The sequence below is a fragment of the Campylobacter sp. BCW_6468 genome (assembly GCF_001762865.1).
Taxonomy (GTDB): Bacteria; Campylobacterota; Campylobacteria; order Campylobacterales; family Campylobacteraceae; genus Campylobacter_D; species Campylobacter_D jejuni.
The window spans coordinates 58306-114504 of the sequence record NZ_MJXQ01000042.1; the positions used below are offsets into that span (position 1 = coordinate 58306).

The window sequence follows — 56199 nt, forward strand, 5'->3', positions numbered from 1 at the left end:
CCATAGGACATGAGATTGATTATGTTATTAGTGATTTTGTTGCAGATTTTAGAGCTCCAACGCCTTCAGCTGCTATAGATACTTTGTTTTATTCTAAGTTGGATATAGAGCAAAGTTTGGATTTAATGGAAGAAAAATTAATGCAACTTTGGAATTATAAAATACAAAATTATGAAAATTTGCTTTTAAATTTAAGCAAATTTTTCAAATTTAATTCTTTGCCAAAAATAATAGATGAAAAAATAAAACAAAGCCATAATATAGAAAAGCAATTAAATCATCTATTGGCAAATCAAATGCGTTATAATGAATTAAAATTAGATAAATTGCAAAATGCTTATTTGCAACATGAGAATTTTTTTAATAAAAGCAAAAAGTTTATTTGTATCAGAAAAAATGGTAAAATAGCAAATTTAGAAGATCTTAAGAGTGATGATATCGTTATTTTAAGTTCTCAAACTTCTCAAAAAGAAGCAAAAATTTTATAAGGATAGATTATGAGAAAAATCAATTTCAGTGCAGGGCCATCGACTTTACCTTTAGAAATTTTAGAGCAAGCTCAAAAAGAACTCTGTGATTATCAGGGTAGGGGTTATTCTATAATGGAAATTTCTCACCGCACAAAAGTATTTGAAGAAGTGCATTTTGGAGCACAAGAGAAAGCTAAAAAACTTTACGGGTTAAATGATGATTATGAAGTATTATTTTTACAAGGTGGAGCAAGTTTACAATTTGCTATGATTCCTATGAATTTGGCTTTAAATGGGATTTGTGAATATGCAAATACAGGAGTTTGGACAAAAAAAGCAATTAAAGAAGCACAAATTTTAGGTGTCAATGTTAAAACCGTAGCAAGTAGCGAGGAAAGTAATTTTAATCATATTCCTAGAGTGGAATTTAGAGATAATGCTGATTATGCTTATATTTGTTCTAACAATACTATTTACGGCACTCAATATCAAAATTATCCTAAAACTAAAACTCCTTTGATTGTGGATGCATCGAGTGATTTTTTTTCTAGAAAAGTAGATTTTTCAAATATTGCTCTTTTTTATGGCGGAGTGCAAAAAAATGCTGGAATTTCGGGTTTAAGTTGTATTTTTATCCGTAAAGATATGTTAGAAAGATCTAAAAATAAACAAATTCCTAGTATGTTAAATTATTTGACTCATGCTGAGAATCAGTCCTTGTTTAATACGCCTCCAACCTTTGCCATTTATATGTTTAATCTTGAAATGGATTGGCTTTTAAATCAAGGCGGACTTGATAAAGTACATGAGAAAAATTCTCAAAAAGCTGCTATGCTTTATGAGTGTATTGATTTAAGTAATGGATTTTATAAAGGACATGCAGATAAAAAGGACAGATCTTTAATGAATGTGAGTTTTAATATTGCTAAAAATAAAGATTTAGAGCCTCTTTTTGTAAAGGAAGCCGAAGAAGCTGGAATGATAGGACTTAAAGGACATAGAATTTTAGGAGGAATTCGTGCAAGTATTTATAATGCGCTTAATTTGGATCAGGTAAAAACCTTGTGTGAATTTATGAAAGAATTTCAAGGAAAATATGCATGATAAAGCGTTTTGATGAGTGCGATAGAATGTCGCAAATTATTGTTTTTGATAAATATTTTAAGACTGCAGGACAAGTGGCTTTTGAACCTAGCGGAGATATTAAAAAACAAACCAAAGAAGCACTTGCAGAACTTGATGCTTTGTTTGAAAAAATAGGCGCAAGCAAAGGAGATTTGATTCAAATTCAAATCTGGTTAGCTAATATGCAAGATTTTGATGCAATGAATGAAACTTATGATGCTTGGATTAAAAATTATCCTAAACCTGTTAGAGCTTGTGTAGGAAGTGCTTTAGCAGAGGGTTATTTGGTAGAAATTCAAGCTTTTGGAAAGCTAAGAGAGAATTAAAAATTCTCTCCTCCAAATTTTAAAAGCGCAGATCCCCAAGTAAAACCACCGCCAAAAGCATCTAGTAAGATCAGATTTCCTTTTTTAAGTCGTCCTTCTTCATAGGCATCATTCATTGCCATAGGTATAGAAGCAGCTGAAGTATTGCCATATTTTTGTACGGTAATCACACATTTTTCATCGCTTAGATTGAGTTTTTCTTGGACGGCTTTAATGATGCGTAGATTAGCTTGATGAGGAATAAAAAGATCAATTTCTTGTGCTAAAATGTTATTTTTAGCTAAAATTTCTACAACATCATTGCTAAGCGTGTTTACTGCTATTTTAAAAACTTCATTGCCTTTCATTTGCATAGAAAGTGTTTGACATAGACTTGATTTTTGCGATCTTTGAGTCATTAAAAGATCTCCATAATTACCATTGCTTGCAGTATGTACATCAAGGATATGATTTTCATTGTCCAAACTTACAACTCCAGCACCCGCACCGTCTCCAAAGAGTATGCAAATGCTTCTGTCATTGTAATCCATAATTGAACTTGTTTTTTCAGCTCCTACGATTAAAACATTTTTTTTCAAACCACTTTCTACTAAGGCTTTAGCTTGTTCAAGCAAATAGATAAAACCAGAACAAGCTGCTGAAATATCAAAAGCACTAATATTTACAAGTCCTAAATTTGAAGCAATTTTACAAGCCGTTGAAGGCATAGTAAAATAATCAGGACTTAAAGTGGCTACAAGAATCGCATCAATATCTTCAGGTTTTAAATTTGCTCTTTCTATGGCTTTTAATGCAGCTTTTGTGCCCAAATCGCTAGAATTTTCATTTTCACTAGCAATGCGTCTTTCTTTAATACCTGTGCGTCTAGTGATCCATTCATCGGTGGTATCTACTATTTTTTCAAGATCAGCATTGCTTAAAATTTTTTCTGGAATATAAGAAGCTATACTTTTAAGACCGGCTTTAAGCATTGTATTTCCCAAGTTCATTTTCTATAAGTTCATTGATATGAGATTGGCTAAAATTTATAGCTTGAAAAATTGCATTTTTAATAGCTCTAGAATCACTTTTTCCATGACTTATGATCACGCAGCCATTAACTCCAAGAAGGGGTGCTCCGCCATATTCTTGCCAATCTGTGTGTTTTTTTAATTTTTTAAAAGATGACTTCATAAGTAAAGCACCTATTTTAGAAATAAAAGATTGCTTTACTTCGTTTTTTAGAAGCTGAAAAATAGCTGTTGCTACACCTTCACAAGCCTTTAAGATAACGTTTCCATCAAAACCATCGCAGACTAAAACATCTATTTCACCATTGAAAATATCTCTACCTTCAGCATTACCTATAAAATTTGGAATTTTTTTCATAAGCTGATGACTTTCTTTGGTAAGTTCATTGCCTTTGCATTCTTCTTCACCATTAGAAAGTAAAGCAAGGCGTGGTTTTTGAATTTGCATAATTTCTCTAGCATAAACTTCACCCATTATGGCAAATTGAAATAAATTTTCAGCTTTACAATCTGTATTAGCTCCAACATCCAAAAGTAAAGTTCTGTTAACGATATTTGGCATTAAAGTGGCAATAGCAGGTCTTGAAATACCTTTAAGTCTTCCAAGCCTTAAGGTAGCCAAAGACATACTTGCTCCACTATGACCCGCTGAAACTACAGCATCTACTTTTTTTTCTTTTAATAAATTAATAGCTTTGTATATGGTTGTTTCTTTATTTTTTAAAGCATCTGTGGCATTTCCATTCATCGAAAAAATTTCACTAGCTTCTTCGTATTGTATATATTGTTCTAATTTTTTTGGTATTAAAGGTTTTAGAATTTTAGAATTTCCCACTAAGATAGCGTTAAAAGGTTTTGCTTCTAGTGCCTTTAAAACGCCTTCTATAATGGGTTTTTCTCCAAAATCACCACCCATTGCATCAATGGCAATGTTAATCATTGATTTTAATATTCCTTAGTTGTTGGATTCGCACGGTGAGGCATTTTGTAGCTTCCATCTTTGTCTTTTATAGGCATAGGAAGACTAACTTTATAGTGAGTTCTGCGTTTAGCTGCACGAGTTTTGCTCACTCTTCTCTTTGGTACTGCCATTTTTTCTCCTTTATAAAATTTAATTAATTATTGCAATTTATGCAATAAAAATAATCACTCAAATAAGCTTCAAGCTCGCTAATAGCAACTTCTATTAAATCAATATGTCCATCAAAAAATTCTATAGTATTGCTCAATTCGTTTGCTTCATCTTTAAAAATACCATCACTTGCAAAAAGTTCTAAATTTTCTTTAATTTCAAGTTCTAACTCAGTTCCACAACTATCACAAGGTCTATAGATAAAACCTTGCATAATAGCATTTATTTTAACAAGCTTAGGATTTATTTTTACTAAATTTCCCTCAAAAATCATATTTTCAAGATTAAGTTTAAAAGGATATTCCTTTGTATTAATCTTAGAAAAAGGGATTTTCATTTAGCAAATTTCATTTGGTTTAAAGAAAAAATCAATTTCTATTTTTGCATTTTCCAAGCTGTCACTTCCATGAACAGCATTAGCATCAATACTCTCAGCAAAATCGGCTCTAATTGTTCCTGCTTTAGCTTCTTTAGGATTTGTCGCTCCCATTAAATCTCTATTTTTTAATACAGCACCTTCTCCTTCTAGTACAGAAACAACAACAGGACCGCTAATCATAAATTCAACCAAGTCTTTAAAAAAAGGTCTTTCTTTATGAACAGCATAAAAATTTTCAGCTTGTTCTTTACTAAGTTGAACTTTTTTCATTGCAGCGATTCTTAATCCATTGCTTTCAAAACGATCTAAAATTTTTCCTATAACACCTTTTTTAACAGCATCAGGTTTAATTATAGATAAAGTTTTTTCCATCTTTGTAATAACTCCTTATTTTAATAAAGCTTAAAATTATACTTGAATTTGTTTAAAGAAAGTTAAATTAAAAGAAAAAGCTAGGAATCTCTAGCTTTTTAATTTTTTAAAATTATGCAAAAACTGGAGTGTCCCCACTTCTCATATCAGCGCCAATATTATCACGACTTGGTTGTCCTGATTCTACAGCACTCCAAACTATACATCCATCTGTTGGGCAAGCACTGGCACAAGCTGGTTGATCATTATGTCCTACGCATTCAACGCATTTGTTTGCATAAACATAATATCTATCTTCACCTTCTGGATTGTTAGCATCATCAACGATAGCACTCACTGGACACTCATCAATACAAGAACCACAAGCAATACATATATCTGTAATTTTTACAGCCATTTTTTCTCCTTTTTAATATTAAGATTTAAAAGATTTTAGCATAAAATTCTTAAATAATGTAAATTTTGATAATCAAAAATTTACATTATTTGATAATAATTATAACTTTCTTAAATTTTTAATATTATTTTAGATATTTAAAAAAAAATAAAGATTTAAACGATATAATTTCGTTATCAATAAAATTTATTATTTAGGAGAAAATATGATAGTTACTAAAAAAGCTTTAGATTTTACTGCTCCAGCAGTATTGGGAAACAATGAAATTGTTCAAGATTTTAATCTTTATAAAAACATAGGTCCAAAAGGAGCGGTAGTATTCTTTTATCCAAAAGATTTTACTTTTGTTTGTCCTTCAGAAATTATAGCTTTTGACAAAAGATATCAAGAATTTAAAAATCGTGGCATTGAAGTAATTGGAATTTCAGGAGATAATGAATTTTCACATTTTGCTTGGAAAAATACTCCAGTAAATCAAGGTGGTATTGGTCAGGTTAAATTTCCGCTTGTTGCTGACTTAACTAAGCAGATTGCTAGAAATTTTGATGTACTTTATGCAGAAGCAGTTGCCCTTCGTGGTTCGTTCTTGCTTGATGCTGATGGAACAGTTCGCCATGCTGTGGTTAATGATTTACCACTAGGTAGAAATATAGATGAAATGTTAAGAATGGTTGATACTATGCTTTTTACAAATGAGCATGGTGAAGTTTGTCCTGCAGGATGGAATAAGGGCGATGAAGGTATGAAAGCTAACCCTAAAGGCGTGGCTGAATATCTTGGCAAAAACGAAGCTAAACTTTAATTTCTTAGTATAAAGCCTCTTTACGAGGCTTTTTCTTCATTTTTATTCTTTAATTGAAATTCATAAATTTTCTACTATAATTTTACACACATATTAAAATTTTTATTTAGGCTAAAATATGGCAGGCGAAGATCAAGAAAAAACAGAAGAACCCACGTCCAAAAAGATAGAAGATGCGCGTAAAGAAGGTAATGTTCCAAAGTCTCAAGATGCGGCAGCTATTGTAACTTTGATAATTGGAGTAACTATAACTTTATTTATGATGAGTTTTATGGGCGAGAGAATTGTAAATTTATATAGATACTATCAAAGTTTTATTGGTGTTGAATTTGATTTGCGTATTATTCAAGCCATTATGATTAAAAGCATTTTTGAGGTTTTAATTATTCTTGCACCTATTGTTTTAAGTATTATGATTGCTGGGGTTTTGGGAAATATTATGCAATTTGGTTTTATTTTTACAACTAAACCTATTATGCCAAATTTAGGAAAAATCAATCCTCTAAAAGGTTTAAAAAACCTTTTTTCATTGAAAAAAATTGTTGAAAGTATAAAAATTATTTTAAAAGTGGGTATTGTTTTTACTATAGCTTTTATAGTTTTACTTAAATTTATGCAAGAGCTTCCAAGAGTTGAGCTTTATACTATGGTTGCACAGCTTACTTGGCTAAGAGACAGAGCTATTGTTTTAGCAGCTATTGTTATAGTTGCTTTTTTAATTATTGCTGTTTTAGATGTTTTTTTGGTGCGTTTTCAGTATTTTAAAGGTTTGCGTATGAGCAAACAAGAAATAAAAGATGAGTATAAACAAATGGAAGGAGATCCTCAGGTTAAAGGTAGAATTCGTAGACTTCAAATGGAAGCTGCGCGTCGCCGCATGGTTCAAGATGTTGCAGGTGCGGATGTGGTGATCACAAACCCAACGCATTATGCCGTAGCTATTCGTTATGATACAAGTAAAGAACAAGCCCCTAGGGTTGTTGCCAAAGGAGTGGATTTTCTCGCTCTTCGCATAAAACAAGTAGCCTATGAAAATAATGTTGTAGTTTATGAAAATCCTCCTTTAGCAAGAGAGCTTTATAAAGCTTGTGATGTTAATGATCTTATTCCTAGGGAAATGTTTAAAGCTGTAGCTGAGGTGCTAGGATTTGTTTATAATACAAATAATAAGAGTCGTTTAGCTGGTCAAGTAAAAAAAGGAAACTAAAACTTTTAAGGTGCTTTAGTTCCTATTTTATTGATAAGTTCAAGAACTGATTTTTGAGTGCTTGTATCTGCTGTATCGACTTTAAAATATATTTCTACTCTATTATTTTCTAGAGCTTGTGGATTTCCATTGATAGGATTATTAAGCCCGTAGCTTTTAATGCTAATATTTTTCAAATTTGCTCCACCTTCTATAAAATATTTTAATACATTTTCCGCTCTTTGGTAGGCGAGTTCATAACTTCTTATAATAGAGTCGCTATTGTCTGTATAGCCTCTAATTTCTATTTTTGCTTGAGGTGGCAAATATGTTGTTAGCTCAGCCATACGTTTTAAATAATCTTGTATATCAGCTGAAACGATTTGAGCACTACCTCTTTCAAATTCAACTTTAGATGGAAGGTTAAGAGCAACCTGATTATCGCTTTGATCTAGAGCTGCTTGAAGACGTTTGATAGTTTCTTGCTGTGTCATAGTCATTTGTTTTAACGATTTGAGTTCATCGCTTTCTTCTTTTGCTGCGCCTTTATATTTTTCTTGGGTTTTACTCTCTTCTTTGACTGTTTGAGTAGAGGTGTAATCAAAGATTTTAACAAATTCAGTTTTTAAAGCCTCTACTTTAGCAGGATTTGTTTTAGAAATTGCCCAAAGAGCAATAAAAAGTGCCAAAAGCAAACTTAGAAAGTCCGCATAAGGTACAGCCCATTTTTCGCCTGCTGGACATTCTGGGCATTTATGTTTTTTAGCCATTTTTAACCTTTGTCAAATTGTGAAATTCTTGGATCATCGTGACTTAAGAAGTTAAAAAGTTTAGCTTCTAAATCTCTAGGATTAGCACCTTCTGCAATTCCTTTTATAGCTTCAGTAATGACAATTTGCTCTTTTACAAGATCCATTCCATTAGCTTTTAATTTTTTCCCCCAAGGAGCAAAAAGTGCATAAGCGCCAAAAATTCCCGTAACTGTAGCCGTGAAAGCACCTGAAATACCTGCTGCCATTGCTTGAGGATTGTCTAGTAATTTAAGAGCTAAAATAAGTCCAAAAACCGCTCCAACAAGCCCCATGGTAGGACAAGTCTCTCCAAATACTATCCAATATTCTGCACATTCTTTATAATGCTCTTCAAGTTGTTCAGTTTGTATTTCCATGCTTTCATGAATTTCTTCAAAGCTTTTACCATCTACAAGCATCATCATAGCATTTTTTAAAAATTCATTTTCAATCTCACTGGTTCTTGATTCTAACGCTAAAAGACCATCTCGTCTTGCAATAATAGCAAATTCGACTAGCTGGGCTATCCTTTCGGGTAAATTTACTCCAGAACCTTTAAAAACAACTTTGAGTTCTTTGTAGGCTGCTTTTACAATTTTTTTATGCGTAGAAGTCATTGCGCAAAATGCAGCTGTTGGCATAACTATGAGAAAGGAAGAAAGATGCACAACATGCAAAGGATTGCCTCCCTCTAGTATATCTCCTACCGAAATACTAGTAACTGCAAGCACCATTCCTAATATGGTTGAAAGATCCATTAATTTATCTCCTTGATTATTTTAAATCGCCCCAATTTTTGGCGATACTTGAACTTGTTTTTAATTTTACTTTTAATTTTACTATATTTTCCATAATATCTCTAGTTTTTTTTACAAAATTTTCACACAAATCGTCTTTTACTTCAAAAATTAATTCATCATGAATTTGTAAAATAAGCTTTTTATCTTCATTTAATTCCTTATTGATTTCTAGCATTGCAAGCTTGATTACATCTGCTGCTGAGCCTTGCAAGATTGAATTAATGCTTTCTCTTTCATACATGGCAATTTGCATAGGTTTTGCGTTTTCAAAATCAAAATAACGCTTGCGACCGCTTAAAGTAGTGATAAAGCCATTTTGTTTAGCTTCATTTTTAACTGTTTCAAAATATTTTTTAATACTAGTAAAATTTTCAAAATATTTTTCTATGTAAGATTTGGCTAAATTAGCTTCTATTTTTAAATTTTGACTTAAGGTTTTATAGCCCATACCATAAATAAGTCCAAAATTTATACTTTTTGCAACACTTCTGGTTTCATAATTGCTTTCTCCAAAAATCATTATAGCTGTTCTTGCATGTATATCTTCATCGTTGGCAAAAGCATTTAAAAGTTTTTCATCTTCGCTAAAATGTGCAAGCATTCTCAGTTCGATTTGAGAATAATCAAGAGAGATAAAACTAAATCCATCTTTAGCTACAAAGCAAGATTTATAATCTTTTGCGTATTGTCCGTGTGCAGGAATATTTTGCAAATTTGGATCCTTAGATGAAAGGCGTCCTGTAGCGGTTCCAGTTTGTAAAAAACTTGAATAAATGCGTGAATTTTTATCTTTTAACGCTAGTTTTAACAAAGGTTCGCAATAAGTGGAATAAAGCTTGGCAAGTTCCCTATAATCTAAAATTTTGGTAATCGCAGGATGTTTATCTAAAAGTGCATTTAAAACTTTTTCATCGGTAGAATATCCTGTTTTACCTTTTTTTCCACTTGGGAGTTTGAGTTTTTCAAAAAGTATATCACCTACTTGTTTAGGTGAATTTAGGTTGAATCTATCCTCACAAAGAGTATAAATTTCTTCACTTAAATTTTTGATTTCATTTTCAAATTTTTTCATAAGGATTTCAAGTGCATTTGTATCAAGCTTTATGCCATTTTCTTCCATCATCATAATGATTTTAATGAAATCAAATTCACAGTTTTTAGCAAGTTCTAATAAAGGAGTTTCAAGATTTTTTAAAAAATAAAGATAAAATCTTAAAGTGATATAAGCATCTTCTGCAGCGTATTTACAAGCTTTTTCAAGTTCTACACTTGCAAAATTTTCTCCTTTTTTAACAAGGCTTTCAAAATGCAAGGTTTCGTAATTAAAAAGTCTTAAGGCTAAATCATCCATATTTACTCTTAAAGAAGGATTTTTAAGCCATGCCAAAATCATTGTATCTGCGTATTTTTGAGGTAAATTTAAGTCAAAATTGTTTTGAATGATTTTAAAATCATATTTGAGATTGTGCCCTATAACAAAATGATTAAAGATTACTTCTATAGCTTTTTTGGCACTTTGCAATGAGATTTGCTCACCTACTCCAAGATAATTATGAGTTAAAGGCACGTAAAAGGCTTCATTTTCATTCATGCAAAAACTAAAACCAACAATTTTTGCTTCTTTAGTATCAAGTCCTGTGGTTTCGGTATCAAAAGCAATAATACTTTCTTTATCAAGGGTATTTAAAATTTCAAAAAGTTTGTTTTCATCTTGTACTAAAGTGGCTTTAAAACCTAAATTTTTATCTTTATTATCAGGATTTTGACGCAGTTTTTTAAGCAAAGTATTAAGTTCGTAATGTTCTAAAATTTCAAGTATTTTTAAAAGAGGTTCTTCATCAGGATAAGTGGCTTTTTCTATGAGATTTTGTACTTCTAAATTGTCATACAAAGAAGCTAATTTTTTGCTTAAAAATGCATTTTCCTTACCCTCTAAAAGCAAGTTACGACTTCTTTCGTTACGTACTAGGGTTAAATTTTCATAAATTCCTTCTATGCTACCAAACTCATCAAGCAAGGTTTTAGCTCCTTTTGCACCTATACCTTTAACGCCTGGAATATTATCAGAACTATCCCCACAAAGAGCTAAAAAATCTCTGATTTGATTAGGTTTTACTCCGTATTTTTCTAAACACGCTGCTTCATCATAGTCGTTTTTAGAAATAGGACTGTAAATGCTTGTTTTACCATCTTTTATGAGTTGATAAAGATCTTTATCTTGAGTGATAATGCGTACAAAAATATCCCTATCTTCACAAGTTTTTACAAAAGAAGCGATGATATCATCAGCTTCATAGCCTTCCCTAGAAACGCTTATAAAACCCATTTTTTCTATCATCTTTATGCAAATTGGAATTTGTTCTAGAAGTTCAGGCGGTGGTGGAGTGCGATTTTGTTTATAGTTTGGATCAATTTCACTACGAAAAGTTTTTCCTTTGGAATCTAATGCAAAAACAATATAATCACTTTTATGTTCATTTTTTAAGCTATAAATAAAATTTGCAAAACCGCTAATCATTCCACTAGCTTGTCCTTGTGAATTTTTAAAGCCTTTTAAGGCATAATAAAGTCTGAAAAAAAATCCAAAAGTATCGATAATAGTTAAAGTTTTCATAATAATTTCTTCTTTTGATAAAATATATTTTTTGGTTATATTATTTCAAAATTTTGCTTAAAATGTCTCGAAATTTAAAGATATTTAAGCGAAAATACTTCAATTTTTAGTCATAATATCGAGTAGAGTAAAAATTTTATATGAATAATGTAAGGAAAATGTAATGACAAATCAGCAAATTGATGGAATTGCAGATAAGAATTTTAATACACCTGAAGGTAGAAAAGTTTTTAAAAAGGCAGTTTTTTCTTGCTGGTTGGGAACTGCTATGGAATATGCAGATTTTGCACTTTATGGTTTAGCAGCTGCAACAATTTTTTCAGAAGTATTTTTTCCTGAGCAAACTCCAGTAATTGCACTTTTGCTTAGTTTTGTAACTTATGGCATAGGTTTATTGCAAGACCTATTGGGGCTTTGTTTTTTGGTCATTTAGGTGATAAACACGGAAGAAAAAATGTTATAATGGCTACAATAGCTTTAATGGGAATTTCAACTACTCTGATAGGTTTTATCCCAAGTTATGCAGTGATTGGTGTTTGGGCGCCTATTTGTTTGGTTGCATTGCGTTTTATGCAGGGTTTTGGCGCAGGAGCTGAACTTTCAGGTGGAACAGTTATGCTAGGAGAATATGCTCCTAGCAAGAGAAGAGGGCTTGTTTCTTCTGTGATTGCTTTAGGATCAAATAGTGGAACTTTGCTTGCGTCTTTTGTATGGCTTTTGATGGTACAAATGGATGAAGCAAGTTTTAAAGAATGGGGCTGGAGAGTTCCTTTTATGGGAAGTATTTTAATCGCTCTTTTTGCTGTATATATTCGTTTTCATGTCAAAGAAACCCCTGTTTTTGAAAAGCAAAAAAATGAAATGATGAAATTGCGTCTTAATAACGAAAAGCATATGAAAAAAGATGAAAGAAGTTTTTGGCAAAGAAGTCGTGCTTTTTGGACTATGGTGGGCTTAAGAATAGGCGAAAATGGACCTTCTTATCTTGCGCAAGGTTTTATTGTAGGTTATGTGACTAAAATTTTACTTTTAGACAAATCAGTAGCTACTACAGCGGTAATGATAGCTTCATTGGTAGGGTTTTTAGTTATTCCTTTGGCGGGTTATTTAAGTGATAAATTTGGAAGATGTATTACTTATAGAATGTTTTGTTTGCTTTTAATGATTTATGCTTTTCCTGCTTTTATGCTTTTAGATAGTAAAAATGAAATTATTGTGATTTTAACTATTATTGTAGGTATGTCTTTAGCATCTTTAGGGATTTTTGGTGTGCAAGCGGCTTGGGGTGTGGAGCTTTTTGGGGTAAAAAACCGTTATACAAAAATGGCTTTTGCTAAGGAGCTAGGTTCTATTCTTTCAGGAGGAACAGCGCCTATGGTGGCTTCTGCTTTGCTTGCATATTATGGCGCTTGGTGGCCTATCGCGACATATTTTGTATTAACTGCAGGTATAGGTTTTGTGACTACATTTTTTGCGCCAGAAACTAGAGGTAGAGATTTAAATAAAATAGAAGATGCGATATGAGACTTATCTTAGACACGGACATAGGCAATGCTATTGCAGGAGCAAATACTGATGATGGTTTAGCACTTGCTTTGATTTTGTCATCTAAAGAAATCAAACTTGAAATGCTAAGCACAGTTTGCGGTAATGTTCCAAGCCTTGTTGCCTATAGTGTGGCTAAGGATTTATTTAAACGTTTAAATTTAAATATCCCCGTTTATTTGGGAGCGAATGAAGCTCTAAAAGAACCAAGTAAAGCTTGGCGTCAAAGACTTGATGAAAGTGTTAAAAATTTTAAACTTGAATATCTTTGGGAAAATATAAAAAGTCCTGAAATTTTAGAAAATATAAATCCTGATGCGATTTTTAAAATGGGTGAGTTGGTGAGTAAAAATCCTAAAGAAATTTCTATTTGTGCGATAGGATCTTTGACAAATATCGCTATGACTATGAAAATTTTTAAAGATTTTGATATAAATCTTAAAGAGCTTTTTATTATGGGCGGCAGTTTTGATATGCCTTATTACACTAAAGATACAAATTTTGATTTTGATCCTGAGGCGGCTAGTATAGTGCTAAATTCAAGAGCTAAAATTACACTCATACCTTATAATGCAACCATGCAGACTTTATTAACACACGAGGATTTAAAAGAGTTGCAAGGTAAGAATATTTTATGTGATTTTATCGTTGAAACTTTAGGTGTTTGGATTGATTATGCCTCTAAAACACGTGGTACAAAGGGAACTTGGATACATGATGCTTTAACGATAGCTTACGCATTAGATTCTAGTATTGCAGATTTTGATGAGTGTTATGCTGATGTTATTTGCGATAGTTCTTTGGCAAGAGGTATGAGTTGGCGTTGTTTTAAAGAACCAAAAATGAGTATGGGGGTGGATTTAAGCACTAAAAATTGTGTTAAAATTCTAAAAAATGTAGACAATGCAAAGCTTTTAAAACTTATAAAAGAGAGGTTTTTAAAAGGAGTTTGCTATGAAAATTATGAAAGTATAACGACTTAATTTTCCAAGTAAGATAAAAAATATAGTTTTTAAAAAAGAATATTTCGCAAAACCAAGTCCCAAGGCAAAAAGATCTCCCACTAAAGGTAAAAAAGTAAAAAAAGCAAATATACTTCCAAATTTAGCAAAATTAGCATTGAAATTTTCTAATTTTTTCAAGGATTTGCTAAAGTATTTTTCTAAAATTTTTTCTTTTCCAAAATACGCTAAAGCATAAGTACTTAAACTTCCTAAGGTATTACCCAAAGTGGCTACGATAAGTACCAAATTCGGATTAAAATCAAGTTTTATAAAGCCTAAAACAAAGGCTTCACTTGCTAAGGGTAATAGTGTGCTTGAAAGAAAACACACCATGAAAAGCCCCAAATAGCTAATATCATTATATAAAAAATCAAACATAAAATTATGATTTTTGTGTATTTTTAAGCTCTAAGTCTAGATAATATCCTGTGTAAGAACGGGTTTTTTTGTGTTCTTTAGCGACTTTTTCCACGCTTCCTGTGCTTATAACTTTTCCACCTTTAATTCCGCCTTCAGGCCCCATATCGATGATATAATCAGCATTTTTAATCACATCTAAATTATGTTCTATCACAAAAACAGAATTTTTAAGATCAACTAAATGTTGTAAAACTAAGATGAGTTTATTGACATCTTCAAAATGCAGTCCTGTTGTAGGTTCATCAAGTATATAAAGCGTTTTTCCTGTATCGCTACGGCTTAGTTCTTTAGCAAGTTTGATTCTTTGTGCTTCACCTCCACTTAAGGTGGTGGCATTTTGTCCTAGAGTTAGATAATCTAAACCCACTTTTACTAGAGTATCTAATTTTTGTTTGATTTTAGGAACGGCTGTAAAAAATTCACTCGCTTCTAAAACACTCATATTTAAAATTTCACTGATATTTTTGCCTTTATATTTGATTTCTAGCGTGGCATCATTGTAGCGTTTGCCCTCGCAAGTATCACAAACTACCATAACATCAGGTAAAAAATGCATTTCTATTTTGATTTCTCCATCTCCGCTACATTTCTCACATCTTCCACCCTTGACATTAAAAGAAAAGCGTCCAGCTTTATAACCACGCATTTTGGCTTCTTTAGTGGCGGCAAAAAGATTTCTGATTTCATCCATAGCACCTGTATAGGTGGCAGGATTTGAACGTGGTGTGCGCCCAATTGGGCTTTGATCAAGATAAATGACTTTATCAAGTTTTTCAAGTCCTTCTATTTGTACTCCGCCAAGTTTTTTAACTTTTTTCGCACGGTTTAATTCCTCTTGTGCAAAAGGAAGTAGGGTTTGAAGTATCAAAGAGCTTTTTCCAGAACCTGAAACTCCTGTTATAGCGACTAAATTTTGCAAAGGAAATTTTACGCTTAAATCTTGGATATTGTTAATATTTACATTTTTAAGCTCAAGCCATTCTTTCTGTGTTCTGTTTTGAAGTTGTGAAATTTGTTTTTTACCATTCATATAAAGTGCAGTTTCGCTTTTGCTTTTTAAAAGTTCTTTATAAGTTCCACTAAATACAACCTCACCCCCAAATTTTCCTGCTTTTGGACCAATATCTACAATAAAATCTGCTTCTTCTATGGTCATTTTATCATGCTCTACGACAATTAGGGTATTGCCCTTTTGTTGTAAATTTCTTAAAGTTTTAATCAGTTTTGCAGTATCTCTTTCATGAAGTCCTATGCTAGGCTCATCTAAGACATACATCACTCCGCTTAAACCACTGCCAATTTGTGAAGCTATGCGGATTCTTTGTGCTTCACCCCCACTAATCGTTCTTGCATCGCGCCCTAAAGAAAGATAACCTAGCCCCACATCATACAAGAAAAACAATCTTTCGTTGATTTCTTTTAGGATAGGTTTAGAAATAAGTTTTTGTTGCTCGCTTAAATAAGAAAAATTTTTCTCATCTGCAAAAAAGGCCGTACTATCTTCTATGCTCATATCTAAAATTTCACCCAAGCTTTTTTTGGCTACTTTCACGGCTAAACTTTCGGGTTTTAAACGATGCCCACCGCAGTCTTTACAAATTTTTTCACTCATATATTCAGCTAAATCTTTTTCATCTTTTAGCATTTCATAAGCCATTTTAACCACGCCTTCAAAAGTGCGTTTTAGGCGATTTCTTTTCCAAAGAAATTCTATAGTTTTGGCATTACCATACAATACAAGACGTTTTTGTACTTCGTTTAATTGCATAAAAGGTATTTTGATAGGAATTTCATTTTGTTCGCAAAAGGCGATTAGGAATTTATAATAATAACTTTTATTAAAACCATACATGATTTTAACAGCACCGTTTTCGAGACTTAAATTTTCATCGATGATTTTTTTCATATCTAAAGTATAACGAATTCCAAGTCCATCGCAAGCTTCACATGCTCCTTTTGGAGAATTAAAAGAAAAGCTTAAAGGTTCAAGTGGAACAAAGGAAATTTTACAATCAAAACAAGCTGAATGCTCGCTAAAATGATAGTGTTTATTAAGGTTTATTTCCTCATGATTTAAAACTTCTATTTCTATTTCTCCAAAGCTTTCCTGTAAACCTTTTTCTATATCGCTTGCAAGACGAGAAAGTAAATCTTCTTGAATTTCAAGTCTATCTATGACAAGTTTAATGGTGTGTTTTTTGGTTTTGGCTAGTTCAATTTCTTCATCAAGTCTTACCAAAACTCCATCAATTTGAGCTCTTACATAGCCTTTGTTGCGTAAATTTTCAAGCAAATCTGCATAAGTTCCTTTTTTTTCTCGTATGAGTGGGGCGTAGATGATGATTTTTGCACCTTTTGGAAATTTTAAAATTTCACTGACTATATCACTTACACTCATAGATGAAATTTTTTGTCCGCATTGATGACAATGTTGAATGCCAACTCTTGCGTATAAAAGTCTTAGATAATCATAAATTTCAGTGATGGTTCCTACAGTAGAGCGTGGATTTTTAGAAGTAGTTTTTTGATCTATGGCAATGGCTGGAGTTAAACCTTCGATTTTATCGACATCAGGTTTGCCTACCTTATCTAAAAATTGTCTGGCGTAAGCACTTAAACTTTCTATATAACGGCGTTGTCCTTCAGCATAAAGAGTTCCAAAAGCAAGGGTTGATTTTCCACTTCCGCTCAGTCCTGTAAAAACAATGAGTTTGTTTTTGGGAATTTCAAGGTGGATATTTTTTAGGTTATTTTCTCTTGCGCCAATGATTTTTATGGTATCGTTCATAGTCTTTCCTAAACATTAAATAAATTTAAGATTTTAGCATAATAATATTAAAAGAACTTGGATAAATCCAAGTTAAAAATTTATAAAATTTAGCTTATTAAGCAAAGAGTGGGTGGTTCCAAGTATTGATAAGGCATATACGCAAAGTAAAATTTTTCTATGAGCTGAAATATGCATTTTTTCTATGATTTTAATTCCTATAAAAACTCCAACCATAGAAGCTATACCTACTAGTATTCCTTTATGAATAACTTCAGAGTCTATAACTCCAGAATTTGAAAAAGATATAATACCAGAGACTGAAGCAAAAATAACAAAAAACAAGGATAAGGAAACAACTTTTTTACTATCATAGCCTAAAAAATAAGCTAAAATCGGAGCAATTAAAAGTCCGCCACCAATTCCCAAAGAAATAGCAAAAATACCAGTAAAAGCTCCAGCAATAAATAAAATGACATTCTTTACCCAAACGCTTCTTTGATTTTGCACAATGTTTTCTTTAATTCCAAAAGCATATTTGATAAAAAATATACAACTTACCGCCAAAAATACGCTAGTAAGAGCTACATCACTTAAAGCTTTTAAAAGCATTCCGCTAAAGCTTGCCCCTATGAGCCCTCCAAAACCTATCATAATACCATCTTTAAGATTTAGATTTTTTTTCTTATAATTAATATAAGAGCCAAAAACTGCTGCAAAAATCATTTGCAATACTGAAATTCCGATAGCATGGTGAGCACTTGCTCCAAGTGCGAACATAGAAGGAACGATAATCATACCTCCACCAATGCCAAAAAGTCCAGAAGCAATACCTGAAATGATTCCTATGATTAGATAAGGTAAATCTGTGATTTCCATAGCTTTTCCTAAAAAATATTAAATATTTCAAATACGGAATAATTTTATCTTATTAAGCTAAGTATTATCTTAGTTTTTTATAACAATAGAATATTTTTTGGTAACTTTAAGCATCGTAAAAATGTTTCAAAATATTATAAAATATAAAGATTTTATAATATTTATTTTAAATTTAAAGCAAAATTTATATTTATTGATTAAAATTAATTTAGACTTTAAAAATTTTCATAAAAGTCTTAATTTTTGAAATATTTTATAAGAAAGGTAAAAGATGAGTGAAAATGGTTTTTTTAGTAATTCTTTGATTTTAAAACTTACACATACTCTTCGCTCTTGGCGTTTCTAAACTTCTTTTTATCTAAATTTTTTCTTTAATATTATTTTAATTTATTTTTTAAAAAAAGGTTTATTATGTTTGTTAAAAATGTAAATTTTTATTACAGACAAATCCTTGAAAAATTTGAAAATTCTTATTTTGCAGAGGATTTGACTAAGGTAATTATAGGGATTGATTGTGATTATTTAGATGCTAATGAATTATCCTTTAGCGAGTTTAAGGCAAAATATTATGAAGCTTTAAGCAAGAATAAAATTTGCGACTTTGCTGGATTTTTTGGAGTTTTTAGTGCAAATTTTGTATCTTTGTTTGAAAAAATTCCACTTTCTTCTAAGAAAAATTATGATTTTCCTTTATTTTTATTTGCCAATGCTAAGGCTTATTTGATTTATGAGAAAAATAGCAAGATGTTTTTTAAATTTGGTGCTTCAAAATATTTTGAATATTTAAAAGATGATATTGAACCAATGAAAAAGAAACAAAAAAATGATTTTGAAATTTTAAATTCTTTAGAAGATGAAAAAAATGATTTTTTAAAAATGTGCGAAAAAGCCAAAGAATATCTTTTAAGTGGAGATATTTTTCAAGTGGTCTTAAGTAAGCAACTTTGTATCAAACATCAAGTAAATGCTTTTGATTATTATGAGAGTTTAAGTGCTTTAAATCCAAGCGCTTATATGTTTTATTTTCCAAGTAAATATGGTGTTGTTTTGGGTTCTTCTCCAGAGTTTTTATTGAAAATTAAAAAAAGAGAGATTTATTTAGCCCCTATTGCTGGAACTAGAAATTTGGAAAATAACTGTGATCTTTTAGCTTTAGAAAAAGATCTTTTAAGTGATGAAAAAGAACTTAGTGAACATAAGATGCTTGTAGATTTAGCAAGAAATGATGCTTCTAAATTTGGCACTCAAACAAGAGTGGAAAATCTTTTTTCTATTATTAAAAATAAATTTGTAATGCACATAGTGAGTGAAGTGTATGCCAATATGAAAGAAGATGCGAGTATTTTTGATGTGATTGAAGCAGTTTTTCCAGCGGGAACTTTAAGCGGAGCTCCTAAAATAAGAGCTTTAGAGATCACTAGCGAGCTTGAAGATTGCGATCGTGGAATTTATGGTGGTGCGGTAGGATTTTTAAATTTTAACGAAGACATAACTTTAGCGATTTTAATCCGTTGCGCTTTTTTTACTCAAGATAAGGCTTATTTGGCAAGTGGGGCGGGTATTGTTTTGCAAAGTGAGAGTCAAAAAGAATATGCAGAAATTTGTGCTAAACGCAAGGCGCTTTTGGTAGCTTTTGAAAATTTAAAAAAGGAAAATCAATGATACTTTTAATTGATAATTATGATTCTTTTGTTTTTAATGTTAAAAGCATGTTAGAGCAACTCAGCAATGATGAAATTTTAGTAAGAAGAAATGATGCAATTTCTCTGAGTGAAATTAAAAATTTAAATCCTACTCATATTATTTTAAGTCCTGGTCCAAAGCATCCAAGTCAAAGTGGGATTTGTCTTGAAATTTTTAAAGCAAGGCTTAATATCCCTGTTTTGGGCATTTGCTTAGGGCATCAAGCTTTAGCTTTAGCTTTTGATTCTTTAGTGGTTAAGATGCAAGAGCCTATGCATGCAAAAAATTCTTTGATAAAACAGTGCAGGGAAAATGAATTATTTTCTAATTTGCCTTCAAATTTTAGTGTAATGCGTTATCATTCTTTAGAGGTTAAACAGCTTAGTGATGAGCTTGAAATTTTAGCCCTTGATGAAAAGGGTGTGATTATGGCTTTGGGACATAAAAATTTACCTTATTATGGTGTGCAATTTCATCCTGAAAGCTATTTTAGTGAATATGGCTTACAACTTTTTTCTAATTTTTTAAAACAAGATATAAAAAAACCACAAAAACAAGAAAATCCTTTAAGTTTTTATTTGCAAAAAATGAGTGAAAATCATTTTTTACAAAGCGATGATTTTGAGCAAATTTGTAAGATTATTATGTCTAAAGATTATGAAATTTTACAAGTAGCGGCTTTGTTGATTTTAATCACTGAAAAGTCCTTAAATGAAAAATCTTTAAGTGCTTTTGTAAGACAAATTTTAAGATATTCTCAAACTTTTAGTGATGAGAGTGAGATGATTGATATTTGTGGAACAGGTGGAGATGGTTTTAAAAGTATCAATGTTTCTACGACTAGTGCTTTTATTTTAGCAGCTTTAGGAGTAAAAGTAGCCAAACACGGAAATCGTGCCATTTCAAGTTCTAGCGGAAGTACAGATGTGTTAGAAGCTTTAAATATAACTACTCCAAACACTTTAGAATCAGTTTTAAAACAACTAAATAATCAAGGGCTTAGTTTTTTACATGCTCCATTTTTTCATCCTTTGGTAGGAGAACTTAAAGAGGTCAGATCAAGACTTGGAGTAAGAACGGTTTTTAATGTTTTAGGTCCTTTATTGCACCCTAATTTAAAGTTAAAATATCAACTTATGGGAAATTATCACGCACCTGTGCATAGGCTTTTGATAGAGGTTTTAAAAAATTTAGGACGCAAAAAAGCTTTAGTGGTAAGAGGAAATGATGGTATGGATGAGCTTAGTATTTGCGATGAAAGTAAAATTTATGAGCTTTGTGAAGGAGAAATTTTAGAGTATTCTATCTGTCCTGAACAATTTGGTTTTAAAAGAGCTTTTCATAGTGAAATCATAGGATCTAGTGCATATGACAACGCTAAAGATTTAAAAGATATTTTAAGCGGTAGAATGCAAGGGGCAAAATTTGATTTGGTAGTTTTAAATGCTATGTTTGCACTTTATACAGCCAATAAAGCAAGTTCGCCTTTAGTGGCTAAAGATATGATTTTAGAAGCCATTTATTCAGGTAAGGTTATAGAATATTTTAAGGAGTATCAAGCTTATGCTAAAGCTTAAAATTTGTGGTATTAAAGATGAAAAAAATGCCAAAGATTTAGCTTTTTTAAATATTGATTTTTTTGGACTTATTTTTGCTAAAAGTCCAAGAAGAGTGAGTTTAGAACAAGCAAGAAATTTAAGTGCAATTTTTCATGAAAAAGATAAAAAAGTTGTCGGTGTTTTTGTAGATGAAAATTTGGAACAAATTTTAAGATGTATTAAAGAAGCTAAGCTTGATGGGATACAAATTTATCGCACTATTACCAAAGAAGAATTTGAAATTTTAAAGGTGCAAAATGTTTTTGTTTGGCAGGTGATTAGTGTAGAAAATAGTTTAGATTTAAAAAGTGAAATTTTTGCTAATTTAGTACTTTTTGATGCTAAGGGAATTTTAAAGGGCGGTAATGGAATAAGTTTTGATTGGACTTTATTAGGTTCTTATACTAAAGATTTTGCATTAGCTGGAGGCATAGGTTTGGATAATGTTCATAAGGCTGTACAAACGGGAGCTAAAATTTTAGATCTTAATTCAAAACTTGAAGATGAAAAAGGCTTAAAAGATATCAACAAAATAAAACAAATTTTAAAGGAGTTGAAAAAATGAAAAAAGCGTATTATGGGGATTTTGGTGGGCAGTTTTTGCCTGAAAGTGCAATGTTTGCTTTAAATGAGCTAGAAGGTGCTTTTTTGAAATTTTCTAAAGATAAACTCTTTAAAAAAGAATTAAATGAGCTTTTAAAAACTTATGTAGGGCGTCCTACTCCACTTTATTTTGCTAGAAATTTAAGCAAAAAATATCAGCATGAAATTTATTTAAAACGCGAGGATTTAAATCATACCGGAGCACATAAAATCAATAATGCCATCGCTCAAGCCCTTTTAGCAAAAAAAATGGGAAAGAAAAAAATCATAGCAGAAACAGGAGCAGGTCAACACGGGCTTGCAACAGCCACTGCAGCAGCACTTTTAGGACTTGAATGTGAAATTTATATGGGGGCAACCGATGTGCAAAGACAGGCTTTAAATGTTTATAAAATGGAGCTTTTGGGTGCTAAAATTCATGCAGTACAAAGTGGGCTTAAAACTCTAAAAGAAGCTACTACTGCGGCTATTCAAGCTTGGGTTGGAGATATTAAAAATATTTTTTATGTGGTTGGAAGTGCGGTAGGTCCTTATCCTTATCCTAAAATGGTAATGCATTTTCAAAGTATTATAGGAAAAGAATGCAAAATGCAACTTCAAAAACTCAATAAAAAAGTAGATTATATTATCGCAGCTGTTGGGGGTGGAAGCAATGCAGCTGGGATTTTTTATGATTTTATCAAAGATGAAAATGTTAAACTTATAGGTATTGAAGCAGGGGGGCTTGGCATTGATACGCCTTATCATGCAGCGACTTTAAATAAGGGAAAAACAGGCATTATTCACGGTATGAAAACCAAGGTTTTACAAGATGATTTAGGCAATATCTTGCCTGTACATAGTGTTTCTGCAGGGCTTGATTATCCAGGAATTGGCCCTTTGCATGCTTTTTTATTTGAAAGTAAAAGAGCGCAATATCATGCTATAAGTGATGAAGAATGTATGCAAGCTTTAAAATTACTTTGCAAAGAAGAAGGTATTATTGCAGCGATTGAAAGTTCGCATGCTTTAGCGTTTTTAGAAAAACTTTGTCCAACTTTAAAAAAGAAAAGCGTGATAGTAGTAAATCTTTCAGGCAGGGGAGATAAAGATATGCAAATGATTAGAGATTATAAAAAAGGGGTGATTTATGGTTGATTTTAGAAAATTTTATAAAGAAAATGCAAATGTGGCTTATACGGTTTTAGGTTATCCAAATCTTCAAACAAGTGAAGCTTTTTTGCAAAGATTGGATCAAAGCCCTATTGATATTTTAGAACTTGGTGTTGCTTATAGTGATCCTATTGCCGATGGTGAGATTATTGCAGATGCGGCAAAAATAGCTCTTGATCAAGGCGTGGATATTCATAGTGTTTTTGAGCTTTTAGCTAGGATAAAAACTAAAAAAGCTTTGGTTTTTATGGTTTATTATAATTTAATTTTTTCTTATGGCTTGGAAAAATTTGTGAAAAAAGCAAAATCTTTAGGGATTTGTGCTTTGATTGTACCTGAATTAAGTTTTGAAGAAAGTGATGATTTAATTAAAGAGTGTGAAAGATATAATATAGCTTTAATCACACTTGTAAGCGTTACAACCCCTAAAGAAAGGGTTAAAAAGTTAGTAAAACATGCTAAAGGTTTTATTTATTTATTAGCAAGTATAGGTATTACAGGTACGAAAAGTGTCGAAGAAGCAATCTTGCAAGATAAAGTAAAAGAAATCAGATCTTTTACAAATTTGCCTATTTTTGTAGGTTTTGGTATTCAAAATAATCAAGATGTAAAAAGAATGAGAAAAGTTGCTGACGGAGTGATTGTAGGAACTAGTATAGTAAAGTGTTTTAAACAAGGAAATTTGGATATAATAATGAAAGATATTGAAGAAATTTTCAAAAAATAAAATTTTAAAACATATTTTTATTTTATATTTACTATAATTTTAAATTAAGTTTTTTATAAAGGTGGTAGTTATGTTAAAGATTCTTGAGTATTCCATCACTCATTTTTGCGAGCATATCTTAAGACTTCGCATTGAAGCAGCTCAAGATATAAGCGGTGAACTTTATGGAGCGAGTATTCCTATCATGGGCAAAAGCGAAGGAGAATGTAATTTTTATTTATTTTTTCCAAAAGAATTTTTAAAAAAAATTGCAGAAATTTTAATTAATGATGAAAAATTTAAAGAAGATGACTGGTGCGATTTAACTAAAGAATGTGCCAATCAGATTATAGGTTATGCTAAAAATTTGTTAAATGATGCCAAGGGTGATGACGAGTATAAACTCGGAATTCCGGAATATTTAGGAAAAGTTGATTTTTCTGAAATAGTTCTAGATGAAGCTTTAACTTATAAATTTGAAAATTGTTATTTTAGAATAGGATATTGCAAATAATGAGCGATGATATAGAGTTTAACATTCATCATGGGCTTTTACAATCTTATGAAGATATCTTAGATATTACAGTAGATTTTGTAAGCGAGCTTGGAACTACAAATATGAGTGTAGCGGAGCTTTTAAAACTTGAAGTAGGTTCGGTTATTGATCTTGAAAAGCCTGCTGGAGAAAGCGTTGAGCTTTATATCAATAAAAGAATTTTTGGCAAAGGCGAGGTTATGGTTTATGAAAAAAATCTCGCTATAAGAATTAATGAAATTTTGGACTCTAAGACTGTGCTTCAATACTTTAAAAAAGAAATTTAAATGAGATTGCTAGTATTATTTTTTTTAATTTTACCTTTATATAGTGTTGAGCTGATTAGTTTTAATATCTACGATAGAAATGATCGAGTAGATTTAATGCTTTCTTTTGATAATGCCTATAATGGCAAGATTTCTCAAAAAAAAGAAAAAAATTTAACTCTTTTAACTTTTAGTGATTTAACGTATTCTAAAGATGAATTAAAAGAACTTAACTCTCAACTTGTAGATAAAATTAGTATTAGTTCTAAAAATAATAATACCTATATTATGCTACAAAACAAACAAAATATTAATTTAGAACTTAGCTCTATCAATGATAAATTTGGAGTAAGGATACGAGCTATAGAGCAAGGAAAAGCAAATATCGAATCTGTACCTACAACTACTGTGAATAATTCTCAAGAATTAATGCCTAAACCAAAAAGTACAAGTTTAGAAGGGTATGATTATACAAATTATATCTTAGTAATGCTAATTTTAGTTATTTTGTTAATAGTGCTTTGGTGGTTTAAAAAGACTATGGTTTATAAAAATAACAATGTTTCTAGAGATTTTACTATGATTTTCCAAAGATTTTTAGATAAAAATAATCAACTTGTTGTTTTTGATCACGCTAATAAACGTTATACAATGATAATAGGTAATTCCAATGTGCTTTTAGAAAGTGTTGAAATTCCAGAGGAACAAATAATAAAACATACAGAAAAAACAGAGAAAAATTTTGATTCTTTTTTTGAAGAGAATAAAAAAAGAATTCAAAATCTTATAGAGCAGCGTCAAAAAGGTAAAAAATCTTAAATTTTTTGATTGATTGCTAATGCTATGGTAGCTGGTTTTGCAATTTTTTTGAGCTCATCTTTGGGTAAATTAAGAATTTTGTTTTCTTGATATATATAAAGAGTATTGTTTGCAAAAGCAAAATCAATCTTATCTTCATTTGTGCTTAAAGTTTTAGCTAGGCACAAAATAAAATTAAGCCATGAAATGGTATGAATATTGGGTAAAAGTTGTTTATAGGGTTCAAGATTATAAGGGTTAACTTTTTTTCCATTAAGCTTAATAATGCTAGCAATTAAAGCTTTTTCTTTATGTGAAAATCCATAATTTAATCCACCTAGTACAAAATGAGCAGAGTGTTCATTAGCAAAATAGAAATTTAAATATTCTCCAATATGGCATAATTTAGCAGCATTTAGTAAAGTATGCTTATAGTTATCGTTAAGTTTATGAAGATTTTTAAGGGTTGTAAAAATTTGCAGAGCAAAATGTGGAGTTTTATTTTTTTGTTTTGATTGTAAAAATTTATCTTGTAAACATTTTAAACTAGGATTAAAATTTGGTGGAAAAGTGATTTTAGGACGAAGTAAATCTTGCAAATAAACTCCTTCTCTGATTCCAACCCCACTCGTGATAACTTGTTTGGCTTTTATTTTTTCCGCAATCTTTAAAAAAATAAATATACCCTCTTTAATGGTATCAAAACGATCCTTTTTTATGCCAAAATTGATTAAAGAGTCTAAGTTTGAATTAAAAATTTTTAAAATATGCCCTTTTTCTTCATCTAGCATATAGCGAAAATCATGTAAATTTTTCAGTGGATAGGAATTTTTTTGCATGATGGAATTAGATATTGCTCTTAAGCTTCCACCTATTGCAATAAGGTTTTGATTGCAAAATTCTTTAGGAATTTGTTCTAAAATTGGTTTTATAAATTCTTCTAAAGAATCCATTTTTCCAGTATCATAGAACAATTCTTTTAGCCTAACAGTGCCAATATCAAGAGATATGCAAGAAATAATTCTATTATTTTTTATTAAACACAATTCACTAGAACCACCACCTATGTCTAAAGTGGTTCCATCTTTAAAAGGACTTAATAAATTTAGAGCTGCAAGACCACCTAAGTAACTTTCGCTTTTTCCATCTATACAGCGTATATTTAAAGACAGATTATCTTTGATTCTTTTAATGAAATTTTTTGAATTTGGGGCATCTCTTAAGGCTGATGTGCCTACTATAAATATTTTTTTGCACTTATGCTTTAAAGCGCATTGTTTGAAAAAAGCTAAGGCATCTTCGGCTCTTTGCATGGCTTCTTCTTGGAGAATTTTGCCATTATTATAAGCATTTTCTCCAAGTCTTACTTTGCGTTTGTATTCGTAAGTTGTATAAAAACCATATCTAGAAGTTTTTTCAAAAATCACCATTCTAATGGAGTTTGAGCCAAGATCAACAACGGCTGTTTTTTTTGCCATTAAAATTCTCTATCTCTATGTTTGAGTTTTAATTCTTCTATAGTTTCTACATTATCAGGATCAGGAATGATACATTCATATGGGCAAGCAACAATACAGGCAGGCTCTGAAAAATCATTAACGCACTCTGAACAAAGATCAGGGTCTATTACATAAATTGGACTATTTTCATAAATAGCTTCATCAGGACATTCTTCTCTGCAAGCATCACAACATACGCAGTCTTTTGTAATTAAAAGAGACATCATAACCTTTCAAAAATTTAAAAAATAATTTTAGTTTATACAATAACCAAACTTAAATAAAATATAAAAATAGAAATAAAGATAAATTTTTTGCACCGAAGGTGCAAAATTGTTAAGATTTTTTAGGGAAGCAGAAACGGTATCCTCTACGACGAACTGTTTCTATGGTAGATATATTTAATGGTTTATCCATTTTTTGACGAATTTGATTGATAGCTACTTCGATAACATTTGGAGTTACTAGCTCAGGTTCTTCCCAGATGGCATCTAAAAGTTGTTCTTTGGATACAATTTGATCCGAATGTCTTGCTAAGTGCGTTAAAACTTCAAAAGGTTTTCCTTTAAGTTCTATATCTTGACCTTTATAAGTAATTTTTTCCTCATCTGGATCAATAACTAAGTCTTCAATTTTAATAACATTGGTTCCGCCAAGTCTTAGTCTTGCTTCAATTCTTGCGAGTAGAATATCAAAATCTAAAGGTTTTTTAACAAAATCATCAGCTCCAGCTTTCAAAGCTTTGATTTCTGTTTCTTTGTCTGTTTTTGAAGACATAATCATAACCGAAGTTCTTGGAGATTTATGCTTAATAGTGTTAACAAGTTCCGCTCCATCTCCATCAGGTAAAGTCCAGTTTGCTAAAACTAAATCATAATGTCTAATGCCGATAAAGTATTCTCCATCTTTAAAATTTTCAGAAGAATCAGTTTGATAACCAAATTCATTAAGATTGTCTATAATTGTTTTATTTAGGCTAATCTCATCTTCTATAACTAAAATTCTCATTTGTTCTATCCTTATTAAGAAAAATTTAAAGAATTATATCATAGCTTAAGTAAATGTTTAGATATCTTTAAAAAAAAATTAATATTTTTTTTTCAATTTAACCCCAACTGTAGCATTTTTTATTATATGGGGTTTGAAAATTTTTATGTTAAGATTGGTTAAATTAGGAAAATCTTTTTTTAAATTTAAGCTTACAAAGTCTAAAGACTCTTCAAGGGTGTAAAATTCTTCTTTTTTATACCATGTTTTAATTTTGGTAATTACCTCTGCATAATTTAAAAATTCATTTGCTTTAGCTTTAAGCTTGATAATAATTTTTTGTTTTTTTCTTCTTTCGAAATCTAATATACCAATAATACACTTAAAGTGAAATTTTATTTTTATATGACTTTGCATTCTTCTTTAAAAATCAATCTTTTAATATTAGGTAGATGTTTATATACTATAATAAAAGCGATAATGAAAACGGGTGCATGTGTATGAATTTCTAAGTCATAATTAAATATAAAAGAACTTATAACAAAAGCAAGTAACGCTGCTAAAGAAGCTAGCGAAGATATTTTAAAAATTTTTCCAATAACTACCCACACAATAAATGCTGTAAGCACTTCCAATGGAAGTAAAACTATCATAGCGCCTGCTCCTGTTGCTATGCCTTTCCCTCCTTCAAATAACAAGTAAATTGAAAAACAGTGTCCAAAAATAGCCAAAACTGCGACGCTCCAAAGCAAAGCTTGATCATAATGAAGAAATTTCAAGATTAGTAAAGGAATAGCTGCTTTTGCAAAATCTAAAATTATTGTAGCAATGGCAAGTTTTTTTGCTAGTTTGGGATTTTTTTCTTTTACTACTCTTAAAACATTGGTTGCTCCTATACTTTTTGAACCTTCTTTTTTGATATCAGTTTTAGCAAAAAATTTAGCTAGGATTAGCCCAAAAGGGATTGAACCTAAAAGATATATAAAAGCGTAAATTATTAAATTTTCCATAATATCCTTTTCAAATCATCTTAAAATTTTAAGATTTATAACTAAAAATTATATCTTATGAAAATAAATAAACAAAAAATAATTTTTAAGATAAAAATAGTATTAATTAATTGTAAATATTTTTTAATAATATTTATTTTTATTTAAGCTCTAAATGATTATTATTTTATTTTAATTTATCTTTAATAGGAGTTTATAAATGAAAGTAAAATCATTGCTAATCGCATCCTTAGTTGCTTTTTCAAGCTTAAATGCTGCAAGTCTTATAGATGAAGCTAAAAATTCAGGTCTTGTTGCCTTACCAAAAGATCAAAAAGGCGTTGATGAAATTTTAAAACAAAATGGAGTAAAGGCTAGTGAATTTACTCTTGAAAAAGCAGAGCTTGGCAAAAAGCTCTATTTTGAACCACGTCTTTCAAAAAGTGGTATCATTTCTTGTAATACCTGTCATAATGTAGGACTTGGTGGAACAGATGGAATCAGTACTGCAATAGGTCATAAATGGACAGCAAATCCTCATCATTTAAATTCACCAACAGTTTATAATGCAGTTTTAAATAATACTCAATTTTGGGATGGTCGTGCAGGAACATTAGCCGATCAAGCTAAAGGTCCAATCCAAGCTGATCCTGAAATGGCAACTCCTGCTAAACTTGCAGTAGAAAAAATTTCATCTTTGCCTGAATATGTGAGTGAGTTTAAAAAAATCTATGGTAAAAGCGGTGTAAATTTTGACAATATTGCTGATGCAATTGCAAATTTTGAAAGAACTTTGATCACTCCATCTCGTTTTGATAAATTTTTAGAAGGCGATGAAAAAGCTTTAACAAAAGAAGAACAAAAAGGCTTAAAGCTTTTTATAGATAAAGGTTGTGTAGCTTGTCATAATGGTGTGAATTTAGGTGGCAATATGCAAGCGTTTGAAGTTGCTGGTAAATATAAATTTGCAAATTTAGGTGATTTTAAAGGTGATGCAAATGGCATGGTAAAAACTCCAACTTTAAGAAATGTTGCTGAAACTGCTCCATATTTTCATAATGGTGCGATTTGGAATTTAAAAGATGCTATTAAGGAAATGGGTAGTGTGCAACTTGGCATTAAAATTTCTGATAAAGAAGCAAAAAGTATTGAAACTTTCTTAAAATCTTTAACAGGAACAAAACCAGCAATTGTTTATCCACAACTTCCTATTTCTACTGAAAAAACTCCTAAACCTGAACTATAAGGTTCCAAACAAGCTCTAATTTTAGAGCTTGTTTAAATTTCTTTATCTTAGCTTTGTTATAATTGTCTTTAAATTTTGCTAGAAAGGTTTGCAATGAAACTTTTTGGAACTGATGGAGTTCGTGGAAAAGCGGGTGAATTTTTAGATAGTTTTTTGGCTATGCGTTTAGCAATGGCTGCGGGTATTTATTTTAAAGATAAAAGTATTACTAATAATATCTTAGTAGGAAAAGATACAAGAAGAAGCGGCTATATGATAGAAAATGCTATTGTTTCAGGGCTTACTTCTATAGGATATAATGTTATACAAATTGGTCCTATGCCAACTCCTGCGATTGCATTCTTAACTGAAGATATGCGTTGTGATGCAGGGATTATGATTTCAGCTTCTCACAATCCTTATTATGATAATGGTATTAAATTTTTTGATGCTCATGGAAACAAACTCAGTGAAGATATAGAGAAAAAAATAGAAGAAATTTATTTTGATGATAAGCTTATACAAGCCTCTAAGGTAGATATGGAGAAAATTGGTCAAGCGAAAAGAATTGATGATGTTATAGGAAGGTATATTGTTTCTATTAAAAATTCTTTTCCAAAAGATCTTACTTTAAAGTCTTTGCGTGTGGTTTTAGATGTGGCTCATGGGGCAGCTTATAAGGTAGCACCTACTGTTTTTAAGGAATTAGGTGCTGAAGTTATAGTAATGAGCGATAAACCTAATGGACTTAATATCAATGAAAATTGTGGAGCTTTACATCCTGCAAATTTAGCTGCTGAGGTAAAGCGTTTGCGTGCAGATGTGGGCTTTGCTTTTGATGGTGATGCAGATCGTTTGGTGGTTGTAGATGAAAAAGGCGAAGTGGCTAATGGAGATAGTTTATTAGGGGTTTTAGCACTTTATCTTAAAGAACAAGGTAAATTACAATCAAGTGTTGTAGCCACTATAATGAGTAATGGTGCTTTAAAAGAATTTTTAAATAAACATGGTATAGAACTTGATACTTGTAATGTGGGCGATAAATATGTGCTTGAAAAATTAAAAGCCAATGGTGGAAATTTTGGTGGAGAGCAAAGTGGGCATATTATTTTTAGTGATTATGCAAAAACTGGAGATGGTTTGATAGCTGCTTTGCAATTTAGTGCTTTAATGCTTTCTAAGAAAAAATCTGCAAGCTCTATTTTGGGTCAAGTCAAACCTTATCCTCAGCTTTTAACCAATCTTAAAATTGCAGAAAAAAAAGATTTAGATAAAATTAAAGGTTTAAAAGAATTAAAAAAAGATTTAGAAAATAAAAATATTAATACCTTATTTCGCTATTCTGGAACAGAAAATTTGATAAGACTTTTACTAGAAGCCAGAGATATTAAGCTCTTAGAAAAAGAAATGAAAAATGTTGTGGAGTTTTTTAAGAAAGCTTTAAATGGCTAAAACTTTTAAATTTATTTTTTATTTTTGGGGTGCCTTTGTTTTGGTTTTTGCCCTTGATCAATGGGTAAAATCCTTAACTTTAGCAGGATTTAGATGGCAGAGTGAATACCTAGATTTAACTTATGCTCTAAATACAGGCGTAGCTTTTTCAATGTTGAGTTTTTTAGAACATAATTTAAAATATTTACATCTTGCTTTAATTGGCGTGCTTTTTATTTATCTTTTTTGGCAAAGAACACTTTTAAAAACTCATAGCATAGCTTTTGGAATGATGCTTGGTGCCGGCGTTTCAAATTTATTGGATCGTTTTATACATGGAGGTGTAGTGGATATGTTTTTTTGGCATAAATGGTTTAATTTTGCTATTTTTAATGTTGCAGATGTCATGATAAATATAAGTGTGGCTTTGATTTTAATACAAGAAATATTTAAAAAAAGGAAAAAAGATGACAGAATGGATTAATGATTATTATTTTTGGATTAAATGGGTGCATTATTTGGCATTTGTTTCTTGGATGGCGGGTCTTTTTTATTTACCTCGTCTTTTTGTGTATCATGCTGAACATAAAGACAATAAAGGTTTTGTCGAGGTTGTAAAAATTCAAGAAAGAAAGCTTTATTATTATATACAAACTCCTGCCATGATTGTGACTTTAATCACAGGAAGTTTAATGTTGCATGCTCATAAGGAAGTTTTAATGGTAGGTGCGGGTTTTATGCATGTTAAACTTACCTGTGTTACACTTTTGATTATTTTTCATATACATAATTATTATTGTTTAAAAGCTTTAGCAAATGATACTTCTACTAAAAGTGGAAAATATTTTAGAATTTATAATGAATTTCCAACTATAATGTTTATTATCATCGCTTTAATGATGGTTGTTCGTCCCTTTTAGTTTGTCTCCGCTTTAAATTCCATACTAGCGGAGTTAAGCGGATCAATATTTTCTTTCATGATATCGATATAATCTTTATTTTTAAGACGCTTATCATCTCTAAATACTGCGCGCACAAGATCCATTCCTGTGTAAAAATCTTTCATTAAAACCACAAAAAGATATTGACCAAATTCAGTTGCGATTAAAGCATTTTGATCTTTTATGATGGCACCACTTGTTTTAAGTCCTAAAAGTTCTATGAAAAGTTCTTTTTCGAGATTGCAATTTAGAGTTTTATTAAATTTATCAATTTCTATTTTCCCTGAAAAAATTTCAGTTAAAAAGACATATTTGATAATTTCTTTTTTATCAAAACAAGCTTTGGCTATATTAGCATTTTGTTTTTCTTGTATAAATTTAGCATAATCATTTAGATTAAATGCATTGATTAAAAGCTCCCCATCTAAAAAGCTAAAAGCTCCGCTGCCTACTCCTAGGTATTCATGATGAGAACTGACATATTCGTCATTAAGCTTGTTTTTTTCTAAAGAAAAACTCCAACCATTGTTTTGGGTATAGTCTTTAAAAAATTCTCGTATGATTTGATAATAAGTAAATTCATTATCTTTAATGCTCACTCCTAGACTTTTAGCGATATTATCTTTGGTAAGATTTGATTTCATTAAAGGATAGGTTGTGATTTGTTGCGGGGCTAAATTTTTAGCAATTTCTAAGTCATTTAAAAGTTGTTTTTCGTTTTGTCCTGGAAGATTGAAAATAAGATCTATACTAAAAATAGGTAAAATTCCTAAAGCTTTTGAAATTTTTTCTTGAAGTTCTTTAGATGAACCAAATTTATTATATCTTGCCACTTTTTTCAAAGTTTCATCATCAAAACTTTGAATCCCGCAACTTAAACGATCAATTATACCTTTAAACATAGAAAGCTTATTTGGATCAATATGATTTGGATCGCTTTCGCATGAAATTTCTTTTATATTAAATAACTTTTTACAAAGTTCTAAGGTTTTTAATAATTCCTCTTCATCAATCAGTGTTGTACCACCACCCACATACATGGAGGTAAAATCAAAACCTTTATTTTTCATGATTTTAATTTCTTCTCTAAGATTTTGAAAATATACTTTGGCTAAATTTTCATCATAATAATATTTATGAAAGCTACAATAAGGACAAAAAGTATGGCAAAAAGGTACATGGGCATAAAGCATATAGCTTTTGTCTTGTTTTGGAATTTTTTCTTCGGGTTGTTTTAAAAGTTCGACATTGAAACCTTTTTGGAGGGATTTTTCCATCATAGTATGAGAGTATTTTAAAGCTAAATTTTGAAATAAATTCATAAGTGGCCTATATATTAAAATATTTAAGATATAACTTTATCAATTTTTAGCTAAAATAGGAGTAAATTTTTTATTTCTTAAATAAAAAATGGGATTAAGTTTTTAAATTATTTAAAAAGGATATAAAATGGATAAAGCCAAAATTGTTCAAAATTTAAATGCTTTGTTTAAACAAAGAGCAGAGTTTTACTCTTATTTTGATGAAAATATTGCCAAAATCAATGATACTGAAGTATTTGATTTTAAGAATGCTAAAAATTTAAATCCAGAAGAGGTATATAAGCAATTTTATCATTTTGATTATGCTATAAGAAAATTATTGCCTGCTATTTACAAGGTTTATGAAATTACAGATACAGATTTAGATAAAGATTTTTAATTTATTTAGAGAATAGAACGAACTATTCTCTAAAAGATATATCTAAATTTTTTGATTCTTCTTTTATATTTTTACTCGTGTCTTCATTTTGCTCAAATCCTCCACCAAATGCTTTGATTACATCTACTATGGAATTGGCATAAGAATATTTAGTATTATTAAAAGCAACGGCAGCATTAAGCCAATTTTGACGTGCCTCTAAATAATCTTGCAAAGACATTTCTCCTATATCATAGCGTTCTTTAGCAATTTCATAGATTCTTTTGTAAGATTGTTCGCTTGCTTGTGCATTATCGTATTGTAAGCGTATAGTTTTTCTAGCTACTAAAGCATAGCGAATTTCTCCAAAAGCAGTAATCAAAGTATTTTGATAATTTACAAAAGCTTCATCTTTATTAAGCTTGGCTAAATTTACATTTTGGTAAATTTCACCCCAATGAAAAATAGGCAGAGTAAAGTTTCCACCTATATTCCAAGTCTTAGAACCTCCTTTAACCAAGGTATCTAAATCCCCGCTTTCAAATCCCAATAATCCTGTTAAAGAAAGGCTAGGTAAGAAAGCCGTGCGAGCTACTCCAACAAGATAATTTTGCTGAGTTAATTTTTCTAAAGAAGAGCCAATATCTGGACGTTGAAGCAAGATGGTACTTGAAATTCCAGTTGGAATGTCAAATTCTTTAAGATTAAAAACTTGATAGCTTTGATTTTTGTAAAGTATGTCATTTAAATCATTTGAAGTTAAAATTTTTAAAGCTTTAAGGTAATTTTCTTTATTTAACTTTGCTTCATTATATTGCAAAGCCATACTTTCTAAGTTGGCTCTTGCTTGAGCAAGTTCATATTCACCTACAGCACCAACTTGAAATTTTTCATCATTAATCCTATAAATTTCTTTTGCCGATTCATAGGTTTCTTTAAGAGCATTTTCATTTTCATAAGCATTTACAAGATTAAAATAAGTTTGAACTGTATTTGAAATAACAGAAAGTCTTGCAGCTTCATAATCATACTCACTTGCTTTAAAGCCTGATTTTGAGGCGCGATATGTATCGCGATATTTTCCCCAAAGATCGATTTCATAGCTTAAATTAAGTCCCATTTTAAAATCATTACCGTAACTTACTTCCCCAGTTCGATTGCTTGGAGCATTTATAGCTGTTTTTGCACGACTTCCGCTTGCACTACCATCAAATTTTGGCAACAAACTGCTAAAATCTATACCTAATTGAGCAGCAGCTTGTTCCATGTGTATGAAGGCAAGTTTTAAATCATTATTATTTTTAAGTGCTAAATCAACCACTTTATTTAAATTTTCATCATCAAAGTCTTTCCACCAATTTTTTGTGATAGAGCTATTGTTTTCTTTTTCCCAAGATAAGGCTCCAAGCTTATTATCAATGCTATAGTTTGCTTCGGGAGTATTTAAATTTGGACTTAAAGAGCAAGCTGAAATCAAAAGAGTAAAACTTGCTATAGTGCTAATTGAAATTATTTTATTCATGAACCTTACCTCTTTTTTTATCTAGCCATTCATTAAAATTTTCTAAAAGATAGAAAAATAAAGGCACGAAGAATATCGCTAAAGTTGATGCTGCGATCATTCCACCAACAAGCCCTGTTCCTAAAGAGTGTCTTGAAGCACTTCCTGCTCCTGTTGCGAAAATCATTGGTAAGACCCCAAAAGTAAATGCCAAAGAAGTCATTATGATAGGACGAAAACGAAGTTTTGCTGCTGCAACAGCTGCTTCAAAAACTCCTTTACCTTTTTTAAAGCGCTCTTCCATTGCAAATTCTACGATTAAGATAGCATTTTTAGCTGAAAGTCCAATCAAGAGCAAAAGTCCTGTTTGAAAATATATATCATTGCTAAATCCTCTTAAATATACCAATAAAAATGATCCAAATACCGCAAAAGGTACAGCTGTTACGACTGCTAAAGGTATAAGCCATCTTTCATATTGAGCAGCTAGAATTAAAAAGACAAATATCATACCTAAAGCAAAAGCATAACTTGCTGTTCCTTTACTAGAAACTTCTTGATAAGCTGATCCACTCCAAGCTATGGAATAATCATCCCCTAAAGTTTCTTTTGCTACTTGAGCAATCGCTTCTATAGCTTGACCTGAAGTATAACCTGGTGCGGGTTGACCTTGAACTTGTGCTGCTGGGAAAAGGTTGAATCGTTTTACATCATCAGGCCCTGAACTTCTTTGTAAAGTTAAGAAAGAATCAAGTGGTATCATTTTTCCATCATTTGATCTTACAAAAATATTTTTTAACGCATCTTGTGTATTTCTAAAATCACCTTTTGCGCGGATATTTACTTGGAAATTTTTACCTAGCATAGAAAAATCATTAACATAATAAGTGCCTATAGTTGCATTCATCGTGTTAAAAACATCTTGCATGTTAAGATTGTAGTGTTTTAATTTATCTCTATCAATTATAAGCTTGTATTGAGGGAAAGTTGTATCAAGGGTTGTTCTTACTCTTGATAGCTCTTTTCTTTGGTTGGCCACAGCAACAAGTTTATTTACATCTTTTTGTATTTCATCATAGCTTTTTCCGCTTTTGTTTTGAACATACATTTCAAAACCGCCTGTGATACTTAATCCAGGTATAGGAGGTAAGCCTATAAATACACTTGAAGCATTGCGATCAAAAGCAAATTTTTTATTAAGTTCGGCTATAATTTGATCAGCGCTTACATTTCTATCTTTCCAATCTTGCAAACCTATAAACATTGCAGCGGCATTTTCTTTGAGTGAACTTGTAAAAAGATCAAATCCTATCATAGCCATTGCATCTTTAACTCCATTAGTTTTTAAAACTTCTTGGCTTATGTGATCAACCTCTGAAATTGTTCTATGGAGTGCTGAAGCTGAAGGAAGATTAATAATGCTAATCATCAAACCTTGATCTTCTTCAGGAACTAAAGAATTTGGTACTGCTTTATAGAGATAAAAAATTGCTCCAAGCATAATACAAAAAATTAAAACAAAACGAATGGTTCTTTTTAGGATATATGCTACTCCTGCGCTAAATACAGAGGTACTCCAATCAAAAAAATCATTAAATTTCTTTACAAATTTAAATGGCTCTCCTTCATTGCGTCGCAAAAAGAGTGCACATAAAGAAGGTGTTAAGGTAAGAGCAACAAAACCTGATATGGTTACAGATATAGCTAAGGTAAGAGCAAATTGTCTTTGAATCTCTCCAACAAAACCTGATATAAAAGAAACTGGTACAAAAACAGCACAAAGCACAAGAACAATTGAAATAACCGGAGAGCTAACTTCTTGCATCGCTTGGATAGCAGCATCTTTTACGCTTATTTGCTCATTTTCATGTAAAATCCTATCAATATTTTCTACAACTATAATCGCATCATCTACAACGATCCCTATGGCTAAAATTAAAGCAAAAAGCGTAAGCAAGTTAATACTAAAACCTAAAACATAAAGTCCAGCAAAAGTTCCTAACAATGAAACAGGTACAGCTATCATAGGAATAAGTGTTGCACGGAAATTCTTTAAGAACATATACATAACAATGATAACTAAAATTAGAGCTTCAACAAAAGTTTTAACAACTTCTTTGATTGATTCTATTACAAATTTTGTTGTATCGTAAGGAATTTTATATGTTAAACCTTTTGGAAAATTTTTTGAAAGTTCTTGCATTTTGGCTTGAACAAGTTCTGCTGTATGCAATGCGTTTGCCCCTGATTGAAGATTGATCATAATTGGAACTGCATCATTGCCATTTAATCGTCCTTGTGAGCTGTATTGTTGTGATCCTATTTCCACATCAGCTACATCTTTAAGTCTTAAAAATGATCCATCATTATTTGTTCTTAAAATAATGTTTTCAAATTCACTAGGATTTTGTAGTCTTCCTTGCATAGTGATTGAATAAACATAAGGGGATTTTTGGGTTACAGGTTCTTCGCCAATTTTACCAGTTGCGTATTGGGCATTTTGGTCATTAACCGCAGAAATTACATCAGTAGCTGTGATTCCAAATTTATTTAATAAATCAGGCTTGAGCCAAATTCTTAAAGAATAATTACGATTTCCTATAGCGTTTGCATCTCCAACTCCTGGAACCCTTTTTAACTCATCTAAAACATTTAAAGTGATATAGTTATATACATCTACTGCACTCATTGAGCCATCACTTGAATACATAGAAATTGCAGCAAGTGTTGTTGAGGAAGTTTTTCTAACTGTTACTCCAAGTTTTTTAACTGCATCTGGCATTTTTGCAGTTGCGGCTGAAATTCTATTATTAACATCTATGGTGGCTTGATCAGGATCTGTACCGATATCAAAATAAACAGTCAAACTCATAGTTCCTGAAGAACTTGAAGTTGAATCCATGTAAATCATATTATCTGCGCCATTGATTGCATCTTCGATAGGACTTGCAACTGTTGAAGCAATGGTTTGTGCATCAGCTCCTGTGTAAGTTGCACTTACTTTAACTGTAGGAGGGGTTAAAGAAGGATATTGTTCTATAGGTAAATTTGTAAGACCTATAGCTCCAGCTAAAGAAATGATAATTGCAACAACTGAAGCAAAAACAGGTCTTTCGATAAAAAATTTAGAAAACATTATTGTGCTCCAATTTCTTTAACTTCGCTACCAACTTGAATTTTTTTAAAGTTATCTAAAATGATTTTATCGCCATTTTGTAATCCTTTGTCAATAATGGCATATTCATTGTTTTGGTAGCTTATATGTACAGAAGATTTTTCTACTTTTCCATTTTTAACAAGAAGAACATAAACATCATTTTGATTTTGTTTAACAGCTATTTGAGGCACTTTAAAGCCATTTTTTTGTATAAAACCTTCTGAAGTAATTGTTGCAAAAGCACCTGGTAAAAGTGTTGAGTTGTTGTTGTCAAATATAGCTTTGGCTTTTACTGTTCCACTATTAGCATCTATAACAGAATCAATAAAATAAAGTTTGCCTTGAACGGTTTCTCCATTAAGATTTAAATTTGCATGAATGCTGTCTAAATCCCATTTTCCACTTTGAGTATTGCGGACTAAATTTAGTTTATCTGTATCTGAAATAAAGAAATCTGCGTAAATAGGATTTAAATTTGTAACTCTAACTAGTTCAGTTGTTGAAGCACTTACATAATCTCCTATATTAACTAAAGCATCTCCTATAGTACCATCAAAAGGAGCTTTTATTTCGGTATGATCTAGATCAATTCTTGCATTTGCAAGCTGTGCTCTAGCACTTGCTAGACTAGCTTTTGAATTGTTAAATGTAGCAAGAGAAGAGTCGTATTCCTTTTGAGAGATTGCACTTTTACTAAAAAGAGCTTTAGAACGATTAAAATCCTTGCTTGCATTTTCGAAAGTTGCCTTAGCCATCAAAGCTTGTCCGTAAGCCGAATCAACACTAGCTTTAAATTTATCTTGTTCTATAATAAATAATGTTTGTCCTTTTTTTACTTTATCTCCAGCTTTAAAAAGTTTATTTTCTATTACGCCACTAACTTGAGGTTTTATAATGACATCATAATCACTGACAAGTTTAGCAGGGTAAGTAAAACTAAGTGGTAAATCTTCAGATTTAGCACTCATGGTTGTTACAGGTTGAGGCGGCATTTGTATTTTTGGTGCTTCTTCTTTGCTGCAAGCAGTGAGTAAAAGCACAACACCTAAAGCTAAAATAGTATTTTTTTGAAATAATTTCATGGTTTTGCCTTGAAAAATTAAATTAAAAATTGTAATATTTATTACAAAAATTTTTGGCTAATTATATCTTAATTTTGGTTAATAAAATTACTTTTAAGCTTTGGATCCATTGATCCCATTTAGAAAAACATTTACAACAAATTCAACATGTTCTTTTTGTTCTTTTTTATTTTTTAAACGAGCATTAATTAAAACATTAAGATGATGATAAGGTTCTTTTAACATAGTGCAAAAAAGAACAGCAAGTTTTTCTGCATTTTTTTTCATATAAGAATTATTTTGTTGCTTGAAAAAATCCATAAGTATGTTATAGGAAAAATTTTGTTGATTGTTTTCTATCCAATTGGCAAGATGTCTATCTTTGTCATAAACTTGAGAATAGATAATTTTACCAAAAGCTACAGCTTCTGGTTGATTGAAAATTTCTATAAAAGCTAAACCAAAAGAAGTTAAAATTTCTTTTAAAGTGCCATTTTCAATTTCTTGTGTTTTGGAATAAATAAGATGAAAGTGTTTTTTACATATGTCATCTAAAATTTCAAAGAATAGCCCTTCTTTACTTTTAAAACCATCATAAATATTAGAATAAGATCCTCCAGATAATTTAATAATATCACTCAAACTTGTTTCTTGGTATCCTTTTGTTAAAAAAAGCTCTAAGGCCACTGCTTTGATTTTTTCTTGTCTGGCTAAAACTTTTTGTGATGGTATTCTATTTGAGTTCATTTTTATCCTTTATAAGAGTGCTTTTAGGGTATACAAATATACTTTTTCTAAAAACCGAAATTTTTTCATTATCCTTTGCGTAAGCTTTTATATGTAAAGGAAAGATTACGTCTTTTTTATCATTATTTGCTAAATTTTTTGTAGCCCTGATAACAACTATTTTTTTGACTTGTTCTCCTGCTTTTAATTTAAAAGGTTTGTTTGGTCTTATGATTTCAATTCCATCATTTATTCCTTCTAAATTTGCTGTAAAATAATATTCATGAGGTTTAGAATCTGTATTTTGAAACAAAAAGGTATAAGCATTTGAAATGACTAATTCACCTTTAACATTTGAAATATTATATAATTCACTACTACGATTGATATTTAAAAGCATGCTTTCTTTTTTGCTTCCCATGATGATTAAAGCCAGTAAAGCAATTAGAAGAACTATAAAATATGCTATCGTTCTAAATCTTAAATAATGAACCTTAGAACGCGTTTCAATAGCTTTTGCACTTGTCCAATTGATCAAACTTGGACGATTAAATTTGCTTTGAACCTTAGAGCAAGCATCGGCACATTCAAGACAATTAATACATTCAAGTTGCATTCCTTTGCGTATGTCAATATGAGTTGGACAGATGCTAACACAGGCTTCGCAACCTATGCATTCTCCCTCAGGCGGTTTTTTATGAAGTTTGGTGTGTCCATCATAGATCAAGCCCCCGCGTTTTTCATCGTAGATCACTTGCATTGTATCATGATCGAACATTACAGATTGTATTCTTGCATAAGGACAGACATAAACACAAAATTTTTCTTGTAAATAGGTAATATCCAAAGTAAAAAGTAAGCTAGCACAAAATAAAATTCCAAGTAAAAGTAGATGCTCGCCAGGATTTTGAATATAATTGAAAAAATCTTCAGGAGGAATAAAGTACCAAAGTAAATTACTAACAGCAACTAAAGATATAAAATAAAAAATTATCACTCCAAGAAATTTTTTAAAATATTGCCTCTCATATTCTTTTTGTTTGTTATTGATATTTTTGCGAATTTTAAGAAATTTAGTTTGTATGATATCTCTATATATAACTCTAAAAATCGTTTGTGGACAACTCCAAGCACACCAAATTCTTCCACCTAAAGTTGTAATAAAAAAAATAAATAAAAAAAGAAATATAAGAACAAAAGGCATGAGATAAAATTCTTGTGTTGAAAAAGAAATAAAAAATAGGTTTAATTTAGAGTGATCAAAACTTAAAAGAAAAAAATGATTCTCATTAATTCTTATGAAAGGTAGGGCAAATATGATAATACTTGCAATTAAATATACAAAATATCGTTCTTTTGTATAGTTTGTAATGTGTCCTTGCATTTTTAGACCTTAAATTATAATTTTTTAGTACTTTGTAATTAAGGATTATAACCGATAAAAACTAAAACAATTTTTAAATGCTTTCTAAGTTAGAATTAATAAGAAGTGTTTTATAATTATATTTCACAACAAAAATTTACACAGAAAGGTGGTGAGGACTGTGCCAGGAATCAAGGTGCATCCTAACGAGTCTTTTGATGAAGCATATCGTAAATTCAAAAAACAAGTAGATAGAAATCTAGTTGTGACTGAAGTAAGAGCAAGAAGATTTTTTGAGCCTATGACTGAAATTCGCAAAAAACAAAAAATTTCAGCACGCAAAAAAATGCTTAAAAGACTTTATATGCTTAGACGCTACGAGTCAAGACTCTAACCCAAAAGCCCGAAAGGGCTTTTTTTATATCTACAAACTTCATTTGGTATTAAATTAAAAAGTATTTATTATTTTTTGTTAAAATTTCTAATTTAAATTTTCTGTTTTTAGGATAAACTTATGAAAAAAATCAAAAAAATCATTCAAATTGGTATGATAGGTGGTTTAGCAGCTGTTGCTGGAGGTGCTTTAGCAGGTTGTGGAAGTAATAATGACAATTCAGATACTTTAAATCAAGCAGCTAATGCTCAAGGAGCTTTTGTAATTATCGAAGAAACAGCTCCAGGGCAGTATAAAATCAAAGATCAATATCCAAGTGATGAAACAAGGGTAGTTTTAAAAGATCTTAATGGCACAGAAAGAATTTTATCCAAAGAAGAAATGGATGCTTTGATTAAAGAAGAAGCAGCTAAAATTGATAATGGAACTTCAAATTTAACTAAAGACAATGGACAAATCAGTAGTGGGGGATTGAGTTTAGGGGAAACTTTACTCGCAAGTGCTGCAGGTGCTATTTTAGGAAGTTGGATAGGTTCAAAACTTTTCAATAATCAAAATTTTGCCAACCAACAACGCGGTGCTTTTTCAAATCAAAGTGCTTATCAAAGGAGTGTTAATAGTTTTAATAAAGCAGGCACAACAAGCTCTGCTTCAAGTGCTAAAAAATCAGGTTTTTTTGGTGGAGGCTCTAAAGCCACAAGTTCTAGTTCTTCTTTTGGTTCTTAAGGATAAATAATGCAATTACTACAAGTAGACAAACTTCAAAAAGATTATTTAGAAAATATAGGTTTTTCTTGGCATACAGATGAAGATGGAAGTGATTATATTAGCAATAAGTTAGTTTGTGTTAAGGAAAGTGAAGCTAATGCTTATTATGAAGCGGTAAATGAGCTTTATGATATGTTTATTGCTGCAGCGCAAGAAGTGATTAATAATGATCGTTTTGATGAGCTTGGAATTCCTTTTAATCTTATTGATGCGATTAAGATGAGTTGGGAAAATGAGGTTCATTGGCATTTATATGGGCGTTTTGATTTAGCGGGTGGACTTGATGGCAAGCCTATAAAACTTATAGAATTTAATGCTGATACCCCTACTGCTCTTTTTGAAAGTGCGATTTTACAATGGGCACTTTTAAAACAAAATGGAATGGATGAAAGCGCACAATTTAACAGCATTTATGAAAGTTTGATGGATAATTTTAAAAGACTTATTACCCTTGATGAAAGTGTTGAAGGGTTTGAAGAGCATTATCAAGGATGGAAAATTCTTTTTTCAAGTGTTGCAGGAAGTAAAGAAGAGGAAATCACTACAAAATTGCTTGCACATATAGCCAATGAAGCAGGTTTTCAAACTAATTTTTCCTTTGTAGATGAGGTAGAATTTAGTGAAGAAGGAATTTTTAAAGAGGGTGAAAATTATGAGTATTGGTTTAAGCTTATTCCTTGGGAAGATATAGCCATAGAAGAGGGTGAACTTGCTATGCTTTTAACTCAAATCATGCGTAATCAAAGAGCAATTATTTTAAATCCTGCTTATACGCTTTTATTTCAATCTAAGGGAATTTTAAAAATTCTATGGGAACTTTATCCAAATCATCCATTACTTTTAGAAACAAAAGATACTCCTTTGGAAGGTAAAAACTATGTTAAAAAACCTGTTTTTGGTAGAGAAGGTGCAAATATCAGTATAATTAAAGATGGAAAAACTTTGCATGAGAATGTAGGTCCTTATGGGAATAATAAGGCTATTTATCAAGAATATGTAGAGTTTAATTCATGTGAAAACGAATACTATCAAGCAGGTGTTTTCTTTGCTTATGAAGGGTGTGGCTTAGGATTTAGAAAAGGAGGACTTGTGCTTGATAATTATTCTAAATTTGTAGGACATATTATAAAGGATTAGAAATGAAAATTGTTTGTTTAGATGCGGCAACTTTAGGGGATTATGATTTAAGTGTTTTTGAAAAATTTGGTTCTTTGCAAATTTATACCACAACAAATAAAGAGCAAACCATAGAGCGTTTAAAAGATGCTAATGTCGCCATGACAAACAAGGTTGTAATTGATAAAGATGTGATTGATGCTTGTAAAAATTTAAAACTCATTTTGGAAACTGCTACAGGGGTTAATAATATCGATATTGAGTATGCTAAAGAAAAAGGTATTATTGTAAAAAATGCTGCTGGGTATTCTACTATGAGTGTGGTGCAACATACTTTTGCGTTTATGTTTGCTTTTTTAAATCAAGTGCTTTATTATGACAAATGGAGCAAAGAGGGTAAATGGTGTGAAAGTCCTATTTTTACAGATTATAGTAGAATTTTAAACACCTTAAGTGGTAAAAAACATGGTATTATAGGTTTAGGAACCATAGGTAAAGAAGTGGCAAAAATTTCAAAGGCTTTTGGAGCCGAAATTTATTATTATTCTACGAGTGGAGCTAATAAAAACGCAGATTTTGTACATTTGGAATTAAAAGATTTATTAAAAACTTGCGATATTATAAGTATCCACGCACCTTTAAATGAAAAAACCAAAAATTTACTCGCCTTTGAAGAATTAAAGCTTTTAAAAGATAATGCGATTTTGATTAATGTAGGAAGAGGTGGGATTGTCAATGAAAATGATTTAGCTAAAATCATAGATGAAAAAAATATTCGTGTAGGGCTTGATGTTTTAGAAATTGAACCTATGATGAAAAATCATCCACTTTTAAGCATTAAAAATAAAGAAAATCTTATTATCACTCCTCATGTTGCGTGGGCGAGCAAGGAGGCTTTAAATGCTTTAATGGATATAGTTTATAATAATTTAAAAGAATGGATAGAAAATGGCAAGTGAACATAGTTTTGATATTTCAGCAGCTTTAGATAAACAAGAGTTAAAAAATGCTTTTGAACAAGCTAAAAAAGAACTTGATAGTCGTTATGACTTAAAAGGAATTAAGTGTGAGATTGATTTAAGCGAAAAAGAGAGTATTTTTAAACTCAGTTCTTCTAGTGAAGGAAAGCTTGATGTTTTAAAAGATATAGTGATTTCTAAACTTATCAAAAGAGGAATTAATCCTAATGCTATTAAAGAGCTTTCTCGTGAAAGTGGAGCAATGTTTCGTTTAAATTTGAAAGCAAACGATGCTATTGATAGTGAAAATGCCAAAAAAATCAATAAAGCTATCAAAGATAGCAAACTTAAAGTTAATTCTTCGATTCGTGGTGAAGAAATTCGTGTTGTAGCAAAACAAATTGATGATTTACAAGCTGTGATGAAGCTTGTAAAAGAGCTTGATTTAGAGTTAAATATCAGTTTTAAAAATCTTAAATAAGGTCAAATTTGAAGCATTGTTTAGCTCTGTGTTTTATTTTTTTTCTTTGTGCTTGTAGTGTGAAAAATCAAAATTTTTCGAGTCAAAGCTTGATGGTTTTGATTGCTTCTCCTATGATAAAAATCAATGACGCAGCTTTTTTAAAAAAAGAAAATAATGCTTTAAATTTAGAAGTTTATAAACTAGGGCAAGCTTTTTTTGAACTCAAAATCAAAGATAAAATTTGTATCAATGCAGTGTGTTATGATAAAAAAGTGTTTAATCAAAAATTTTTTAAAAATGTATATTATGATGATATTTTAAGTGATATTTTAAAGGCAAATGCTTTATGGCAGGGTAAAAATTTAGAAAAAACTGATTGTGGTTTTGAACAAAATTTAAAAGCAAAAAATTATGAAATTTTTTATCAAGTTTGTGATAATAAAGTAAGTTTTTTTGATAAAATTTCACATACTAAAATTATCTTAACGCATATTCAAAATTAAAGGATAGAGTTTGAAATTTTTTTTACTGGTATTTTGCTTTGTAAATCTAGCTTTAGCGCAAGTTTATAAAGGTGAATTGTATTTTTATCATTTGCAGGATAAAGAAATTTTTGCCATAGTTTATGATAATGCGCCTATGACTCCACTTTTTGACAGGGATAAAAATCAAACAAGTTCTAGTTTTTTAATTATTGATGATATAAATGGAAATTTAGAGATTCCGCTCGTTAAGACAAATGATTTTTGGCAGGATGAGCGTAAAAAATATAAAATCAATTCTTCTAAAATGCTTACATATGATAATAAAAATTTTCAAGGAGAAAATTTAGGAACAACTACTTTAGAACTTGTTGAAACGCAAGATGGCATTCGTATAAAGCGTAGTCTTGATTTTATAGGTTTTAATGATGATTTTAAAGAATTTCATCCTGTTCATAAGAGTGTATTTAGTTTTGAACAAATTCGCCAAAAGCCTATTTTTTTACAAGATGGAAAAATTAGTTTTGAAGAATGGTATTATTTTTATGAAGATGGTATGAGCCGTGCTATTTTAGAATTAAATAATTTTGTTTATGATATTAATGCTCACGCATTTGTAAAACTAAATGATTTGTATAATACTAAAAATCAAAAATTTCAAAATCTTTTACATGAGAAGCTTAAAAATACATGTGATGAGTGTTTTGAAGATCTGCAAAATTTACAATTTAATAATAATTTTTTGCTTAATAATGGAAAACTAAAAATTTGTTATCTACCTTTTGAAGGTCATTTTTTAGATGAAAATATTTGCGTAGAATTTAACGAAGATGAGCTTAAGGAATTTAAAAAATAATGGAAAAATTAAAAAATTTTTTAAGTTTGAAAAATATAGAAGATACTCAAATTTATAAAGAGCTTAAGTGTGCTAAAAATGAGGCTTTGATTCTTAGAGAACTTTGTAGAAATTATGTCGTTTCTATTTCTTCTATCAATGCCTTTACTTTATTATCGACAATTTTTGGAAATGATAAGTATCTTTATCTTGATGCTTTGGAGGATTTAAAAAAACTTATCGAAAGAGGTTTTGTAAATCAAAATTCGAGTTTTTTTAAAAGTTTAGAAAATAATAAAACTCAAACATTAACTCTTGCCTTATTGCAAAGTGAGCTTAGTCTAAGTGAATATTTTTTAGAATTTTTAGAAGCAAAACCTCGTTTAAATTTTGAGAAACAAGAGGCTTATGCAGATTATTTAGAATATTTAAAAGATGAATTTGCGCGTATTCAATTATACGAAAGATTAAGTTTTATACAAAAAAGTGCTTATAATAGTGAAATAAAAAATCAAATTAAACTTTATGAAAAACATATCAAAGAAAGACTAAAAAAAAGTAAATTTTATAATGTATTGGCTGATATTTTTAAAGAATACAATCTTGAACATAAAGAACAAATTATTTTTCTAGCACTTTTAAAAGAAGAATACGCCTTAAGTAATGAAAGTTCGATTTCTAGAGAAATGAATTCTTTACTTTCTTTAATCAGTGAAAATGATTTAGAAAGGCATAAAAATAAAAAACTATTACAAGAAAATGCTCCTCTTTTAAACTTAATCGAGTATGATGAATATTTAAATGCTTTTGGAGATATTTCTAAAAGTTTTTTTATTATCGATGAAATTTTACAAAGAATTATAAATTTTGAACCAAAACAAAGTAAAAAAATCAAAATTGAAAGTGTTTTAAAAGATCAAGATATTTTCGAGCTTATAGAACCAAGCACTGACATCAATGATATTATTATGCCTGAAAATACAAAAGAGCTTTTAGAAAATATTTTAAAACAACAAGATAAAAAAGTCCTAGAAAGACTTCATTCTTGGGGTATAAAGAGTAATAAAAATATAGAAGCTAAAATTATTTTTTATGGTCCTGCTGGTACTGGAAAAACTATGTCAGCTTTAGCTATGGCTAAATCAATGAAAAAATCTGTTCTTAGTTTTGACTGTTCTAAAATTTTGAGCAAATGGGTTGGAGAGAGTGAGCAAAATGTAAGAAAAATTTTTGATACTTATAAAAATATCGTGCAAACTTGTAAACAAAGTCCTATTTTACTTCTCAATGAAGCTGATCAGTTTTTAAGTACGCGTGTAGATGGAAGTAGTGGTAGCGATAAAATGCATAATCAAATGCAAAATATATTCTTAGAGCAAATTGAGCGTTTTAGTGGTGTGATTATCGCTACGACAAATTTTTTAGAAAGCTTAGATAGTGCATTTTCAAGAAGATTTGATTATAAGATAGAATTTAAAAAACCTGATTTTAAAGATAGGCTTAAAATTTGGGAAAAATTTCTACCTAAAAAAGCATTATTTGAAAAAGATTTTGATATAAATATTTTATCAAATTATGAATTAAGTGGAGCACAAATTTTAATGGTGGTGAAGAATACAGCTTTGAAAGTAGCTGTATCAAAAGATGGGGTTTTTAAAATGCAAGATTTTATAGAAAGCATACAAAAAGAATTAAATTCAAGTTTTGATAAAAGTAAGATTGTTGGATTTTAACTTTTTTAATGTTTTTGTATAGCGAACTATAAAATAAAACAAAGCTATAATTAAAGCACTCCATTCCCAAAACATAGGAATTTTTGGGGTTAAAAAATAATGATAACTTGCCAAAACTAAGCATAAATATCCTAGTTTTCTGATTTTACTAAGTTTTTTAAAGATTTTAAAAGAACTTAAAAGCATTAAAAATATGATTAAAAATGCGATAAATCCACTTGCTTCTAATAAACGATGTGAAATATCATCGAAAAGCCTTAAAATTTGAGCATTTCTATCAAAAATAAAATAATTTAAAAAGTGCAAAATCGCCCAAAAAGCTGCAAAAATACCTAAAATTTTAGGATAATTTCTTGTTTTTTTAAATTTAAGTAAAGAAAATAAAAGACTTAAATTTAAAAAGATTAAAGCAAATATTCCAGTGTAAATATAGGCTTCTTTTACAAAATCAAAGGCTTTTATGATATGATAAAAGCCATAAATTAAACTTATGATAAAGCTAAAATAAGCAAGAAATTTAAAGTATTTTGTCTGCATTAAAAATTCACTTTCAAGTCCATGTTTTTATATAAACTTGCCACTTCTTTTTCATATCCATTAAACATTAAAGTAGGTTTGGTAAAGAAGTCTCCTAAAGCCCTCTCGTTAGCTTGAGACCATCTAGGATGAGAAACATTAGGATTGACATTAGCATAAAAACCATATTCACTTGGAGCGTAACTTTCCCAAGTGGATTTAGGCTGTTCTTTGGTAAATTCTATTTTAACTATGGATTTAATACTTTTAAAGCCATATTTCCAAGGAACAACAAGGCGTATTGGAGCGCCATTTTGAGGCTTTAAGGCTTTTTTATACATTCCTACTGCAAGCAAGGTAAGAGGATGCATAGCTTCATCCATGCGAAGTCCTTCTACATAAGGATAGTCTATAGTTGGAAATAAAGCGTCTTGATCGGGAAATTGGCTCTTATCTAAAAGAGTGGTAAATTTAACAAATTTTGCCTCGCTTGTAGGTTTTGCCATTTCAATCAAACGACGCAATTCAAAGCCTACCCAAGGTACCACCATAGACCAAGTTTCAACACAGCGAAAACGATAAATTCTTTCTTCTAGTGGAAATTTTAAAATATCTTCCATGCTTAAAGTTAAAGGTTTTTCTATTTCTCCACTGATATCGATTTTCCAATTTTGAGTATTGAAATTTTGTGCCAATGATACAGCCTTTCTTTTATCTGTTGAAAATTCATAAAAATTGACATAATTTGTAGCCAGTTCTTCATCGCTGATTTCAAGTTTGTTTGGATTAGTATCGCTTGTGAAATTTAAAGCAGATAGTTTAGAAGCAAGCACGCTTGAACTTATTAAAGCACCCGCTCCAAGTTTTAAAAAATTTCTCCTTTGTTTATAAAGTTTTTCAGGTGTTATAAGCATAATTTTTCCTTATTAAAAATTTTTATTATTAAACTATAACAATGTTAATACAGGATTAATTTTGTGTGATTTTTTCAAGTTCTATATTGTAGAATATTTCTTCGCAAAATTCTTTATAGTGATTAAGTAGTTTCATTTTTGAAGTTTCTTGCATTAGAATTTTAAATTCTAATTTTTTTAATTTTCTAAGTTCATCCTTGAGCTCTTTATCTTTTGAAAACAATAAAAAATATTCTTTAAAGATGAGCTCATAAATTTCAAAAGTTCCATCGACAAGATAATTAATCGCTTTATCAAGATGCCGATTAGAGTCTTTAAAATTTAAAGGATTTAAAACCATGAAACAAAGATGAATCATGGCGAAGTGAAAATATTTAAGATGTTTTTCAGGTAAGGTGAACAAATCGCTTTTTTGAAAATTTTGAAGATTGTTAAAGTCAGAATTCAAGAAATGATAGCCAAAACAGTCATTGATATTTGAAATCAAATTTTTAATTTTTTGTTCTCCATCAAGTTTTTTTCTAAAGGCTACAAAATAAGCGAGAGCCTTGTAAAATATTTGAAAAAATTTAATATGTTTATTTTCTCTTAGACAAATAAGACTTAAATCTTTTGGAGAAGTGGAGTGCTCTTGCATATAATTATAAACTTTCAGGGAAATTTTATTTCTTACCTCAAGCAAGTAGCTCAAGTCTTTTTGCTTTAAAATTTGATAATAAAAAAATATAAAATCTTTAATTAAACCTTTATGATCTTTTTCAAATAATGAAATTTGAAAATCCACGCTAAGAAACTGATTGTAAAGATTAAAGTAATCGCATTCTAATTGTTGATAATTCAATATTTTATCCCACACTTAGCATAAAATTCTTTTAAAGCATGTTCTTTATCAGGCTGAGTTTTAATCCATTCTTCAAAGTGATTACACATATCCCATTCTTTTTGCTGAATTACTTCATAATTTTGCTCTATATCGTTTTCGCTTATATTTTTTCTGTGTATTTTGTTTAAAATTTTTTCACATACAGCCCTAGGATTTTCATTTTTATATATAGGCCTTCCCACAACGATATAATCACTCAAATTTTCTCTAGCCATTGCAAGATTAGCAACACGTTTTTGATCATCACTTGTTTCTCCAAAAGGACGAATTCCAGGAGTAAGGGTTAAGAAATTTGAACTTGTGTGCTCTTTAATTTTTTTGCTTTCAAAAACAGAGCATACCATACCATCAAGTCCATTTTCATAGGATATTTTTGAAAAATTAATTACAGCTTCTTCAATTTTTTGTCTATAAATACTAAAGAAATTTTCTTCATCAAAACTCGTAAGAGCAGAAACTGCTAAAACTAAAGGTCTTTTTGAAAATTTGCTAAGCCGTGTCATAACTTCTTGTATGGCTATTTTTCCAGCACTTGCGTGGATATTGATCATATCAACACCAAGTTTTGATACTTCTTCGCAAGCATCTGCCATAGTGTTGGGAATATCATGAATTTTAAGATCAAGAAATATTTTAAAATCATCAACTTTTTTAAGTTCTTCTATGAATTTAAAACCATCTCTTAAATATGCTCTTAAACCTACTTTTAACCATATGTCTAAATTTTTTAATTCTTTGGCAAGTTGTAAGCATTCTTCTTTTGTAGAAAGATCAAGTGCGACACAAAGCTTCATTTTTTAGCCTTTATTAAGGCATCTAAAACTCCATTTATAAATTTTGGAGAATTGTCATTAGCAAGTTCTTTAGCAAGTTCTATAGCCTCATTGATGACAATGGCGCTAGGAGTATCGGTAAAAAGTAACTCATAAGCTCCAAGTCTTAGTATAGCTCTTTCTACATGTCCTAAAGCTGTAATTTGATTATCATTTAGAAATGAATTTAAGGTTTCATCAATATTGTTTAAATTATCTAAAATTCCATTATATAAATTTAAAGTAAAATTTTTTTGTTCATTGCGTATTTTTTTTTCATCTAAAATTTCATCTACAAAAACGTTGTTTTGAGAATTTAACTCAAAAGCATAAAGCAAGGAGATGACGCTTTGGCGAACTTGATGACGCGTTGCCATTAAAGCTCCTTGCTTAAATTTAACATCTCGATTACAGTTGTCATAGCTTCAAAGCCTTTATTGCCTGCTTTGCTTCCAGCTCTTTCTATGGCTTGTTCTATTGTATCTGTAGTTAAAACACCAAAGCTTACAGGGATATTATGATTTAAACTCACATTGGCTATGCCTTTGGTGGTTTCTGCTGAAACATAGTCAAAATGCGGAGTTGAGCCACGAATTACTGCACCTACGCAACAAATTGCATCAAATTTTTTGCTTTCTATAGCTTTTTTTAACGCATACGGAAGTTCAAAAGCACCAGGAACAAGTATAAGGCTTAGATTTTCCTCTTTGCCTCCGTGTCTTAAAAAAGCATCTTTTGCTCCTTCTACAAGGCGATCTGTGATGATATGATTAAATCTTGCATTAATGATAGCAATTTTTGTATTTGAGTCTAAATTTAATTTTCCTTCAATAATATTCATTTGTTTTCCTTTATGATATTTTGTATTTCTAGTAATGTATTAACGCAATTTTTAAGGCGTGTAAGATTAAGCATATTGGGTCCATCGCATAAAGCCTCGCAAGGATTAATATGTGTTTCAAAGAAAAAGCCATCTATGCCTACGGCTGCTGCCGCTCTTGCTAAAGGTTCTACAAATTCGCTTTTCCCTCCGCTACTTCCACCTGCAGCCCCTGGCATTTGTACGCTATGGGTAGCATCAAACATAACTGGAGCAAATTCACGCATGATAACTAAAGAACGCATATCTACTACTAAATTTCCATAGCCAAAGCTAGCTCCTCTTTCAGCTACAAAAACACCATTTTTTTGAGCAGCTTCATAGCCTTCATCTTCTATACCACGGGTTTGTAGAACTTTTTTAACGCTGTATTTGATATCGCTTGGGTTTAAAAATTGTCCTTTTTTGATATTAACTTTTGCCTTAGTTTTTGCTGCAGCTACAAGTAAATCGGTTTGACGACATAAAAAAGCAGGAATTTGCAAGACATCAGCTACTTCACTTACAGGGTTTGCTTGATTGCTTTCGTGTATATCGGTTAAGATTTTCATACCAAATTCATCTTTTACGCTTTGTAAAATTTTTAATCCTTCTTCAAGACCAGGACCTCGAAAAGAATTAATACTTGTGCGATTGGCCTTATCAAAACTTGATTTGAAATAAAATTCTATATTTGGATTTTCATTAAAATTTTTTAACTGTTCAGCAACTTTAAAAATCAAATCTTTGCTTTCTATCACGCAAGGACCAGCAATGAGTATCATTTTTTTCATTTTTTTCCTTTGTTCTTAACTAAAATTAATCCACCAAAAATAATGCCTATTATACCTAAAAAAACCATAGTACTTGGTAAATTATCTCCCAAAATTATCCCAACTATCATACTAAATACTACATCAAGATAACTAACTCCGGCAACCACTCCTGCTTGTTTAGCGATACCATAAGCTTTAGTGACATGAATTTGATAAATGGTGCCTAAAGTTCCCATAATGGCAATGATAAGCCAAGCTGCAAGACTTGGCATCACAAAAGGCGCTAGAATGAAATCTAAATGTAAAGAATCAAGATGCTGTGGTTCAAAAAATTCAGCACTGATCATAGAAATTAAAGGCATTAAGGTTCCTAAAAGGATAAAAGAAAAGGCAATTTGTTCTGTAGTGTAAGATTTTCTAAGTTCTCTTACACTTGTAAGAGCTAAAGCGGCTAAAAATCCACTCGTGATACCTATAACTGAATTTTTTAAATCAAAGCCTGAATGATTTAAATTATGAGCCCAAGGCTGAGCGATTAAAAGTACTCCACCAAATGCTATTAAAATTCCTATCCAGCCTTTGATACCAATATTTTCTTTAAAAACAACAAAAGCTATTAAAGTAATAAAAATAGGAGCAGTTTTTTGAAAAGCAAAAGCTCCACCTAGTGTAATATTTGAAACATTATAGAAAAACATATATAGTGAAAGCGTGCCTACTACTCCACGAAATACCAAGAGCCAAAAATGTCCCCCTTCTTTATGCGCCTTAGATCGTTTTAAAAGATAGACTATGAAAAAAATTCCTATGATATTTCTAAAAAACATAATTTCTATAGAACTCATTTCCTTGCTAAGAATTTTTGCACAAGCTCCCATAAGTGCAAAATCCAAACATGCTAAAATCATGAAATAAATTCCTAAATTATGCTTGATTACTTTTAGCATTTTTTTCCTTGACTAAAATCTGGGTTAATTCTAGTCTTTTTTTGCTTAATATTAAGCCAAATTTTATATAATTTTAAAAATATAATTTTCTAGGAAAAAAATGCAAAGCATCATACTTATAGGCAAGCCAAATGTTGGTAAATCAAGCCTTTTTAATAGAATGGCAAGACAAAGAATAGCTATTACAAGTGATATTTCAGGTACAACTAGAGATACAAATAAAACGCAAATTCATATTCATTCAAAAAAAGCCATGCTTATTGATAGTGGAGGGCTTGATGAAAGTGATGAACTTTTTAAAAATGTGAAAAAAAACACTTTAAAAGTAGCCAAAGAAAGCGATATCATACTTTATTTAGTTGATGGGAAATTAGCGCCTGATGATGAGGATAGACAATTTTTTTATTCTTTAAAAAAACTTGGAAAACCTATAGCCTTAGTGATTAATAAAGTAGATAATAAAAAAGATGAAGAAAGGGCTTGGGAGTTTGCAAATTTTGGTATAAAGGAAATCTTTAATCTTTCAGTAACCCATAATGTAGGCTTAGATGAACTTTATGAATGGCTTGAAAAATTTTTACATGAAGAGTTTTTAATCCCCGATGAAGAAGAAAATTTAGAAGATTTTTTAGAGTATTATGAAGAAGGAAAAGAATTTCAATTTAAAGAAGTCGATCAAAATCATATCAGAGTGGGTATTGTAGGGCGTGTAAATGTTGGAAAATCAAGTCTTTTAAATGCTTTGGTTAAACAAGAACGCAGTGTTGTAAGTTCTATTGCAGGAACTACTATAGATCCTGTTAATGAAAGTGTAGTTCATAAAGATAAAGTGATAGAATTTGTTGATACTGCAGGTATTAGAAAAAGGGGTAAAATTCAAGGACTCGAACGCTTTGCCCTAAATCGCACGGAAAAAATTTTATCTCATTCTCAAATAGCACTTTTGGTTTTAGATGCGCATGAGGGCTTTAACGAGCTTGATGAACGCATTGCTGGGCTTGTGGCTAAGCATTATTTGGGTGTGATTATTGTTTTAAATAAATGGGATAAAAGTGAGATGGATTTTGATAAGACTGTAAAAGAATTGCGTCTTGATCGTTTTAAATTTCTAGCTTACGCACCCGTGATTAGCGTATCAGCTTTAAGTGGAAAAAGGGTGCATGTTTTACTCGATAAAATTTTGCAAATTTTTGAAAATTTCACTCAAAAAATCCAAACTTCTAAGCTTAATATCTTGATAGAAAATGCCACAAGAGCACATCCTTTGCCGCATGATTATGGGAAATTGGTTAAAATTTATTATGCAGTACAATATGACTTAGCACCGCCAAAAATTGCACTTATTATGAATCGTCCTAAGGCCTTGCATTTTAGCTATAAGCGTTATTTACAAAATCAAATCAGAAAAGAATTTAATTTTGAAGGTGTGCCTTTAGTGATTGCTTCGCGTAAAAAGGGCAGTAAAGAAAATGATGAAAGCTAAAAATATCGTTTTTATAGGATTTATGGGTTCTGGAAAAAGCACTTTAGCAAGAGCTTTAGCTAAGGATTTAGATCTTGTTTTTTTAGATAGTGATTTTTTAATAGAACAAAAATTTAATCAAAAAGTCAGTGAAATTTTTGAACAAAAAGGGGAAAATTTTTTTAGAGAACAAGAGCAAAAAATGGCTGATTTTTTCAGTTCTTGTGAGAAAACTTGTATTGCTACAGGTGGGGGTTTTGTTAATGTTTCAAATTTAGAAAAAGCAGGTTTTTGTATTTATTTAAAAGCAGATTTTGAATATTTAAAAAAGCGTTTAGACAAAGATGAAATTTCTAAAAG

Annotated in this window: 61 protein-coding genes and 1 pseudogene (2 of these 62 cut by a window edge); 31 read left to right on the forward strand and 31 right to left on the reverse strand. The window is 30.5% G+C overall.

Annotation, left to right across the window (positions count from 1 at the left end; genetic code table 11):
• The 3 genes in view from xseA to AJ889_RS08075 are tightly spaced (at most 9 nt apart) and all read left to right on the forward strand, a layout consistent with a single transcriptional unit that may run on beyond the window.
• Nucleotides 1–488, forward strand: the end of a protein-coding gene (gene xseA / locus AJ889_RS08065) for an exodeoxyribonuclease VII large subunit (protein WP_002859429.1). Its footprint begins 676 nt before the window's first position; only the last 488 of its 1164 coding nucleotides appear in the window; its start codon lies beyond the left edge, outside the window; the stop codon is at nt 486–488.
• Nucleotides 489–497: 9 nt separating this feature from the next.
• Nucleotides 498–1574, forward strand: a complete 1077-nt coding sequence (serC, locus tag AJ889_RS08070) for a phosphoserine transaminase (RefSeq protein WP_002860307.1) — start codon at nt 498–500, stop codon at nt 1572–1574.
• Complete coding sequence (locus AJ889_RS08075; protein WP_002860306.1) at nt 1571–1921, forward strand: RidA family protein; 351 nt, start codon at nt 1571–1573, stop codon at nt 1919–1921. The genes serC and AJ889_RS08075 overlap by 4 nt, the downstream gene beginning before the upstream one ends.
• On the opposite strand, the gene AJ889_RS08080 is transcribed toward AJ889_RS08075, so the two are convergent.
• The 6 genes from AJ889_RS08080 to AJ889_RS08105 form a co-directional block, all read right to left on the reverse strand.
• The gene (locus AJ889_RS08080) at nt 1918–2892 is read right to left on the reverse strand and encodes a beta-ketoacyl-ACP synthase III (protein WP_002869731.1); all 975 of its coding nucleotides are present in this window, start codon (nt 2890–2892) and stop codon (nt 1918–1920) included. The two genes, AJ889_RS08075 and AJ889_RS08080, sit on opposite strands and share 4 nt — an antisense overlap.
• On the reverse strand, nt 2885–3871 hold the full coding sequence (gene plsX / locus AJ889_RS08085; RefSeq protein ID WP_002860304.1) for a phosphate acyltransferase PlsX: 987 nt from the start codon (nt 3869–3871) through the stop codon (nt 2885–2887). Before plsX ends, AJ889_RS08080 begins: the two co-directional genes overlap by 8 nt.
• Nucleotides 3872–3876: 5 nt before the next feature.
• Nucleotides 3877–4023, reverse strand: a complete 147-nt coding sequence (gene rpmF, locus AJ889_RS08090) for a 50S ribosomal protein L32 (RefSeq protein WP_002858674.1) — start codon at nt 4021–4023, stop codon at nt 3877–3879.
• A gap of 23 nt (nt 4024–4046) precedes the next feature.
• Entirely contained in the window at nt 4047–4400 is a 354-nt protein-coding gene (locus tag AJ889_RS08095) for a hypothetical protein (protein WP_002857618.1), read from the reverse strand.
• A complete protein-coding gene (gene ndk, locus AJ889_RS08100) occupies nt 4401–4814 on the reverse strand; it encodes a nucleoside-diphosphate kinase (RefSeq protein WP_002854376.1) in 414 nt (137 codons plus the stop codon).
• 112 nt (nt 4815–4926) lie between these two features.
• Entirely contained in the window at nt 4927–5211 is a 285-nt protein-coding gene (locus AJ889_RS08105) for a DUF362 domain-containing protein (RefSeq protein WP_002854354.1), read from the reverse strand.
• A gap of 205 nt (nt 5212–5416) precedes the next feature.
• Here AJ889_RS08105 and AJ889_RS08110 point away from each other — a divergent pair, with 205 nt between their 5' ends.
• Both AJ889_RS08110 and flhB read left to right on the forward strand, forming a co-directional pair.
• Complete coding sequence (locus AJ889_RS08110) at nt 5417–6013, forward strand: peroxiredoxin (protein WP_002854219.1); 597 nt, start codon at nt 5417–5419, stop codon at nt 6011–6013.
• A gap of 118 nt (nt 6014–6131) precedes the next feature.
• The gene (gene flhB / locus AJ889_RS08115; RefSeq protein ID WP_002857279.1) at nt 6132–7220 is read left to right on the forward strand and encodes a flagellar biosynthesis protein FlhB; all 1089 of its coding nucleotides are present in this window, start codon (nt 6132–6134) and stop codon (nt 7218–7220) included.
• Nucleotides 7221–7225: 5 nt separating this feature from the next.
• Here the strand turns inward: flhB and motB are convergent, their stop codons facing one another.
• The 3 genes from motB to polA are packed head-to-tail and all read right to left on the reverse strand — an operon-like array spanning nt 7226 to nt 11404.
• On the reverse strand, nt 7226–7969 hold the full coding sequence (motB, locus tag AJ889_RS08120) for a flagellar motor protein MotB (protein WP_002854333.1): 744 nt from the start codon (nt 7967–7969) through the stop codon (nt 7226–7228).
• A 2-nt stretch (nt 7970–7971) separates the two neighbouring features.
• Nucleotides 7972–8748: a flagellar motor stator protein MotA gene (gene motA / locus AJ889_RS08125; RefSeq protein WP_002869732.1), complete on the reverse strand. Its 777-nt coding sequence runs from the start codon at nt 8746–8748 to the stop codon at nt 7972–7974.
• A gap of 16 nt (nt 8749–8764) precedes the next feature.
• Nucleotides 8765–11404 carry a DNA polymerase I gene (gene polA / locus AJ889_RS08130; RefSeq protein WP_070293362.1) on the reverse strand — a complete coding sequence of 880 codons (2640 nt, stop codon included), beginning with the start codon at nt 11402–11404 and terminating at the stop codon, nt 8765–8767.
• Nucleotides 11405–11567: 163 nt separating this feature from the next.
• Between polA and AJ889_RS08135 the strand changes: the two are divergent.
• Nucleotides 11568–12928 (forward strand): annotated as a pseudogene (locus AJ889_RS08135) (MFS transporter).
• Nucleotides 12925–13932, forward strand: coding sequence for a nucleoside hydrolase (locus AJ889_RS08140; protein WP_002902742.1), 1008 nt, complete (start codon nt 12925–12927; stop codon nt 13930–13932). Before AJ889_RS08135 ends, AJ889_RS08140 begins: the two are co-directional and overlap by 4 nt.
• On the opposite strand, the gene AJ889_RS08145 is transcribed toward AJ889_RS08140, so the two are convergent.
• The 3 genes from AJ889_RS08145 to AJ889_RS08155 all read right to left on the reverse strand — a co-directional run bounded on the left by AJ889_RS08145 (nt 13888) and on the right by AJ889_RS08155 (nt 18019).
• On the reverse strand, nt 13888–14331 hold the full coding sequence (locus AJ889_RS08145) for a YqaA family protein (RefSeq protein ID WP_002858712.1): 444 nt from the start codon (nt 14329–14331) through the stop codon (nt 13888–13890). The two genes, AJ889_RS08140 and AJ889_RS08145, sit on opposite strands and share 45 nt — an antisense overlap.
• A 4-nt stretch (nt 14332–14335) precedes the next feature.
• Entirely contained in the window at nt 14336–17161 is a 2826-nt protein-coding gene (gene uvrA, locus AJ889_RS08150; protein ID WP_002859442.1) for an excinuclease ABC subunit UvrA, read from the reverse strand.
• A 72-nt stretch (nt 17162–17233) separates the two neighbouring features.
• Nucleotides 17234–18019 carry a TSUP family transporter gene (locus AJ889_RS08155; protein ID WP_002858695.1) on the reverse strand — a complete coding sequence of 262 codons (786 nt, stop codon included), beginning with the start codon at nt 18017–18019 and terminating at the stop codon, nt 17234–17236.
• A gap of 121 nt (nt 18020–18140) precedes the next feature.
• Here AJ889_RS08155 and AJ889_RS08160 point away from each other — a divergent pair, with 121 nt between their 5' ends.
• The 9 genes from AJ889_RS08160 (at nt 18141) to AJ889_RS08200 (ending at nt 25381) form a co-directional block, all read left to right on the forward strand.
• On the forward strand, nt 18141–18266 hold the full coding sequence (locus AJ889_RS08160) for a hypothetical protein (protein ID WP_002854718.1): 126 nt from the start codon (nt 18141–18143) through the stop codon (nt 18264–18266).
• Between the two features lie 164 nt (nt 18267–18430).
• Nucleotides 18431–19681, forward strand: a complete 1251-nt coding sequence (locus AJ889_RS08165) for an anthranilate synthase component I family protein (RefSeq protein ID WP_002858746.1) — start codon at nt 18431–18433, stop codon at nt 19679–19681.
• A complete protein-coding gene (trpD, locus tag AJ889_RS08170; RefSeq protein WP_002867764.1) occupies nt 19678–21279 on the forward strand; it encodes an anthranilate phosphoribosyltransferase in 1602 nt (533 codons plus the stop codon). Before AJ889_RS08165 ends, trpD begins: the two co-directional genes overlap by 4 nt.
• A complete protein-coding gene (locus AJ889_RS08175; protein WP_002872431.1) occupies nt 21266–21865 on the forward strand; it encodes a phosphoribosylanthranilate isomerase in 600 nt (199 codons plus the stop codon). Before trpD ends, AJ889_RS08175 begins: the two co-directional genes overlap by 14 nt.
• Complete coding sequence (trpB, locus tag AJ889_RS08180) at nt 21862–23040, forward strand: tryptophan synthase subunit beta (protein ID WP_002854204.1); 1179 nt, start codon at nt 21862–21864, stop codon at nt 23038–23040. The genes AJ889_RS08175 and trpB overlap by 4 nt, the downstream gene beginning before the upstream one ends.
• The gene (gene trpA / locus AJ889_RS08185; RefSeq protein WP_002854645.1) at nt 23033–23782 is read left to right on the forward strand and encodes a tryptophan synthase subunit alpha; all 750 of its coding nucleotides are present in this window, start codon (nt 23033–23035) and stop codon (nt 23780–23782) included. Before trpB ends, trpA begins: the two co-directional genes overlap by 8 nt.
• Before the next feature lie 70 nt (nt 23783–23852).
• The gene (locus tag AJ889_RS08190) at nt 23853–24275 is read left to right on the forward strand and encodes a chemotaxis protein CheX (protein ID WP_002854524.1); all 423 of its coding nucleotides are present in this window, start codon (nt 23853–23855) and stop codon (nt 24273–24275) included.
• The gene (fliN, locus tag AJ889_RS08195) at nt 24275–24583 is read left to right on the forward strand and encodes a flagellar motor switch protein FliN (RefSeq protein WP_002824739.1); all 309 of its coding nucleotides are present in this window, start codon (nt 24275–24277) and stop codon (nt 24581–24583) included. Before AJ889_RS08190 ends, fliN begins: the two co-directional genes overlap by 1 nt.
• Nucleotides 24584–25381 (forward strand): hypothetical protein, encoded by a 798-nt coding sequence (locus AJ889_RS08200; RefSeq protein WP_002869737.1) that lies wholly within the window; start codon nt 24584–24586, stop codon nt 25379–25381. It begins immediately after the preceding gene.
• On the opposite strand, the gene AJ889_RS08205 is transcribed toward AJ889_RS08200, so the two are convergent.
• The 5 genes from AJ889_RS08205 to plsY form a co-directional block, all read right to left on the reverse strand.
• On the reverse strand, nt 25378–26838 hold the full coding sequence (locus tag AJ889_RS08205) for a Ppx/GppA phosphatase family protein (RefSeq protein WP_002860290.1): 1461 nt from the start codon (nt 26836–26838) through the stop codon (nt 25378–25380). The two genes, AJ889_RS08200 and AJ889_RS08205, sit on opposite strands and share 4 nt — an antisense overlap.
• The gene (locus AJ889_RS08210; protein ID WP_002854647.1) at nt 26838–27083 is read right to left on the reverse strand and encodes a YfhL family 4Fe-4S dicluster ferredoxin; all 246 of its coding nucleotides are present in this window, start codon (nt 27081–27083) and stop codon (nt 26838–26840) included. The genes AJ889_RS08205 and AJ889_RS08210 overlap by 1 nt, the downstream gene beginning before the upstream one ends.
• Before the next feature lie 112 nt (nt 27084–27195).
• Nucleotides 27196–27867, reverse strand: coding sequence for a homeostatic response regulator transcription factor HsrA (gene hsrA, locus AJ889_RS08215; protein ID WP_002857553.1), 672 nt, complete (start codon nt 27865–27867; stop codon nt 27196–27198).
• Between the two features lie 78 nt (nt 27868–27945).
• Nucleotides 27946–28263, reverse strand: a complete 318-nt coding sequence (locus AJ889_RS08220; protein ID WP_002854273.1) for a dihydroneopterin aldolase — start codon at nt 28261–28263, stop codon at nt 27946–27948.
• Nucleotides 28248–28856, reverse strand: coding sequence for a glycerol-3-phosphate 1-O-acyltransferase PlsY (gene plsY / locus AJ889_RS08225; protein WP_002860289.1), 609 nt, complete (start codon nt 28854–28856; stop codon nt 28248–28250). Before plsY ends, AJ889_RS08220 begins: the two co-directional genes overlap by 16 nt.
• Nucleotides 28857–29055: 199 nt before the next feature.
• On the opposite strand from plsY, the gene AJ889_RS08230 reads away from it, so the two are divergent.
• The 4 genes from AJ889_RS08230 to hemJ all read left to right on the forward strand — a co-directional run bounded on the left by AJ889_RS08230 (nt 29056) and on the right by hemJ (nt 32411).
• Nucleotides 29056–30081 carry a cytochrome-c peroxidase gene (locus AJ889_RS08230; protein ID WP_002857587.1) on the forward strand — a complete coding sequence of 342 codons (1026 nt, stop codon included), beginning with the start codon at nt 29056–29058 and terminating at the stop codon, nt 30079–30081.
• Nucleotides 30082–30174: 93 nt separating this feature from the next.
• The gene (gene glmM / locus AJ889_RS08235) at nt 30175–31512 is read left to right on the forward strand and encodes a phosphoglucosamine mutase (RefSeq protein ID WP_002860288.1); all 1338 of its coding nucleotides are present in this window, start codon (nt 30175–30177) and stop codon (nt 31510–31512) included.
• A complete protein-coding gene (gene lspA / locus AJ889_RS08240) occupies nt 31505–31975 on the forward strand; it encodes a signal peptidase II (RefSeq protein ID WP_002858678.1) in 471 nt (156 codons plus the stop codon). The genes glmM and lspA overlap by 8 nt, the downstream gene beginning before the upstream one ends.
• The gene (gene hemJ, locus AJ889_RS08245) at nt 31959–32411 is read left to right on the forward strand and encodes a protoporphyrinogen oxidase HemJ (RefSeq protein ID WP_002854237.1); all 453 of its coding nucleotides are present in this window, start codon (nt 31959–31961) and stop codon (nt 32409–32411) included. The genes lspA and hemJ overlap by 17 nt, the downstream gene beginning before the upstream one ends.
• Here hemJ and AJ889_RS08250 read toward each other — a convergent pair.
• Nucleotides 32408–33754 (reverse strand): coproporphyrinogen III oxidase family protein, encoded by a 1347-nt coding sequence (locus AJ889_RS08250; protein WP_002851099.1) that lies wholly within the window; start codon nt 33752–33754, stop codon nt 32408–32410. The two genes, hemJ and AJ889_RS08250, sit on opposite strands and share 4 nt — an antisense overlap.
• 127 nt (nt 33755–33881) lie before the next feature.
• On the opposite strand from AJ889_RS08250, the gene cmeU reads away from it, so the two are divergent.
• A complete protein-coding gene (cmeU, locus tag AJ889_RS08255; protein WP_002859455.1) occupies nt 33882–34133 on the forward strand; it encodes a CmeU family protein in 252 nt (83 codons plus the stop codon).
• 22 nt (nt 34134–34155) lie between these two features.
• Here the strand turns inward: cmeU and cmeC are convergent, their stop codons facing one another.
• From cmeC to ccoG, 5 genes are all read right to left on the reverse strand, one after another.
• Nucleotides 34156–35634 carry a multidrug efflux transporter outer membrane subunit CmeC gene (gene cmeC / locus AJ889_RS08260; protein ID WP_002859456.1) on the reverse strand — a complete coding sequence of 493 codons (1479 nt, stop codon included), beginning with the start codon at nt 35632–35634 and terminating at the stop codon, nt 34156–34158.
• A complete protein-coding gene (gene cmeB, locus AJ889_RS08265; protein ID WP_032584621.1) occupies nt 35627–38749 on the reverse strand; it encodes a multidrug efflux RND transporter permease subunit CmeB in 3123 nt (1040 codons plus the stop codon). The genes cmeC and cmeB overlap by 8 nt, the downstream gene beginning before the upstream one ends.
• Complete coding sequence (gene cmeA / locus AJ889_RS08270; protein ID WP_002859458.1) at nt 38749–39852, reverse strand: multidrug efflux RND transporter periplasmic adaptor subunit CmeA; 1104 nt, start codon at nt 39850–39852, stop codon at nt 38749–38751. The genes cmeB and cmeA overlap by 1 nt, the downstream gene beginning before the upstream one ends.
• Before the next feature lie 93 nt (nt 39853–39945).
• On the reverse strand, nt 39946–40578 hold the full coding sequence (gene cmeR, locus AJ889_RS08275; RefSeq protein ID WP_002934928.1) for a multidrug efflux system transcriptional regulator CmeR: 633 nt from the start codon (nt 40576–40578) through the stop codon (nt 39946–39948).
• Nucleotides 40565–41941 (reverse strand): cytochrome c oxidase accessory protein CcoG, encoded by a 1377-nt coding sequence (ccoG, locus tag AJ889_RS08280; protein ID WP_032584623.1) that lies wholly within the window; start codon nt 41939–41941, stop codon nt 40565–40567. The genes cmeR and ccoG overlap by 14 nt, the downstream gene beginning before the upstream one ends.
• A 160-nt stretch (nt 41942–42101) precedes the next feature.
• On the opposite strand from ccoG, the gene rpsU reads away from it, so the two are divergent.
• The 8 genes from rpsU to AJ889_RS08320 all read left to right on the forward strand — a co-directional run bounded on the left by rpsU (nt 42102) and on the right by AJ889_RS08320 (nt 48670).
• Nucleotides 42102–42314 carry a 30S ribosomal protein S21 gene (gene rpsU / locus AJ889_RS08285; protein ID WP_002780697.1) on the forward strand — a complete coding sequence of 71 codons (213 nt, stop codon included), beginning with the start codon at nt 42102–42104 and terminating at the stop codon, nt 42312–42314.
• 120 nt (nt 42315–42434) lie between these two features.
• Nucleotides 42435–43040, forward strand: coding sequence for a UPF0323 family lipoprotein (locus tag AJ889_RS08290; protein WP_002868683.1), 606 nt, complete (start codon nt 42435–42437; stop codon nt 43038–43040).
• A 9-nt stretch (nt 43041–43049) separates the two neighbouring features.
• Nucleotides 43050–44219 carry a glutathionylspermidine synthase family protein gene (locus tag AJ889_RS08295; RefSeq protein WP_002858689.1) on the forward strand — a complete coding sequence of 390 codons (1170 nt, stop codon included), beginning with the start codon at nt 43050–43052 and terminating at the stop codon, nt 44217–44219.
• A 2-nt stretch (nt 44220–44221) separates the two neighbouring features.
• Nucleotides 44222–45157, forward strand: coding sequence for a D-2-hydroxyacid dehydrogenase (locus AJ889_RS08300; RefSeq protein ID WP_002854730.1), 936 nt, complete (start codon nt 44222–44224; stop codon nt 45155–45157).
• Nucleotides 45147–45638: a YajQ family cyclic di-GMP-binding protein gene (locus AJ889_RS08305; protein WP_002854188.1), complete on the forward strand. Its 492-nt coding sequence runs from the start codon at nt 45147–45149 to the stop codon at nt 45636–45638. The genes AJ889_RS08300 and AJ889_RS08305 overlap by 11 nt, the downstream gene beginning before the upstream one ends.
• 8 nt (nt 45639–45646) lie before the next feature.
• Nucleotides 45647–46123 carry a hypothetical protein gene (locus AJ889_RS08310; protein ID WP_002854442.1) on the forward strand — a complete coding sequence of 159 codons (477 nt, stop codon included), beginning with the start codon at nt 45647–45649 and terminating at the stop codon, nt 46121–46123.
• Nucleotides 46124–46133: 10 nt separating this feature from the next.
• Nucleotides 46134–46958 (forward strand): hypothetical protein, encoded by an 825-nt coding sequence (locus AJ889_RS08315; protein ID WP_002868686.1) that lies wholly within the window; start codon nt 46134–46136, stop codon nt 46956–46958.
• On the forward strand, nt 46958–48670 hold the full coding sequence (locus AJ889_RS08320) for an ATP-binding protein (RefSeq protein ID WP_002854291.1): 1713 nt from the start codon (nt 46958–46960) through the stop codon (nt 48668–48670). The genes AJ889_RS08315 and AJ889_RS08320 overlap by 1 nt, the downstream gene beginning before the upstream one ends.
• On the opposite strand, the gene AJ889_RS08325 is transcribed toward AJ889_RS08320, so the two are convergent.
• The 8 genes from AJ889_RS08325 to AJ889_RS08360 are packed head-to-tail and all read right to left on the reverse strand — an operon-like array spanning nt 48635 to nt 54377.
• Nucleotides 48635–49207, reverse strand: coding sequence for a sulfite oxidase heme-binding subunit YedZ (locus AJ889_RS08325; protein ID WP_002859467.1), 573 nt, complete (start codon nt 49205–49207; stop codon nt 48635–48637). The two genes, AJ889_RS08320 and AJ889_RS08325, sit on opposite strands and share 36 nt — an antisense overlap.
• Nucleotides 49207–50100: a protein-methionine-sulfoxide reductase catalytic subunit MsrP gene (msrP, locus tag AJ889_RS08330; RefSeq protein WP_002858649.1), complete on the reverse strand. Its 894-nt coding sequence runs from the start codon at nt 50098–50100 to the stop codon at nt 49207–49209. The genes AJ889_RS08325 and msrP overlap by 1 nt, the downstream gene beginning before the upstream one ends.
• 55 nt (nt 50101–50155) lie before the next feature.
• Entirely contained in the window at nt 50156–50941 is a 786-nt protein-coding gene (locus tag AJ889_RS08335; RefSeq protein WP_002888372.1) for a hypothetical protein, read from the reverse strand.
• Nucleotides 50938–51777, reverse strand: coding sequence for an orotidine-5'-phosphate decarboxylase (pyrF, locus tag AJ889_RS08340; RefSeq protein ID WP_002860283.1), 840 nt, complete (start codon nt 51775–51777; stop codon nt 50938–50940). Before pyrF ends, AJ889_RS08335 begins: the two co-directional genes overlap by 4 nt.
• Nucleotides 51774–52172, reverse strand: coding sequence for a transcription antitermination factor NusB (gene nusB / locus AJ889_RS08345; protein WP_002824771.1), 399 nt, complete (start codon nt 52170–52172; stop codon nt 51774–51776). The genes pyrF and nusB overlap by 4 nt, the downstream gene beginning before the upstream one ends.
• The gene (gene ribE, locus AJ889_RS08350; protein ID WP_002854278.1) at nt 52172–52636 is read right to left on the reverse strand and encodes a 6,7-dimethyl-8-ribityllumazine synthase; all 465 of its coding nucleotides are present in this window, start codon (nt 52634–52636) and stop codon (nt 52172–52174) included. The genes nusB and ribE overlap by 1 nt, the downstream gene beginning before the upstream one ends.
• On the reverse strand, nt 52633–53448 hold the full coding sequence (gene kdsA, locus AJ889_RS08355; RefSeq protein WP_002934932.1) for a 3-deoxy-8-phosphooctulonate synthase: 816 nt from the start codon (nt 53446–53448) through the stop codon (nt 52633–52635). The genes ribE and kdsA overlap by 4 nt, the downstream gene beginning before the upstream one ends.
• Nucleotides 53445–54377: a DMT family transporter gene (locus tag AJ889_RS08360; protein WP_002860282.1), complete on the reverse strand. Its 933-nt coding sequence runs from the start codon at nt 54375–54377 to the stop codon at nt 53445–53447. Before AJ889_RS08360 ends, kdsA begins: the two co-directional genes overlap by 4 nt.
• A 100-nt stretch (nt 54378–54477) precedes the next feature.
• Here AJ889_RS08360 and der point away from each other — a divergent pair, with 100 nt between their 5' ends.
• Nucleotides 54478–55860, forward strand: coding sequence for a ribosome biogenesis GTPase Der (der, locus tag AJ889_RS08365; RefSeq protein ID WP_002869749.1), 1383 nt, complete (start codon nt 54478–54480; stop codon nt 55858–55860).
• Nucleotides 55847–56199, forward strand: the 5' portion of a protein-coding gene (locus tag AJ889_RS08370) for a shikimate kinase (RefSeq protein ID WP_072227258.1). It continues 145 nt past the right edge of the window; only the first 353 of its 498 coding nucleotides appear in the window; it begins with the start codon at nt 55847–55849; its stop codon lies beyond the right edge, outside the window. The genes der and AJ889_RS08370 overlap by 14 nt, the downstream gene beginning before the upstream one ends.

What these genes read in the sequence shown, in the direction of transcription:
- serC (WP_002860307.1), top strand. Translation starts at nt 498, where the DNA reads ATGAGAAAAATCAATTTCAGTGCAGGGCCATCGACTTTACCTTTAGAA.
- AJ889_RS08075 (WP_002860306.1), top strand. Translation starts at nt 1,571, where the DNA reads ATGATAAAGCGTTTTGATGAGTGCGATAGAATGTCGCAAATTATTGTT.
- AJ889_RS08080 (WP_002869731.1), bottom strand. Translation starts at nt 2,892, where the DNA reads ATGCTTAAAGCCGGTCTTAAAAGTATAGCTTCTTATATTCCAGAAAAA.
- plsX (WP_002860304.1), bottom strand. Translation starts at nt 3,871, where the DNA reads ATGATTAACATTGCCATTGATGCAATGGGTGGTGATTTTGGAGAAAAA.
- rpmF (WP_002858674.1), bottom strand. Translation starts at nt 4,023, where the DNA reads ATGGCAGTACCAAAGAGAAGAGTGAGCAAAACTCGTGCAGCTAAACGC.
- AJ889_RS08095 (WP_002857618.1), bottom strand. Translation starts at nt 4,400, where the DNA reads ATGAAAATCCCTTTTTCTAAGATTAATACAAAGGAATATCCTTTTAAA.
- ndk (WP_002854376.1), bottom strand. Translation starts at nt 4,814, where the DNA reads ATGGAAAAAACTTTATCTATAATTAAACCTGATGCTGTTAAAAAAGGT.
- AJ889_RS08105 (WP_002854354.1), bottom strand. Translation starts at nt 5,211, where the DNA reads ATGGCTGTAAAAATTACAGATATATGTATTGCTTGTGGTTCTTGTATT.
- AJ889_RS08110 (WP_002854219.1), top strand. Translation starts at nt 5,417, where the DNA reads ATGATAGTTACTAAAAAAGCTTTAGATTTTACTGCTCCAGCAGTATTG.
- flhB (WP_002857279.1), top strand. Translation starts at nt 6,132, where the DNA reads ATGGCAGGCGAAGATCAAGAAAAAACAGAAGAACCCACGTCCAAAAAG.
- motB (WP_002854333.1), bottom strand. Translation starts at nt 7,969, where the DNA reads ATGGCTAAAAAACATAAATGCCCAGAATGTCCAGCAGGCGAAAAATGG.
- motA (WP_002869732.1), bottom strand. Translation starts at nt 8,748, where the DNA reads ATGGATCTTTCAACCATATTAGGAATGGTGCTTGCAGTTACTAGTATT.
- polA (WP_070293362.1), bottom strand. Translation starts at nt 11,404, where the DNA reads ATGAAAACTTTAACTATTATCGATACTTTTGGATTTTTTTTCAGACTT.
- AJ889_RS08140 (WP_002902742.1), top strand. Translation starts at nt 12,925, where the DNA reads ATGAGACTTATCTTAGACACGGACATAGGCAATGCTATTGCAGGAGCA.
- AJ889_RS08145 (WP_002858712.1), bottom strand. Translation starts at nt 14,331, where the DNA reads ATGTTTGATTTTTTATATAATGATATTAGCTATTTGGGGCTTTTCATG.
- uvrA (WP_002859442.1), bottom strand. Translation starts at nt 17,161, where the DNA reads ATGAACGATACCATAAAAATCATTGGCGCAAGAGAAAATAACCTAAAA.
- AJ889_RS08155 (WP_002858695.1), bottom strand. Translation starts at nt 18,019, where the DNA reads ATGGAAATCACAGATTTACCTTATCTAATCATAGGAATCATTTCAGGT.
- AJ889_RS08160 (WP_002854718.1), top strand. Translation starts at nt 18,141, where the DNA reads ATGTTTCAAAATATTATAAAATATAAAGATTTTATAATATTTATTTTA.
- AJ889_RS08165 (WP_002858746.1), top strand. Translation starts at nt 18,431, where the DNA reads ATGTTTGTTAAAAATGTAAATTTTTATTACAGACAAATCCTTGAAAAA.
- trpD (WP_002867764.1), top strand. Translation starts at nt 19,678, where the DNA reads ATGATACTTTTAATTGATAATTATGATTCTTTTGTTTTTAATGTTAAA.
- AJ889_RS08175 (WP_002872431.1), top strand. Translation starts at nt 21,266, where the DNA reads ATGCTAAAGCTTAAAATTTGTGGTATTAAAGATGAAAAAAATGCCAAA.
- trpB (WP_002854204.1), top strand. Translation starts at nt 21,862, where the DNA reads ATGAAAAAAGCGTATTATGGGGATTTTGGTGGGCAGTTTTTGCCTGAA.
- trpA (WP_002854645.1), top strand. Translation starts at nt 23,033, where the DNA reads ATGGTTGATTTTAGAAAATTTTATAAAGAAAATGCAAATGTGGCTTAT.
- AJ889_RS08190 (WP_002854524.1), top strand. Translation starts at nt 23,853, where the DNA reads ATGTTAAAGATTCTTGAGTATTCCATCACTCATTTTTGCGAGCATATC.
- fliN (WP_002824739.1), top strand. Translation starts at nt 24,275, where the DNA reads ATGAGCGATGATATAGAGTTTAACATTCATCATGGGCTTTTACAATCT.
- AJ889_RS08200 (WP_002869737.1), top strand. Translation starts at nt 24,584, where the DNA reads ATGAGATTGCTAGTATTATTTTTTTTAATTTTACCTTTATATAGTGTT.
- AJ889_RS08205 (WP_002860290.1), bottom strand. Translation starts at nt 26,838, where the DNA reads ATGGCAAAAAAAACAGCCGTTGTTGATCTTGGCTCAAACTCCATTAGA.
- AJ889_RS08210 (WP_002854647.1), bottom strand. Translation starts at nt 27,083, where the DNA reads ATGTCTCTTTTAATTACAAAAGACTGCGTATGTTGTGATGCTTGCAGA.
- hsrA (WP_002857553.1), bottom strand. Translation starts at nt 27,867, where the DNA reads ATGAGAATTTTAGTTATAGAAGATGAGATTAGCCTAAATAAAACAATT.
- AJ889_RS08220 (WP_002854273.1), bottom strand. Translation starts at nt 28,263, where the DNA reads ATGCAAAGTCATATAAAAATAAAATTTCACTTTAAGTGTATTATTGGT.
- plsY (WP_002860289.1), bottom strand. Translation starts at nt 28,856, where the DNA reads ATGGAAAATTTAATAATTTACGCTTTTATATATCTTTTAGGTTCAATC.
- AJ889_RS08230 (WP_002857587.1), top strand. Translation starts at nt 29,056, where the DNA reads ATGAAAGTAAAATCATTGCTAATCGCATCCTTAGTTGCTTTTTCAAGC.
- glmM (WP_002860288.1), top strand. Translation starts at nt 30,175, where the DNA reads ATGAAACTTTTTGGAACTGATGGAGTTCGTGGAAAAGCGGGTGAATTT.
- lspA (WP_002858678.1), top strand. Translation starts at nt 31,505, where the DNA reads ATGGCTAAAACTTTTAAATTTATTTTTTATTTTTGGGGTGCCTTTGTT.
- hemJ (WP_002854237.1), top strand. Translation starts at nt 31,959, where the DNA reads ATGACAGAATGGATTAATGATTATTATTTTTGGATTAAATGGGTGCAT.
- AJ889_RS08250 (WP_002851099.1), bottom strand. Translation starts at nt 33,754, where the DNA reads ATGAATTTATTTCAAAATTTAGCTTTAAAATACTCTCATACTATGATG.
- cmeU (WP_002859455.1), top strand. Translation starts at nt 33,882, where the DNA reads ATGGATAAAGCCAAAATTGTTCAAAATTTAAATGCTTTGTTTAAACAA.
- cmeC (WP_002859456.1), bottom strand. Translation starts at nt 35,634, where the DNA reads ATGAATAAAATAATTTCAATTAGCACTATAGCAAGTTTTACTCTTTTG.
- cmeB (WP_032584621.1), bottom strand. Translation starts at nt 38,749, where the DNA reads ATGTTTTCTAAATTTTTTATCGAAAGACCTGTTTTTGCTTCAGTTGTT.
- cmeA (WP_002859458.1), bottom strand. Translation starts at nt 39,852, where the DNA reads ATGAAATTATTTCAAAAAAATACTATTTTAGCTTTAGGTGTTGTGCTT.
- cmeR (WP_002934928.1), bottom strand. Translation starts at nt 40,578, where the DNA reads ATGAACTCAAATAGAATACCATCACAAAAAGTTTTAGCCAGACAAGAA.
- ccoG (WP_032584623.1), bottom strand. Translation starts at nt 41,941, where the DNA reads ATGCAAGGACACATTACAAACTATACAAAAGAACGATATTTTGTATAT.
- AJ889_RS08290 (WP_002868683.1), top strand. Translation starts at nt 42,435, where the DNA reads ATGAAAAAAATCAAAAAAATCATTCAAATTGGTATGATAGGTGGTTTA.
- AJ889_RS08295 (WP_002858689.1), top strand. Translation starts at nt 43,050, where the DNA reads ATGCAATTACTACAAGTAGACAAACTTCAAAAAGATTATTTAGAAAAT.
- AJ889_RS08300 (WP_002854730.1), top strand. Translation starts at nt 44,222, where the DNA reads ATGAAAATTGTTTGTTTAGATGCGGCAACTTTAGGGGATTATGATTTA.
- AJ889_RS08305 (WP_002854188.1), top strand. Translation starts at nt 45,147, where the DNA reads ATGGCAAGTGAACATAGTTTTGATATTTCAGCAGCTTTAGATAAACAA.
- AJ889_RS08320 (WP_002854291.1), top strand. Translation starts at nt 46,958, where the DNA reads ATGGAAAAATTAAAAAATTTTTTAAGTTTGAAAAATATAGAAGATACT.
- AJ889_RS08325 (WP_002859467.1), bottom strand. Translation starts at nt 49,207, where the DNA reads ATGCAGACAAAATACTTTAAATTTCTTGCTTATTTTAGCTTTATCATA.
- msrP (WP_002858649.1), bottom strand. Translation starts at nt 50,100, where the DNA reads ATGCTTATAACACCTGAAAAACTTTATAAACAAAGGAGAAATTTTTTA.
- pyrF (WP_002860283.1), bottom strand. Translation starts at nt 51,777, where the DNA reads ATGAAGCTTTGTGTCGCACTTGATCTTTCTACAAAAGAAGAATGCTTA.
- nusB (WP_002824771.1), bottom strand. Translation starts at nt 52,172, where the DNA reads ATGGCAACGCGTCATCAAGTTCGCCAAAGCGTCATCTCCTTGCTTTAT.
- ribE (WP_002854278.1), bottom strand. Translation starts at nt 52,636, where the DNA reads ATGAATATTATTGAAGGAAAATTAAATTTAGACTCAAATACAAAAATT.
- kdsA (WP_002934932.1), bottom strand. Translation starts at nt 53,448, where the DNA reads ATGAAAAAAATGATACTCATTGCTGGTCCTTGCGTGATAGAAAGCAAA.
- AJ889_RS08360 (WP_002860282.1), bottom strand. Translation starts at nt 54,377, where the DNA reads ATGCTAAAAGTAATCAAGCATAATTTAGGAATTTATTTCATGATTTTA.
- der (WP_002869749.1), top strand. Translation starts at nt 54,478, where the DNA reads ATGCAAAGCATCATACTTATAGGCAAGCCAAATGTTGGTAAATCAAGC.